This is a genomic window from Streptomyces olivaceus (assembly GCF_000721235.1).
GTDB classification, from domain to species: domain Bacteria; phylum Actinomycetota; class Actinomycetes; order Streptomycetales; family Streptomycetaceae; genus Streptomyces; species Streptomyces olivaceus.
Genome location: NZ_JOFH01000009.1, coordinates 111,770 through 168,698 on the forward strand (window position 1 = coordinate 111,770; position 56,929 = coordinate 168,698).

The window sequence follows — 56,929 nt, forward strand, 5'->3', positions numbered from 1 at the left end:
TCCGTTCGGGCTGAACTCCACGGACCACACGGCGCCGGTGTGCCCGGTCAGCGGTTCGCCCAGCGGACGCAGGCCGCCGCCGGAGGCGTCCGGGCCGGGCACCTTCCACAGGCGCACCGTGTCGTCGTAGCCGGCGCTGGCGAGGGTGTCGCCGTCCGGGGAGAACGCCACCGACCAGACCGCCTCGTCGTGGGCGTGCCGGGGCTCGCCGAGCGGGGTCGGTCCGTCGGCGCGGTCGGCCCGCCACAGCCGCACGGTGCCGGTGTGGCCGGCGGTGGCCAGGGTGCGGCCGTCCGGCGCGAAGGCGACGTCCCGCACGCTGCGCGCGTCGGCGCGGGCGGGCTTGCCGAGGGGCGCGGGCGCGGCCGGGTCGCCGAGGTCCCACAGGCGCAGGGTGCCGTCCTCCCCGGAGGTGGCGAGGGCGTGGCCGTCGGGGGCGAAGGCCACGGCGCTGCCGATGTCGGCGTGGCCGGGCAGCCGGGTGGACAGCACGCGGCCCGCGTCCGCGGTGAGCGCGGTGCTCAGTGCGGGCGTCTCTCGCATGCCGAACGCGGCGACGTCGAGGCGGGCGGAGAGGGCGGCGTTGGTGTCGCGCAGCCGGTCGGCCTCGGCGGTGATCCGGCCGAAGACGGCCTCGTCCCGTTCGGTCCGCGCGGTGTCGCGCAGGCGCAGGGCGACGACGGCGGTGGCCGAGGCGAGCAGCACCAGCAGGGCGAGGGTGGCCGACAGGGCGCGCCGCCGCCGCACCGCGCGCCTGCGCCGGCCGACAGAGGCGGCGAGGAACGCGCGTTCCGGCGGGGTGAGTTCGTCGTCGCGCCGGTCGGCCGGGAAGGCGTCGCGGGCGGCGGCCAGGCGGGAGCCCGCGTAGAGCGCGGCGTTCTCCCGGCCGAGGTCCAGCCAGGTGCGGGCGGCCCCGGAGAGCGCCCGGTGGACGCGGAGCCGGTCGCGTTCGGCGTCGATCCAGCCGCGCAGGCGCGGCCAGGCGGTGATGAGGGCCTCGTGGGCGAGTTCGACGGTGCCGTCGTCGAGGGTGAGCAGCCGGGCCCCGACCAGCCGGTCCAGGACGGCGCGGGTGCCGTCCGGGTCGCCGAGGTCGAGTTCCGCGTGTTCGGCGGGGCGCCGGGTGTCGGGGGTGCCGTCGCCGGGGGCGACCAGCCGCAGCAGGACGAGGCGGGCCAGTTCGGCCTGGGGCGCGGTGAGTTCGCCGTACACCTCCTCGGCGGTGCGGACGACGGCGCCGCGCAGTCCGCCGGCCGTCTCGTAGGCGGACTCGGTCAGGGAACGGCCGGTGCGGTGGCGCCAGGTCTCCAGGAGCGCGTGCGACATCAGCGGCAGTCCGCCGGGCGCGTCCTCGACCTCGTCGAGGAGCCGTGCGGTCAGGGCGCGTTCGACGACCAGCCCCTCGGCGGCGGCCGGCCGGACGACCGCCTGGCGCAGCTCCTCGCGGCTCATCGGGCCGGCGAGCAGCGTCGCGTCCTGCAACGCGGCGGTGAGCGCGGGGTGTTCGGCGCAGCGCCCGAGGAAGTCGGCGCGTACGGCGACGACGACGCGCAGGGCGCTGCCGGGTGCGGCGGCGGTCAGGAGCCGGTCGACGAAGGCGTCCCGCTCGGCCGGGTCCGTGCAGAGGGTGTACAGCTCCTCGAACTGGTCGACGATCAGCCAGGTGTCCGCGCCGGGCGCGGCGTCCGGTACGGGGTCCAACCGGCCGGCGTGGGTGCGCAGCGGGGTGGCGCCGGGGGTGAGGACGCGTACGGCCGCGGGGGCCGCGGGTGCGCCGGGGCCGGTGTCCGGGGTGCGCAGGCGCGGGATCAGACCGGCCCGCAGCAGGGAGGACTTGCCGCTGCCCGAGGGGCCGAAGACGGCGGTGAAGCGGTGTGCGCGGGTGAGTCCGGCCAGCCGGTCGACCAGGGCGTCGCGGCCGAAGAAGAGGGCGGCGTCGTCCGGTTCGTAGCGCGTCAGGCCCCGGTAGGGCGGCCGTCCCTCCTGGTCGGCGGTGGCGAGGGCGGCGGCCTCGGCGCTCGCCTCCCGCCAGCGTCGTTCCCACTCCTGCGGGTCGCCGCCGCAGACGCCGACGTAGGCGAGGGTCACCGCGAGGGTGGGCAGTTGCCGTCCGGCGGCCGCCTGCGACAGGGCGGTCACCGAGAAGGGGACCTTGTCCGCCATCGTCCGGTACGTCGGGCGTCCCACCGACTCGCGCAGGGTGCGGAGTTCGGCGGCGAACCGCTGCACCGGTCCGGCGGCGGGGTCGAGTCCCCGCTCCCGGCGTCCCACTCCGCCTGTGCCCACGCGCCCCCGCCCCCGCCGTCGCTCCCGGTCCCCGTCCGGGCGCCCACGGTAGGGAGGCGCGGGTGGGGGGCGGCAAGCGGAGGGCGGGCCGCCGCCGGGTGGCACACGCGGAGTTCACCCCTTCTTCACTCCGGTTCCGCAACGGGGCGGTCCGCACGGCGCCCGCCGCGGCGGCCGTCGGGAGGTGCCGGGCCGTTCCGCATTGTTCAGTGGCGGTCCCGGGCTGCTGAACAACGGTCCCGCGCGGTGCAATCGGTGCTCCGGGGGAGTGCGGGGCGGCGTGGTGCCGGGCCCGTTCCGGCGTCGCGCCTCCCCGCGCCCGTAAGTCACGAGGAAGCCCGCAGCGGGGCGAACGCCGGGAGGCGTAGGGATGACGCGGCCGCCGTACGAGCACGGGGAGCAAGACGGACACGGGGAACAAGAGGGACAGGGGAGGCATGAGGACGGGGGGCCGGAGGCTCCCGGAACCGGGCCTCCGGGACCCGACGGGTACGAGGAACCCGACGACCCCGGTGGGTGGAATCCCGGACCGGGGTACGGGCGGCCCGCGCCGCCGGAGCCGCGCGAGCCCGACCCGCTCGCCGTGGCCGTCGGCAACGCCTCGCTGCTCGGCATCGGCTACCTGATCCTCGGCCGTCGCCGGCTGTTCTGGTCCGCCGCGGCGGTCACCGCGGTCCTGCTGTGGCTGACGTACGGCACCGCCGCGACGTGGGCCGAACTGCTCCTGGTGCTGTGGTGGGCGGCGGTCGTCGCGCACGGCCTGCGGCTGGCGCGGCGGCACCCGGCGGCGGGCCCCCGCCGCGGGCAGCGGGTGCTGGCGCTCGCGCTGACCGTGCCGGTCCTGGCGGCCGCCGGGTGGGTGCGTTTCGACGCGTACGGCATCGAGGACGCCGTCGCCGGCGCCCGCGCGGACGGCGACTGCGGCGCCGCCGTGGACGCCCAGGACGGGGTGGAGTTCCGGCACCGGCTGCTCGCCGCGCCGGTGGCCGCCCGGGGCGACACGGTGGTCGGGGCGTGCGAGCGGCTGGACACGGCCGGGAGCTATCTCAGCAGCGGGCTGACCGGCGACCTGGACGCGCTGGAGACCGGCTTCGGACGGCTCGGCGCGGTTCTCGGCGAGCCCGGCAACGAGCGCACCGTCGAGGCCGTCCTGACGGACTTCCTCGGGCAGCTGCCCACCGAGGACGGCTGCCTGAGCGTCGGCATCGCGGACTGGCTGCGGGACCGCGAGGACGGGCCGAAGGCCCTGACCGGCCCCGCGGCGGCCACCGCGGCCCGGACGGCCCCGGGGGCGCTGGTGGAGTGCGGCGACTCGCTCATGGCGGACAGGCGGTGGGCGGACGCGCGCGCCCGCTACCAGCGGCTGCTCGACGACCACCCGGACGACCGCCGCGCGGACGACGCCCGCGAGGGCGTCCGGAAGGCGGGCCTCGCGATCGAACTGGACCGGGTCGAGGACCTGGTCAGGGCGGCGGACGGCATGGGCTCCGGATACTGCCGGAAACCGGCGAAGTACTCCGCGGCCCCGGCCTACCGCAAGGGCAGGAGCGGCGTGGTGTTCGCCGGTGACACCGAGTACACGGACAAGCTGCCCGGGGAGTGGCGGGCCGGCACATCCCGTGCCGCGCTGGTGGTGTGCGCGGACGAGGCGGGGGCGGGGGACGTCATCGAGACGTGCCAGTACCGGGACCACGACGGCCGGATCGGCAGTGTCCGGTTCAACAAGCTGTCGGTGCGGGTCAAGGCGTACGCGCTGCGGACCGGCAGGCTGATGACCGACCGCACGGTGCAGATGGGCGGCGAGAGCTGCCCCGGGATCCTGCGGTACTTCGGCGAGCTGCCGTCGCGGATGGCCGCCACGCCCTCGGACGGGGACGTGCGGGACGCCTTCGGACCGGTGATCGGACGCTGACCGCGCGGGTGCCGCGCCCGGGGCGGTTGCCGGGCCGCCGCCGGGGCACCCATGAGCATGGCCCACGGACGGGACAGGATCCTGGTCACCGGCTGGTTCAGCCTCCTGCACGGGGAGGCGACCGCCGGCGACGTGCTGGCACTGGCCCGGGTGGAAGAGGTGCTGCGGGGCGCGGGGCTCGCGTACGACGTCGTGTGGAGCCCCGGGTTCCGGGCGGACGGCACGCACTTCGCGGACGTGGACCCGGCGGCGTACTCCCGGCTGCTGTTCGTGTGCGGGCCGGTGCACGGGCCGCAGGTCGAGGAGTTGCACCGGCGGTTCGCGCACTGTGTGCGGATCGCCGTCGGCGTCTCGGTCGTCGACCCCGCCTCGCCGGCCGTCACCGGCTTCGACCGCGTACTCGCCCGCGACGGCGCCGGGGCCGGACCGGGCCTGGACCTGGCGGCGCGCGCGCCGCGGCTGCCGGGCGTACCCGTCGTCGGGGTGGTGCTCACCCACGGGCAGCACGAGTACGGGGGCAGGCGGCGGCACGCCGAGGTGGCCGCGGGACTGACCCGCTGGCTGGCCGGCAAGGACTGCGCCCGGCTGGAGCTGGAGACGCGGCTCGACGCCCGCGACTGGCGGCTGTGCGGCACCCCGGCCCAGCTGGAGTCGGTCCTGGGCCGCCTCGACCTGGTCGTCACCGACCGGCTGCACGGCCTGGTCCTCGCGCTGCGGTCCGGTACCCCGGCGCTGGTGGTGGACCCCGTCGCCGGCGGCGCGAAGGTGACGGCCCAGGCACGGGCCTGCGGCTGGCCGGCCCTGGTGGCGGCCGAGGCGGTGGCGCGGGACCCGGGCCCGGCGGGCGGGGAGCCCGGTGGCAGGGAGTCCGGGGGCAGGGAGTTCGGGGGCGGCGGGTCCGGGGGTGGGGAGTTGGAGCGCTGGTGGCGGTGGTGCCTGGGCGAGGGGCGGGACGCGGCGGCGCGGATCGGTGCCGGGTTCCGGGCGGCCGACGCGGTGGCGGACGCGGCGGACGGGCTCGTGGCGGCACTGGGGGCGGCGCGCGGGGCCGGTTGACGGACGGGAGCGGGAACGCGGGGGGCCCGGAAGCGACTCGCGGCCGGGCCGGTTGGGGTACGGGGCGGGCGGGCACTCGGGCTGCCGGTGGTTCGCTCCCGGGAGGAGACATCGTGTCCATCGGCCGGCTCCCCGATCACGAGCAACGCATACTCGACGAGGTCGAGCGCGCGCTGCGCCGCGACCGTCGGCTCGACCGGCGCCTGCGCACGCTGCGGCTCGCCCGCCGCCCCGATCTCACCCGCGTCGCGGCCTACCGCCCGCGCACCCCGACCGTGCTCCTGCTGCTCGCCCTCGCGGTGGCCCTGATGGTGGCCGGCATCGTCACGTCCGAGCCCGGCGTGCTCTGGTCCTTCGCCGCGGTGTGGCCCGTGACGCTGTTCGCGGTGTTCCGGCTGCTGTGCCGGTGGACGGAGGGGTAGGGCCCGCCCGACGGGCCCCAGCGGTCCGGGGGGGGGAGGCGGGGTCAGCCGGTGTAGCTGCGGGCCGTCGAGGCGCGCTGGGCGGGTTCCAGCGAGCGCAGCCGGGCCTCGACCTCCGGCGGCAGGACCCGGCGTTCCCGCAGCACCCACGGCAGGGCGGCCGTCGCCTGGGCGAAGGCGCGCAGGGACGCGGTGTCGCGGGGGACGGTACGGGCCAGGTGGAGGGTGCGGCGCAGGGCGGGACCGGCGGGCCGGCGCAGCCAGGTGAACCACAGGGTGTTGCGGATGCCCTGCGCCCGCCGCACCGTCGCGTCCCGCACCCGGGACGGCCGGTGATGGACGGTCAGATGGTCGGCGTACGTCAGCCACCAGCCGTTCGCCGCGAGGTCGGCGGCGAGCAGCTCCTCCTCCCCGCCCAGCCACAGCCGGGGGTGGAAGCCGCCCGCGGCCCGGAAGGCGTCGGTGCGCAGCACGGTCGCGGCGGCGAGGAAGGAACCGAGGGCCGGCCCAGGGAGCCAGTCGGGGCGGGGTACGGGCGAGTCGCGCAGTTCCCGGACGATCGGATCCTCGGTGCCGCCCGGCTCGACCAGGATGCGGGCGGTGACCGTGCCGACGGCCGGGTGGCGGTCGAGCAGGTCGGCGGCCGCGGCCAGGGAGCCCGGCGCCCACCAGGAGTCGTCGTCGCAGAAGGCGACGTAGGGCGTGCGGACGTGCCGGATCGCGAGGTTGCGGCCCACGGCGCCGAGGTTCCGGCCGGGGCGCAGGAGCCGTACGCGCGGGTGGCGGCGGGCGACGGCGTCGGCCGTGCCGTCGGTGGAGGCGTTGTCGGTGACGATCACCCGGGGCCGTTCGGGGAGTTCGGCCAGGCGGTCCAGGGTGTGCAGGAGTTCGGGGCACCGGTTGTGGGTGATGACGACGACGGTGGTCCGGGTGTCGGTCATGACGCGGCCCCGTCGGGAGCCGCCGCGGCCGGACCGGCTCCGGCGGCTCCCGCGGCTGGCGCGGCCTCGTCGAGGAGACGGGCGGCTCGTTCCACGTGCGGGGGCAGGGTCCTGCGGGCGCGCAGGGCGGCGGGCAGCCGGAGCAGTGTCTCGCGCAGGGCCTGCCGGGCGGACGGGGTGCGGCGCGCCTCGGCGGCGAGGGCGCGGGTACGGGAGAGCGCGTGCGGGAGGGGGCGGCGCAGCCAGGCGGTGAGGAGTTCGTTGCGGCGTACGACGGCGGACCGGCCGGTGCGGGGGGCCGGTGCGGGGTGGTGGTGGGCGGTCACGTCGGGGCAGTGCGCGACGCCCCAGCCGCGGGCGGCGAGGTCGTAGGCGAGCAGGGTCTCCTCTGCGCCGAAGAAGAGCAGCGGGTGGTAGCCCCCGGCGTCGAGGTAGGCCTCGCGGCGGGCGACGGCGGCGCAGCCGAGGAAGCCGAGCACCTGGGTGCCGGGGAGGTCGGTGGCCGTGCCGAGCGGGGAGCCGGCGAGCAGGTCGTTGAGGGGGTCCGCGGCGTCGCCGGGGCCGACGAGGGTGCGGGCGGCGAGCAGGCCGAGGCGGGGGTGCCGCTCGAAGTGCCGGGCGGCGGCGGACAGGGCGCCGGGCGCCCACCAGGAGTCGTCGTCGCTGAACGCCACGTACGGGGTGCGGAGCGCGCGGACGCCGTGGGTGCGGGCGAGGGCGCCCCGGTTGGCCGGCAGCGCGAGGACCCGGACCTGGGGGAAGTCGCGGGCCAGCATGGCGCGGGTGTCGTCGGTGGAGGCGTTGTCGACGACGAGGACCTCGGGCCGCTCGGGCAGGGCGAGCAGGTTCCGCACGGTCACGGCGAGGCTCGCGCAGCGGTCGCGGGTGGCGATGACGACGCCGACGGGGGCGGGTCCGACGGGCTCGGGGCGGGTTCGGTCTCGGAGGGTCGCCGTGCCGTGCACACCGTGGTTCATGGTGCCTCTTCCGGGGCGTCGGGCGGGTCGGGTGCGTCCAGTGCGTGGAGTGCGTCGAGGACCTCGTCGGCGGGGATCCGCAGCAGCGCGGGGTCGGTCTCGTGGCCGTGCGGGTCGCCGTCGGGGCCCGGGTGCCACAGGGCGCGGTGCCGGGTGCCGGGCGGCGGGCCCCAGCGGCTCGGCGGTACGGGGCCGAAGAGGGTGACGGAGGGGGTGCCGTGGGCGACGGCGAGGTGGGCGATGCCGGTGTCGCCGCTGACGACGGCGCGGGCGTCGGCGACCAGGGCGGAGAGCCGTTCGTAGGGCAGGCCGCCGCCGAAGACGTCCGTGTCGGGCAGGTGCGCGCGCTTGGCCAGCCGCGCCACCAGGTCCCCCTCGTCCGCTCCCCCGGTGACGACGACCCGGCGTCCGCGGGCGCGCAGCGCCTCGGCGACGGCCGCGTACCGGTCCACGGGCCAGCACCGGGAGGGGGCGCCGGCGCCGGGGTGCAGGACGACGGCGCCGGGGGCGGGCGACGGGCCGCCGGGGTGCGGCAGCCGCAGGTCGGCGGGGTCGGCCGCGATGCCGTACGCGCGCAGCAGCCGGCACCACCGGTCGCGCTCGTGCTCCTGCGGGTACCAGGGCGGCCCCTCGACCTCGGGCGTCCCGGGGTGCGCGAACGCCAGCAGCCTCCGCGGGCGCAGGCCGGCCAGGAGGCGGTGGCTGGGCGGGCCGTTGCCGTGCAGGTCGACGGCGACGTCCGGGGGCGGCCCGGTCCAGTCCAGGGTGCGCGGGACGGCACGGCCGGGCTCGGCGGCGGGCAGGACCCGGTCGACGGCGCCGGTCGCGGCGGCGACGGGGGCCAGCTCTGCGGGTCCGGCCAGCACCAGTTCGTACGCGGGGTAGGCCCGCCGCAGCGCCCGCAGGGCGGGCACCCCGGCCAGCAGGTCGCCGAGCCCGAGCGCCCGCAGCACGAGCACCCGGCCGGCTCCGCGGGCGCCGGTACCGCCCTTGCCGTCCGTGTCCCTCGCGTCCCTCGTGACCCTGGCGTCAACCGGGTCCCTCGCGTCGCCGCCCGCCGGGCGGTCCGGGTCCGCGGGCGCCGGCGGATGCACCGGGTCGCCCGTCGCCGGGCCGCCCGCGTACGGGGGCCGACCGGCCACCGTGCCCCGTCCGGCGCGCGGGTCGCCTCCGGTGCGCGGGCCCCCTCCGCCGTGCGAGTCACCTCCGCCGTGCGGGGCGCCGGCGCTCATCGCGCCCCCTCCGCGGCGCGGGCCAGCAGGGCCGTGGAGGAGTGGCCGTCGAGGTAGGGCAGGAGGACCGCCTGGCCGCCCCATTCCTGGAGGAGGACGGCCTCGGGCAGGTCGGCGCCCGCGTAGTCGCCGCCCTTGACCCAGACGTCGGGGCGCAGGTCGCCGAGGAGGCGTTCGGGGGTGTCCTCGTCGAAGACGGCGACCGCGTCGACGCAGGCGAGGGCGCGCAGCACGCGGACCCGGTCGGCCAGGGAGTTGACGGGGCGTCCGTCGCCCTTGCGGCGCCGGACGGAGGCGTCGGAGTTGACGCAGACGACCAGGCAGTCGCCGAGCCGCCGGGCGGCCTGAAGGAGGCCCACGTGCCCGGCGTGCAGCAGGTCGAAGCAGCCGCCCGCGGCGACCACGGTGCCGTGCTCGGCGCGGACCCGGGCGGTCAGGGCGCGCGGGTCGTCGGTGTCGGGCGGCGGCGCGGCCGACGGGCCGGACTCGGCGGGGGGCAGGGCGCCGGCACCGCCCGCGGCGACGAACGTGGTCGCGGCGCCCACCGCGCCCTCGACGGCCTCCCCCACCAGCGCCCCGTCGGCGAGCAGTCCGGCGGCGGTGGCGGCGAAGCGGTCCCCCGCGCCGCAGGAGTCGCCGTGGTGCGCGGCGGGCGCGGGGACGAGCAGCGGGTGCTCGCCGTAGGAGAGGAGGGCGCCGCGCGCACCGAGGGTCACGGCCACCGCGGCCGCCCGCCAGTCGCGGACCAGGGCGGCGGCGTCGAGCGCGGCGGCGCGCAGCCCTCCGGACGGCCGCCCGGCCTGCGCGGCGAAGGCGTGCGCCTCCTTCTCGGCGGGCGTCACCAGCCGGGTGCCGGGGACCGGCGGGCCCCCGCGCGGGTGCGGGTCCCAGACCAGCGGCGGGCGTTCGGCGAGCACGTCGCGCAGGGCGTCGGCCGCTCCCCGGCCGTAGTCGGAGACCAGGACGGCCCGCGCGGAGCGCAGCGCGGCGCGGGCCTCGTCGGTGGCGTCCGCGGCCCGGCCGACGCCCCGGTCCAGGCGGACGACGGGCCGGTCCCGGGCCAGGACGCGGGTCTTCTCGGGCAGTTCGCCGGTGAGCGGCAGCGCGATCAACCGCACCCACGGCGCGAGGAGTTCGCGCAGGGCGGCGCCGGCCGGGCCGTCGTCCACGCCGGTGATCAGCGTGACGTCGCGGCCGTCGCGGGCGGCGAGGTACGCGGTGAGGGCGGCGCCACCGGGTCGCAGGCGTTCCGCGCACTCGGAGACGACCGGGACCGGCGCGTCCGGCGCGAGCCGGTCGGCGGAGCCGGTGAGGTCGCGGTCGAGAAGCGCGTCGCCGACCACGACGAGCGGCGCCCGGCCTTCCGTCCGCCGCCGCCCGGTCATCGCCGCGTCCCCTTGCCTCGGGCACCGTCGCCTCGGGCGCCGTTGGCGGGAACGCCCTCGTCCCGTACGCCGTTCCCCCGGGCGCCGTCACCGGGTGCGCCCTTGCCTCGTACGCCGTCACGGGCGCCGTTGGCGGCCGCGCCGTCCCGCCGTACGCCGTTCTGGCGCGCACCGCCCGCTCGTGCGCCGTTCTGGCGGGCGCCGTTGCCTCGTGCCGCGCCCGTGCCCGCTGCCGCGCCCGCTTCTGTACCTGCACCTGGCGACCGGGCCAGGGCCGTGTCGAAGGCCGCGCAGATCATGTGGACGGCGACCAGGTGGATCTCCTGGACGGTGGCCGTCGAGGGGGCGTCCACGCACAGCGACTCGTCGCTGCCCGCCATGAGCGGGTTGGGTGCGCAGCCGGTGAGTGCCCAGACCCGGACCCCGGCGGCCCGTGCGGCGTCCGCGGCGGACAGCAGGTTGGCGCTGGCGCCGCTGGTGGACAGCAGCATCAGGACGTCGCCGGCGCGGCCGTGGGCGCGGACCTGGCGGGCGAACACCTCGTCGACGCCGTAGTCGTTGGCGATGGCGGTGGTGCTGGAGGTGTCGGCGTGCAGCGCGATCGCGGAGAAGGGCGGGCGGTCGTCGCGGTAGCGGCCGACGAGTTCGGCGGTCAGGTGCTGGGCCTGGGCGGCGCTGCCGCCGTTGCCCGCGGCGAGCAGCCGGCCGCCGCCGCCCAGCACGGCCGCGAGCCGCTCGCCCCAGCCCTCGGTGATGTGCGCGGAGGCGCGGAACGCCCCCAGCGCGTCCTGGAGTTCGTCGCAGTGCCCGACGGCGGGCGGGTGCACGGTCATGAGGCCACCTCCGTCGATACCCGGTGGTCGGCGAGGGTCAGGCGGTAGACCTGTTCGGCGCCGTCGGCGACCCGCGCCCAGGTGTAGTGCCGCAGGACGCGGGCGCGGCCGTTCCTGCCGTAGTGGCGGCGCAGCCGTTCGTCGGCGAGGAGTTCGCGGGCGGCGTCCGCGACGGCTCCGGGGTCCTGCGGGGTGACCAGGCGGCCGGTGTCGCCGTCGGCCACGGAGTCGCGGTGGCCGCCGACGTCGGTGGCGAGGACGGGGACGCCGCACGCCATCGCCTCCAGCGGCACGATGCCGAACGGCTCGTAGACCGGCGTGCACAGCACCAGGTCGGCGCTGCGCATCAGCGCGGGCATGTCGTCCGGGTGGACGGCGCCCAGGAGCCGGACCCGGTCGGCGACGCCGGTGCGGTGGGCGAGGGCGAGCAGGCGCCGGGCCTCGGGTTCGGCCTCCACGGCACCGGCGGGCGGACCGCCCGCGACCAGGAGTTCGGCGTCGGGGATGTGGGCGAGGGCGCGGATGGCCTGGTCGTAGCCCTTGCGGGGCACGAGCCGCCCGCAGGACAGCAGCCGGTACCGGTGGCGCCGTTCGGGGATGCGGCCGGTGTCGGCGGCGGGGTGGAAGTGCTCGGCGTCCACGCCGCAGGGCACGATGGAGACCTGGCGGGCGGGGACGCCCATGTCGCCGAGTTCCACGACCTCGTCGGTGCAGGTGGCCAGGACGCGTGCGCAGCCGCGGCCGAGCTGCCGTTCGATGCCGATGCGCTCGTACGGGCTGGTGTCCCGCATGCCCTGGTGGCGCCGCTTGACGGTGCCGAGGGCGTGGAAGGTCTGCACGAGGGGGATGCCGTGCGGGCGGACGCCGATCCGGGAGGCCATGCCGGACATCCAGAAGTGGGCGTGCACCACGTGGGGCTGCTCCCGGGCGAAGGCGCGGGCCAGGTGGGCGCCGAATGCGGGCATGTGCGGGAGGAGTTCGTCCTTGGGGACGGAGCGGGGCGGCCCGGCCGCGACGTGCTCGACGACCGCGCCGCCGGGCAGCGCCGCCCGGTCGGGCAGGTGGGCGGCGTCGCGGCGCGTGTAGACCGTGACATCGTGGCCGCGGTCTGCCAACTCCTCGGTGAGACGGGCCACGTAGACGTTCTGTCCGCCGGCATCGACGCCGCCGAGTGCGGCGAGGGGGCTGGCGTGCTCGGACACCATGGCGATCCTCATCGGGTCACCTCCTTGAGCAGCCGCTCCCAGTCGTCCAGGAAGCGGGGCAGCCCGTAGCGGGCCAGGGCCGCCGCGCGGGCTTCGTCGCCGACCGCCCGCGCGTGCGGCGGGTCGGCGAGGAAGTCGCGTACGGCGTCGGTCAGTACGTCGATGCGGTTGGAGACCACACCGGCGCCCGGGGGCACGGCCTCGGTCACCTCGGTGGTGGCGAGGGCGACCACGGGCATGCCCAGGTGCATGGCCTCCAGCAGGGACAGGCCGAGGGACGTCCAGCGGACGGGGTGGACGTAGACGCGGCGGCGGGCCAGTTCGGTGTGCAGGTCGCGCTGCGGGACGTCCCGCGTGCGGCAGCGGCCGGGGTCGACGCCGATGTGCTCGGCGAGTCCCTCGGTGCGCATGCCGAAGACGTCGAGCGGGGCGGCCCGCGCGAAGGCGGGGAGCAGGTCCGTGCCGGTCGTCCGGCCGCGCCTGACCGGTTCGTTGACGACGACGGCGGCGCGGTCCAGTTCGCCGCCGTAGCGGTGGCCGGGGTCGACGATGCCGTGTTCGACGACGGCGGTCGGGGCCGGACCGGCGTCCCACATCAGCCGGTTGAAGTGGGTGACGTGGACGAGCGTGACGCCGGGGAGGTCCGCGGCGGGGTGGCGGGTGCGGGGCACGTCGCCGTCGGGGGCGTTGTGCTCCAGGTACACCAGTGGGGGGCGGCGGCCCAGCCAGCGGTCCACGAGGCCGAGTTCGTGCGGGCGCTGGAGGATCACGAGGTCGATGTCCTCGTCCCGCAGCCGCTCGGGCGGTACTTCGACGACGGAGTCGGGCCAGTCCCAGGTGCGGGCGCGGCCGAGGCCGTCGGGCCCGCGGTCCGGGGTGACGGGCACGAGGTAGGTGTGCGGGCCCTGCACGAAGGCCGTGGTCCACGACCCGTGCACGTGCCAGATCAGGATCCTCATGTCTCCCCCATCGGCTTCTCGGCGGCCATCAGTTTCCCGACGGCGGCGGCCACGTCGGTGGCCGTGACGGTGTTGAGGCAGGGGTGCCCGGGGACGGGGCAGTCGCGGGCCCTGCTGCCGGCGCAGGGCGCGTCCTGGTCGCCCAGCAGGACGTAGGGGACGCCGTAGGGCCGCCAGCGCTCGGCGGGTACGACGGGGGCGAACAGGGAGACGACGGGGGTGCCGACGGCGGCGGCGAGGTGGGCGGGCGCGGTGTTGCCGGTGACGACGACGGCGGCGCCCGCGAGGACGCCGGCCAGTGCGGGGGCGTCGGTGCGGCCGCCGAGGTCGGTGCCGTGCGCGCCGGCGACCCGCGCGGTGAGGTCCCGCTCACCGGGACCGCCGGTGACCAGCACCCGGTGTCCGGCGGCGGCGAGTTCGCGCACGGCCTCGGCGGCGCGCCCGGGGCTCCAGGCGCGGGCGGGGACGCTGGCGCCGGGGTGGAGGACGACGTAGGGGCCGGGTCCGGTGAGCGCGTCGGCGGGCGGCGGCGGGTGCACGCGCAGCCGCCCGTCGTCGGCCGCGGGGAACCCGGCCGCCCCGGCGAGGTCGAGGGCGGCCTCGGCCTCGTGGGCGTGCGGGGCGCGCCGGTGGCGCAGGTCGAGGAGGGAGCCGGGGTAGTCCACGCTGTCCGCGGCGATGTACCGGACGCCGGCCAGGCGCAGGACCAGGGCGGTGGGCAGCGGGGACTGGTGGAAGGAGGTGAGGATCAGCGCCGTGTCGGCGTCGATGCGGCCGGCCAGGGCGTCGAGGTCCGCGCGGCTCACGTCGGGCGGGTCGAAGCCGCCCCACGGGGCGTCCCACACCAGGACCTCGTCGACGCCGGGCAGCAGCCGGGCGGCGGGGGCGCCGCGGCTGCCGCACAGGAGGGTGACGTGGTCGGCGCGGGCGGCGACGGCGCGCACGGCGGGCCCGGCGAGCAGGACGTCCCCGAAGCTGTCGAGCCGGGTGACGAGCGCCTTCATGACGGCCTCCGGCACGGGTCGGGGGCTCCACCGGACGGTGCGGGAGCCGTGGTCGCGGGCCGCTGACCGGAACAGGCACCACCGTCGTGCGGGGCGTCCGGCGCCGGGCCGTCGGGCGCCGGGCCGTCGGGCGCCGGGCCGTCGGGCGCCGGGCCGTCGGGCGCCGGGCCGTCGAGGGCCGGGCCGTCGGGGGCCGGGCCGTCCGGCGCCGGATCGTCGAGCAGCGACCGTACGGCGGTCAGGAGGTCCGGGGCGGTGTGGGCGGCGGCCTCGGTCTCCTCGGGGCGGGTGCGGGCGTTGGGGACGAGGATGCCGTGGGCGCCCGCACGGGCGGCGGCCTCCGTGTCGGCGCCGATGTCGCCGACGACCACGCAGTCGGCGGGGTCGGTGCAGACGCGGCCGGCGGCCCACAGGACCAGGCCGGGCTGCGGCTTGCGGCAGTGGCAGCCGTCGTCGGGGCCGTGCGGGCAGATCGCCCAGACGTCGAAGGGGCCGAGGAGGTCGTCGATGCGCCGGTTGACGCGCCGGACGTCGGTGCCGCTGATCAGACCGCGGGCGACGCCGGACTGGTTGGTGACGACGCCGACGCGGATGTCCCGGGCACGCAGCAGGGCCACCGCCTCGCGGGCGCCCTCGACGGGCCGGACCCGCTCGGGGTCGCCGTTGTAGGGGACGTCGTGGACGAGGGTGCCGTCGCGGTCGAAGAGGACGGCCTTGACGGGACCGACGGGCCTCACGGGACTGCCGGAGCTGAGGGGACTGCCAGGGCTGACGGGACCGACAGGACCGACGGGACCGACGGGCTTGGCGGGGCTCATGCGGTCACCTCCCCCCAGGCGCGGGCGCTCCGGTGGCGCCAGAGGCCGCTGACCCGGTGCCAGGTGGCAACCGGCGGGATGAGCGCGCTGGTGACCAGCATGGTCGTGACCTCGTGCCGGGTGCGCGGCCCGGGCGCGATGCGGGCCCAGGCGAATTCGGCGGTGCCCGCGGCCCAGCCGGCCCCGGCGAGGGCGGCGGCCCGGGGGCGTCCGGCGGCGGCGAGGACGAGGGCGGCGGCGCCGGCCGCGGTGATCGCCGCGTGGCGCCGGATACGGCCCCGGGGCGCGACCGCCTTGGCCCACCAGTCCGGTCCGTGGAGCCGCCGCATCAGGGCGTCGTCGGCGTTGCCGCGCTGCTGCCTCAGGGACACCCAGCGGGCGGCGGGGCGTACCGGATGGCGGGTGGTGCGGCGGCCCCGCCGGATGCGCCAGCCGGCGTCCAGGACGCGCAGCGCGAGGTCGGCGTCCTCGCGGAAGGCGCGGGTGAAGCGTTCGTCGAATCCGGCGACCCGTTTCAGCACGTCGGTGCGGTAGGCCATGTCGGCGGTGATCCACCGGGCCTGCGCGAGCCCCGCGGTGCCGCGCTCCCAGTCGGTGGGGCGGCGCTCCCCCGGCAGCGGAACGGCGATCACGCCCTGCACGGCCCCGGTGTCGGGGGCCGCCTCGGCGAGGTCCTGGATCAGCTGGTCGCACCAGTGCGGGCCGACCTGGACGTCGTCGTCGAGGAACGCGGTCCACGGCGAGGTGACCGCCCGGATGCCGGTGTTCCGGGCGGCGGCGGGGCCGCGTCCCCCGCTGCGCAGCACCACCGTGCGCTCGCGCAGGTCGCCGAGGACGGTCAGGGCGTGCTCCAGCGCACCGGAGCCGGCGTCGGGCCCGGGCCGGTCGTCGACGAGCACGATCTCGTCCGGGGCGGGGCCGGTCGCGGCGGCGAGCGCGGCCAGGCAGTCCGCCAGCGTGTCGCGTACGAGGGTGGGGACGACGACGGCGTAGCCGGTCCTGGTGCCGCCGGTCCCGGGGGTGGCGCTCACGCGAACATCCGTCCCCGGCGCACCGCGAAGGGGCCGATGGCCAGCAGGTCCACGGGGGCCGAGCCGAAGCACTCCAGGGCGTCGCGCGGGTCGTCGACCATGGGCCGGCCGGCGGTGTTGAGGCTGGTGTTGACGACGACGGGCAGCCCGGTACGGCGTTCGAAGGCGGCCAGCATCCGGGCGACGAGCGGCTCGCGGCGCTCCTCGACGGTCTGGATGCGGGCGGTGCCGTCGACGTGGACGACGGCCGGGATACGGTCGCGCCAGGCGGCGGCGACGTCGTGCACGAAGAGCATGTACGGGCTCGGGACGGGCCCGGTGAAGAGGTCGGGGGCGCGGTCGGCGAGCACCATGGGCGCGACGGGCCGGAACTCCTCGCGGCCCTTGACGTGGTTGAGGCGTTCGAGGTTCTCCGCGCGGCCGGGGTGGGCCATCAGGGAGCGGTGCCCGAGCGCGCGCGGCCCGAACTCGCTGCGGCCCTGGAACCAGGCCACGACGCCGTCCCGGGCGAGTTCCTCGGCGACGGTCTCGGCGATGTCGTCCGGTTCCTCGTAGGGGATCGCGGCCGTCTCCAGCCAGGCGCGGATCTCGTCGTCGCTCCAGCCGCGGCCGAGGTCGGCGCCGGACATCGGCTCGGGAGCGGCGCCCTCCTGCGCGGCGGCCACATGCAGGGCGCCGCCGAGGGCGGTGCCGGCGTCACCGGCGGCGGGCTGCACCCACACGTGCCGGTACGGGCCGCGCGCGGCGATCTTCGAGTTGGCGACGCAGTTGAGCGCGACACCGCCCGCCATGGTGAGGGCCTCTCCCCCGGCCTCGCCGTGCAGCCAGTGGACGAGTTCGAGGAGCAGCTCCTCCAGGACGGCCTGGGTGCTCGCGGCCAGGTCCGCGTGGTCCCGCGTCCAGTCCTCACCCTTGGCGCGGGGCGGCGCCAGGGCCGCCCAGTCGACGCCGTGGGCGCGGAAGCCGCCGTCGCCGGTGGCGTGGACGTACTCGCGCAGCCGGTCGAGGTGGCGGGGGGTGCCGTAGGAGGCGAGGGCCATCACCTTGTACTCGTCGCTGCTGCGCAGGAAACCGAGGTGCGCGGTCAGGTCCTCGTAGACGAGGCCGAGCGAGTGCGGCAGGGCCTGGGTGGCGAGGGTGTCCAGCTTGCCGTCGCGGTAGCGGCCGGCCAGGTGGGAGGCGGACTCGCCGCGTCCGTCGAGGACGAGGACGTCGTTGTCGGGGTGGGGCGAGGCCGGTCCGGCGGAGGCGGCGTGCGCGACGTGGTGCGGGACGAAGACGACCCGGTCGGGGTCGAGTCCGGGCAGCGCCTCGGCCAGGAACTCGGGGGCCCGGCGGGCGTACTCGAGGCGCAGCGGGTCCCAGGGGTCGTCGAGGCCCATGGCGCGGGCGGGCCGGGCGAGCTTGGGGTCGAAGGAGTAGGCGACGGCGTCCAGCTCCTCGGGCCGCACCCCGGCGTGCTCCAGGCACCAGCGTGCCGACAGCTCCGGCACCTCCCAGGCGGAGAAGGGCACCGGGCGCTTGCCGTGCTTGCGCCGGCTGAAGCGTTCCTCCTCTGCGGCCGCGACCGTCCGGCCGTCGACGACGAGGGCGGCGGCCGGGTCGTGGAACAGTGCGTTGATCCCAAGGATGCGCATGAGGTGGGCTCCTCTCTCGACGTCGCGGGTGCCGCGGCCCGGCTGCCTCAAACGCTTGAAGACTGCCTACTTCCCGACAAGGGGCCAATTGTCACTTCACATGACAACATCATCCGTTTTGTCGGCGGAGTCAGGCGGCGACGGCGTGCGCGAACCAGCCGATGGTCCGCTCCAGCCCCTCGTTCCAGCCCACCTCGGGCCGCCAGCCCAGCCGCTCCCGGGCCAGCGCGGTGTCGGGCCTGCGCCGGGCCGGGTCGTCGACGGGGCGTTCGACGAAGCGGATGCGGGAGCCGGAGCCGGTCAGCTCGACGATCCGGCGGGCCAGTTCCAGCATGGTGATCTCGTCGCCGCCGCCGATGTTCACGGGCCCGCTCTCGCCGGACGCGGCGAGCGCCAGGACGCCCCGCACGGTGTCGTCGACGTAGCACAGGGAGCGGGTCTGGCCGCCGTCCCCGGCGACGGTGAGCGGCATACCGTCCAGGGCCTGCGCGATGAAGGTGGGCACCGCGCGGCCGTCGCCGGTGCGCATGCGGGGGCCGTAGGTGTTGAAGATGCGGACGATGGCGGCGTCGGTTCCGTGCACCTGGCGGTCGGCGGTGACCAGGGCCTCGGCGAAGCGCTTGGACTCGTCGTACACGCTGCGCGGGCCGACCGGGTTGACGTTGCCCCAGTAGCTCTCGCGCTGCGGGTGCTCCAGCGGGTCGCCGTAGACCTCGGAGGTGGAGGCGAGCAGGAAGCGGGCGCCGTCGGCGTGCGCGCGCTCCAGGGCGTTGCGGGTGCCGGTGCTGCCCACGTCGAGGGTCTCCAGGGGCAGCCGGAGGTAGTCGACGGGTGAGGCGGGGCAGGCGAAGTGCAGGACGAGGTCGAACCGGCCGGGCAGGCCGCGCAGCGCCCGCGTGTCGGTGGCGTCGGCCCGGACGAACCGGAATCCGCGCCGCCGCTCCAGGTCGGCCACGTTGGCCCGGGAGCCGGTGGCCAGGTTGTCGAGGCAGACGACGTCGGTGCCGGCGTCGAGCAGACGGCCGCACAGGTGGGAACCCACGAATCCGGCTCCGCCGGTCACCAGGGCCCGGCGCCAGGCGCCTGCGGTCACGGGGCGCATGCCCTCGGGGCTCTCGTTCACGGGGCCCTCCTCACTCTCGCCGTCGGGTGCGTGTCGGCTGAGTAACCCGGCGAGCACCTCCCCTACCCCGAACACCCATTCGAGGCCGCGACCGGGCGGCCCCTGCCGGGCGGCCCCTGTCGGGCGGCCTCTGCCGGGCGGCCCCTGCCAAGCGACTCCTGCCGGCCGACCCCTGCCGGGCGACCCCCGCCGGCCGACTCCCGCCGGGCGGCCACGACCGGTCGCTGCCGCCGTACGGCCACGACCGGTCGCTGCCGCCGTACGGCGCTCAGCGCGTGGGCAGGTGCCGTCGGTACGAGCGCAGGACGAGCCAGCCGCAGGCCGCGGCCATGGCGGTGACCGCCACGAGGAGCAGGGGAACCGGCGGGCCGCCGTGACCGGCGAGCGCGGCGAGGACCGTCGGGAGCAGGAAGCCGCTGTAGGCGATCGCGTAGAACACTCCGGTGAGCCCCGCCAGGTCGGCCGGGCCGGCGATCCGCTGGACCTCCAGGACTCCGGACACCATGCCGACGCCCATGCCCGAGCCGGAGACAGCGGCGGCCAGGATGCCCAGGACCCAGGACTGCGTCTGGCCGGCCGCCGCCACCAGCGCGATCCCGGCCGTGATGACCGCGAGGCCGACCAGGAGGCCGCGGGCGCTGTCGCGCGAGTCGAGGCGCTTCGCCCAGGGCTGGACGAGCGCCGAGGCGCCGAGGGCCACGGCGGTGAGCAGCGTCGCGTAGGCGATGCCGAGCCCGGAGGTGGTGGGCGCCAGCAGGACCGGCAGATAGCCGTACCCGAGGGCGGCCGAGGCGAAGATCCAGGGCGCCACGACGACCACGACGCGGGTGAAGCGCCGGTGCCCGGCGGCCGGGACCCGCAGCTGGTTGACCAGCGGACCGGGCACTCCCCCGGTCAGGCCCGTCTCGGGTGCGCGCAGCACGAGCCACGCGAGCGGCAGCGTGAGGAGGATGTGGAGGGCGAACGGCAGCTGCTCGGGCCAGGGCCCCCACTGGGCTATCAGCCCGGCGACGACGGCTCCGGTGGCCGACCCCAGGGAGAAGGACAGGGCCGCGCGGCGCGCTCCCGCACCGGAGTCGGCGCGGAGGTCGTAGGGCGGCTGGGAGAGCTCCTTCAGCCAGCTGGTGCCGACGCAGGTGGCCGTCCCGACCGCGACGCCGGCCAGGAAGCGTCCCAGGCAGATCACCAGCGGTCCGGCCTCGCCGAAGGCCAGCGCCGCGCTGGTGGCGACGGCGGCGAGGACGCCGGCGAACATCAGCGGACGCCGGCCGTACCGGTCGCTCAGCGCGCCGCTGAGCAGGAACGCGGGCACGAGCCCGAGTACGTAGACGCCGAGGAAGCCGTTGACCGCGGTCGTGGAGTAGTGCTGCCGCTCTTGGTAGAGCAGCAGCAGCGGGCTGAACTGGTTGCCGGCCCAGGTGCTGAAGAACATGACGGCGAACACCGACGCCCAGGGCCGGGCCCGGGTGGGGGCCGGCGCCGGGGACGGCGCCACCGCCGCGGTCACAGCAGCCCCCGGTGGCGGGCGAGGTGGCGGTCCAGCACCGCGCCGTACCCGGCCGCGTCGTGCGCGCCCAGGCGGGCGGCCAGCTCGCGGTGGTCGCCGAGCGCCTCCGCCTGCGCGAGATCGGTACTGGTCAGCACCACGTGGGCGAGGCGGAGCTGCCGGTCGCGCAGCAGATCGAAGAAGTGCACGGCGATCGGGTTGCCGGCCAGGCCGATCACCGCGGCGTGGAAGTCCGCGTCCGCCTCGACGAAGGCCCCGACGTCTCCCACGGCCATGGCCGCTTCCTGGCGCCGCAGCGAACCGCTCAGGGCCGCCGCCACCTCGACCGGGTCAGGCCGGCGCGCGGCGACCCGCACGGCGGCGGTGCGCTCCAGGGCGTCGCGCATCTCCAGGACGTCGGCGGCCTCACTCGGCGGAATCGGGGACACGGTGGCGCCCTGCCGCGAGGAGAGCCTGATGAGCCGCTCGGCCTCCAACCGCAGGAAGGCCTCGTGCACGGGCGTCCGGCTCAGTTGCAGTTCGCCGCAGATCTGGCCTTCGCTGAGCCGGTCTCCTCCCGCGAGATCACCCCGGATGATCCGGTGTTTGGTGTGCGTGTAGGCGCGCTCCGCCGCGGTCTGGGTGGTCTTGAGTGGCATGTGCGGCAGCGTAGCGGATGCATGCATCGTTGCATGCATGAGGGATCCCCCTTCCGCCGCCCTGTCCGCTCGCCGACCGCCACCGGCCGTCCGCGGTCGGTCGCCCGCGGTCGGTCGTCCGCCGCCCGCCGTCGGCGACACGGGTCCGTGCCTGACCCCCCGGTCCGCCGTGGTGCCTACGATCGTCCGGTGGCCACCTTCTCGCTCGAACGCACCGCCCCGCTCCCCCTGGACGAGGCCTGGCGCCGCCTCACCCGCTGGGAGCGGCACGGCGACACCGTGCCGCTGACCCGGGTCTTCGCCGAGCCGCCGGGGCCGTCCGGTCCGGGCACGGTGGTCGTGGCCCGCACGGGCGCCGGTCCGCTCGCCTTCGACGACCGCATGGAGGTGACCGTCTGGCGGCCGCCGCTGGACGACGCCCCCGGTCTGTGCCGGCTGGAGAAGCGCGGCCGGGTCGTGCGCGGCTGGGCCGAGATCGAGGTGCGTCCCGGGCCCGGCGGCCGCGCGCGCGTCGAGTGGCGCGAGGAGCTGGACGTCCGGCTGCTGCCCGCCGCCTTCGACGGCGTCCTCGGGCGCTCGGGGCGGTACGTCTTCGGACGCACCGTCAACCACCTGCTCCGGCAGCCGTGAACGACGGGTTGCGGGCCGGGCAACCGTCGGGGACGGAGTCGCGCCGCACACCTGTGTGCGGCCGTTTTCCGCGTACCGTGCCGGCATGTCTGCCAGAGCGCGCGTCCTCGTGCAACTGTCCGTCGCCGTAGCCCTGTTGACCCTCGTCGCGGCGGCACCGCCCGCCTTCGCGGACCGGGGCTCCGCGGTTCCGCTCCGCATCGCCACGTACAACATCCACGCCGGTACCGGTGCGGACGGCGTCTTCGACCTCGACCGGCAGACCACCGCGCTGCGCGCCCTGGACGCCGACGTGATCGGCCTCCAGGAGGTCGACGTGCACTGGGGCGCGCGCAGCGGGGACCTGGACGTCGCCGGGGAGCTGGCGCGGCGGCTGGGCATGCGGGTGTCGTTCGCGCCGATCTACAGCCTCGACCCGGTGACGGCGCAGGGCCCGCGGCGCGAGTACGGCGTGGCGGTGCTGTCCCGCTTCCCCGTCCGCGCGGCGGCGAACCACGAGATCACGCGCCTGTCCACGCAGGACGAGGACCCGGTGCCGGCGCCGGCGCCCGGGTTCGGCGAGGTGACGCTCAAGGTGCGGGGCGTGCCGGTGCAGGTCTTCGTGACGCATCTCGACTACCGGGCGGACCCGGCGGTCCGGGTCGCGCAGGTCGCCGACACCCGCCGGATCATGGCGTGGGAGCGGGCGGCCCGGCCGGGGGCGCGCCAGGTCCTGCTGGGCGACTTCAACGCCGAGCCGTCGGCGCCGGAACTGGGACCGCTGTGGAGGGAACTGCGCGACGCCGCGGCGGGCGCCCCGGGCACCTATCCGGCCGCGGACCCCGTGAAGCGGATCGACTACGTCGCCGTGGGGCGGGGCGTGCGGGTGCGCGGCGTGTCGGTGCCCGAGGAGGCCGTCGCCTCGGACCACCGCCCGGTGGTCGCGGAGCTGGCCCTGGCGCGGGGTGCCGGTCGGCGGTAGCAGGCGCCGGCCCGGGGCACGTCCGGCACGTCCGGCTCCGCGGTGGCCAACGCCGGTCCATGGCGCCGGTCCACGGCCGGCCCACGCCCGCCCGGGGCACCGGTCCGCCGGGCCGGCGGCGTCCCGAGGCGCTCAGGCCACCGAGCCGAGCCGCCCGGCCGGTGTCGCCGGGCCGTCGTGGTGAATGGGGGTGTGGGCGCCGGTCAGGGAGGCGCCCGTGCCGCCGCGCCGGGCGGCGACGATCTCGGCGGCGATGGACAGCGCCGTCTCCTGGGGGGTGCGGGCGCCCAGGTCGAGGCCGATGGGCGACCTGAGGCGGGCCAGCTCGAGGTCGCTGACGCCGGCCTCGTGCAGGCGGGCGTTGCGGTCCAGGTGGGTGCGCCGGGAGCCCATCGCGCCGACGTACGCCACCGGCAGCCGCAGCGCCAGCTTCAGCAGCGGGATGTCGAACTTGGCGTCGTGGGTCAGGACGCACAGCACCGTGCGCGCGTCCACCTCGGTGCGGCGCAGGTACTCGTGGGGCCACTCGACGACGATCTCGTCCGCGTCCGGGAAGCGGGCCGGGGTCGCGAAGACGGGCCGGGCGTCGCACACCGTGACGTGGTACCCGAGGAACTTCCCGGCCCGCACCAGCGCCGCGGCGAAGTCGATCGCGCCGAAGACGATCATGCGGGGCGCCGGGACGGAGGACTCGACGAGCAGCGTGAGCGGTGCACCGCAGCGCGAGCCCCGTTCGCCGGTCTCCAGCGTGCCGGTGCGGCCGGCGTCCAGGAAGGCGCCCGCCTCGGCGGCCACCGTGCGGTCCAGCTCCGGATGTCCGCCGAGGCCGCCCTCGTGGCTGCCGTCCGGGTGGACGACGAGCGCACGGCCGGTCAGCTCGGCCGGACCGCGCACGATCCGGGCCACCGCGGCCGCCCGGCCGTGCGCGGCGGCGGTGAGCACGGCGGCCAGCGCCGGGCGGGCGGGATCGGCCGCCCGTACCGGCGTGACCAGGACCTCGATGACTCCGCCGCAGGTCAGGCCCACGGCGAAGGCGTCCTCGTCGCTGTAGCCGAAGCGTTCGAGAACGGTTCCGCCGTCCTCCAGCGCCTGCCGGCACAGCTCGTACACGGCTCCCTCCACGCAGCCGCCGGAGACCGAGCCGATCGCCGTGCCGTCGGCGTCCACCGCGAGGGCGGCGCCGGGCAGGCGGGGCGCGCTGCCGCTGACGGCCACCACGGTGGCCACGGCGAAATCGCGTCCCTGCTCGACCCACCGGTTGAGCTCTTCGGCGATGTCCAGCATCCGTCGGTCCTCCTGGGACAAGAGTGGTGTGTGAAGGGTTCCCGCCGTGGCGGCTAGTGCACGCCCAGCCAGCTCTCGATCGGGTTGAGCGCGAAGTAGACGACGAAGACCGCCGTCAGGGCCCACATGAACGCGCCGACCTCGCGGGGTTTGCCCTGGGCGGTCTTGATGGCGACGTAGGAGATGACTCCGGCGGCGACGCCCGCCGTGATGGAGTACGTGAACGGCATGAGGACGACGGTCAGGAAGACCGGGATCGCGGTGGCCCGGTCGGTCCAGTCCACGTGCCGGGCGTTGGTCATCATCATGGCGCCGATGACGACCAGCGCGGCGGAGGCCACCTCCTGCGGCACGATCGCGGTGATCGGCGTGAAGAAGAGACAGGCCGCGAAGAACGCGCCGGTGACGACCGAGGCGAGCCCGGTGCGGGCGCCCTCGCCGACGCCGGTCGCGGACTCGACGAACACGGTCTGCCCCGAGCCGCCCGCCACGCCGCCGATCGCGCCGCCGGCGCCGTCGATGAACAGGGCCTTCGACAGGCCCGGCATCCGGCCCTTGTCGTCGGCGAGCTTCGCCTCGGTGCCGACGCCGATGATGGTGGCCATGGCGTCGAAGAACCCGGCGAGGACGAGGGTGAAGACGATCATGCCGACCGTCATCGCGCCGACCTCGCCCCAGCCGCCGAACTCCAGGTCGCCGAAGAGCGAGAAGTCGGGCATGGAGACCGCGCTGCCGTGCAGCTCGGGGGCGCCGTTCGCCCACTGCTTCGGGTCGACGACCCCGGCGGCGTTCAGGACCGCCGCGACGACCGTGCCGGTGACGATGCCGATGAGGATCGCGCCGGGGGTGTTGCGGGCCTGCAGCATGAAGATCAGGAGCAGGGTGCCGGCGAAGAGCAGCACCGGCCAGCCGGCGAGTTCACCGGCGGGTCCGAGGGTGAGCGGGGTGGCCTCGCCCGGGTGGACGAAACCGCCCTTCACCAGGCCGATGATGGCGATGAACAGGCCGATGCCCATGGTGATGGCGTGTTTGAGCGCGAGCGGTATCGCGTTCATGATCATCTCGCGCAGTCCGGTGACCACGAGCAGCATGATCACCACGCCGTACATCACGCACATGCCCATGGCCTGCGGCCAGGTCAGCTGCGGGGCGACCTGTCCGGCGATCACTCCGGACACCGAGAGTCCGGCGGCCAGGGCCAGCGGCACCTTGCCGACGAAGCCCATCAGGAGCGTGGTGACCGCCGCGGCCAGTGCCGTCGCGGTGATCAGGGCCTTCTGGCCCAGGGTGTCCCCCGCGGCGTCCTTGCCGGACAGGATCACGGGGTTCAGGAGGACGATGTACGCCATCGCCATGAAGGTGGTGACACCGCCGCGCACCTCGCGCGCGACGGTGGATCCTCGGTGGGTGATGTGAAAGTACCGGTCGAGCCAGGACCGGCCGGCGGGGACGCGGGAGCCCGCGCCCGCGTCCTCGGCGGTGGTCCTGGGCTCCACTGACTGCTGGGTCATGGGCCGTCTCCCAAGGTTCATAGGGGCACCCGGGCGTGTGCCTTCGGCCTTCGGCGAAGGTGCCGGGATTTGGGAGGTGTCAGCTCGGGGGACGGCCCGGTACTGCACCTTGGGGTGGCCGGCGCCGGGGGTCGGTGCCGGGGTGTTCGATGCCGGGGTCTCCGGTACCGGGGTTTCGGAGGGTGCCCGGCGCCGGGGGTCGGTGGCCGTGGGGTGGGCCGTTGCCCGGCGTCGGGGTGCCGTTGCGCCCACCCGTGCCGCCCTGCGGCACGACTGCCCGCAACGGCGGCGCGTGGGACCGCAACGGCGGCACGCGAGGCCGCAACGGCGGCGGGTGTTACGCCGTGCCTGTGAGGTGTTCCGGGCGGACCGGGGTGCGGTCCAGGGTGAGGCCCGTCGCGTTGCGGATGGCCGCGAGGACCGCCGGGGTCGAGGACAGGGTGGGGGCCTCGCCGATGCCGCGCAGCCCGTACGGCGCGTGGTCGTCGGCGAGTTCGAGCACGTCGACCGGGATGGTCGGCGTGTCGAGGATGGTGGGGAGCAGGTAGTCCGTGAAGGAGGGGTTCCTGACCTTCGCGGTCTTCGGGTCGACGACGATCTCCTCCATGATCGCGATACCGAGGCCCTGCGTGGTGCCGCCCTGGATCTGGCCGACCACGGAGAGCGGGTTGAGCGCCTTGCCGACGTCCTGCGCGCAGGCCAGTTCGACGACCTTGACCAGGCCGAGTTCGGTGTCGACCTCGACGACGGCGCGGTGCGCGGCGAAGGAGTACTGGACGTGGCCGTTGCCCTGGCCGGTGCGCAGGTCGAAGGCCTCGGTCGGCCGGTGCCGCCACTCCTCCTCCACCTCGACGGCCTCGTCCTCCAGGACGTCCGCCAGGTCGGTCAGGACCTCGCCGCCGTCGGTGACGACCTTGCCTCCCTCCAGGAGGAGTTCGGCGGTGGCCCAGGCGGGGTGGTAGGAGCCGAACTTGCGGCGCCCGATCTCCAGGACCTTCTCGCGCACCAGCTCGCAGGCGTTCTTGACGGCGCCGCCGGTGACGTACGTCTGGCGGGAGGCCGAGGTGGAGCCGGCCGAACCGACCCGGGTGTCGGCGGGGTTGATGGTCACCTGCGTGACGCCCAGTTCGGTGCGGGCGATCTGCGCGTGGACGGTGACGCCGCCCTGGCCGACCTCCGCCATGGCGGTGTGCACGGTGGCCACCGGCACGCCGCCGACGACCTCCATGCGGACCTTGGCGGTGGAGTAGTCGTCGAAGCCCTCGGAGAAGCCGACGTTCTTGATGCCGACCGCGTAGCCGACCCCGCGGACGACTCCCTCGCCGTGCGTGGTGTTGGAGAGGCCGCCGGGCAGCTGCCGTACGTCGGCGCCCTCGCTGGACTCCCACTGGCGCTCGGGCGGCATCGGCATCGCCTTGACGCGGCGCAGGAGTTCGGCGACCGGCGCCGGGGAGTCGACGGGCTGGCCGGTGGGCATGAGGGTGCCCTGCTCCATGGCGTTGATCCGGCGGAACTCCACCGGGTCCATGCCGAGTTCCTTGGCCACCTTGTCCATCTGCGCCTCGTACGCGAAGCAGGCCTGGACCGCGCCGAAGCCGCGCATGGCGCCGCAGGGCGGGTTGTTGGAGTAGAGGGCGAGCGCCTCGATGTCCACGTCCTCGACGACGTACGGGCCGACCGCCAGCGAGGAGGCGTTGCCGACGACCGCCGGGGAGGCGGAGGCGTAGGCGCCGCCGTCGAGGACGATGCGGCACCTCAGGTGCGTCAACTTGCCGTCGCGGGTGGCGCCGTGCTCGTAGGAGAGGCGGGCCGGGTGGCGGTGGACGTGGCCGAAGAAGGACTCGAAGCGGTTGTAGACGATCTTGACGGGTTTGCCGGTGCGGATCGCCAGCAGGCAGGCGTGGATCTGCATCGACAGGTCCTCGCGCCCGCCGAAGGCCCCGCCGACGCCGGAGAGCGTCATGCGCACCTTGTCCTCGGGCAGCCCGAGCACCGGCGCGATCTGCCTCAGGTCGGAGTGCAGCCACTGGGTGGCGATGTAGAGGTCGACTCCGCCGTCCTCGGCGGGCACCGCGAGGCCGGACTCGGGGCCGAGGAAGGCCTGGTCCTGCATGCCGAAGTAGTACTCGCCCTTGACGATCACGTCGGCCCGCGCGGCGGCCGCGTCCGCGTCGCCGCGCAGGATGGGCTGGCGGTGCACGATGTTGGGGTGCGGGACGTGGCCGATGTGGTGGTCGTCGCGGTTCTCGTGGACGAGGACGGCGTCCGGTGCGGTCGCGGAGGCCTCGTCGGTGATGACGGGCAGCTCCCGGTACTCCACCTTGATCTTGGCGGCGGCGCGGCGCGCGGTCTCCGGGTGGTCGGCGGCGACGATGGCGACCGGCTCGCCGTGGTGGCGGACCCTGCCGTGGGCGAGGACCGGCGTGTCCTGGATCTCCAGGCCGTAGGTGCGTACGTCGGTGGGCAGGTCGTCGTACGTCATGACGGCGTACACGCCGGGTGTGGCGAGGGCCTCGCCCGTGTCGATGGAGACGATCTCGGCGTGCGCGACGGTGGAGCGCAGGATCTGGCCCCAGAGCATGTCCTCGTGCCACATGTCGGAGGAGTACGCGAACTCGCCGGTGACCTTGAGGGTGCCGTCCGGGCGGAGCGTGGACTCGCCGACGCCGCCCCTGGTCCGGGAGCCCTGGGTGATGGTGGTGGGTGCGCCGTTGGCAGCCATGCTCAGACCTCCTCGGACTGGCGGGCGGCCGCCAGGCGCACCGCGTCCATGATCTTCTCGTAGCCGGTGCAGCGGCACAGGTTGCCCGACAGCGCCTCGCGGATGTCCGCGTCGGTCGGGTTGGGAGTGCGCTCCAGCATCTCGTCGGCGGCGACGAGCAGGCCGGGCGTGCAGAAGCCGCACTGGACGGCGCCCGCGTCGATGAACGCCTGCTGGATGGGGGCCAGCTCGATGCCCTCGCCGGTCTGCGAGTCGGTGCCCTTGGCCTGTCGGCGCCGGGCCTCGTCGAGCGAGGCGCCCGCGCCGCTGCCGCCACTGCCGCGGCTGCCGCAGGCGCCGGTCGCGCAGCCCTCGGCACGGTCCTTGGCGCGGTCCTTGGCGCGGTCCTCGGCGAATTCGGCCAGGCCCTCGACGGTGACGACCTCGCGGCCCTCGGCCTGTCCGGCCGCGACCAGGCAGGAGCAGACCGGCACGCCGTCCAGGCGGACCGTGCAGGAGCCGCACTCGCCCTGCTCGCAGGCGTTCTTGGAGCCCGGCAGGCCCATCCGCTCGCGCAGCACGTACAGCAGGGACTCGCCCTCCCACACGTCGTCGGCCTCCTGCGGACGTCCGTTGACAGTGAAGTTGACGCGCATTACGCGGCTCCCTCCGTGGTGTGGCGGGCGCCGCGGTACGACTCCCAGGTCCAGGTGAGCGTCCGGCGGGCCATGACGCCGACCGCGTGGCGCCGGTAGTCCGCGGTGCCCCGGACGTCGTCGATCGGGTTGCAGGCGGCGGCGCACAGGTCGGCGAACTGCTTGGCGGCCGAGGGGGTGACGACCCTCCCGTTGTCCCAGAAGCCGCCTTCCTCGAGGGCCGCGTTCAGGAACTCCTCGGCGGCCGTCGCCCGGATCGGGGTGGGCGCGGCCGAGCCGATGCCGGTGCGGACCGTGCGGGTGCCGGGGTGCAGGGCGAGGCCGAAGGCGCACACGGCGATGACCATGGCGTTGCGGGTGCCGACCTTGGAGAACTGCTGCGGTCCCTCCGCCCTGCGGACGTGCACGGCGCGGATCAGCTCGTCGGGTTCCAGCGCGTTGCGCTTCACGCCCGTGTAGAACGCGTCGATCGGGATGCGGCGCGTGCCGCGCACCGACTCGGCCTCGACCTCGGCGCCGGCGGCGAGCAGCGCGGGGTGCGCGTCGCCGGCCGGGGAGGCGGTGCCGAGGTTGCCGCCGACGCCGCCGCGGTTGCGGATCTGCGGGGAGGCGACCGTGTGCGAGGCGAGGGCGAGCCCCGGCAGCTCGGCGCGCAGGTGCTCCATGATCCGGGAGTACGGCACGGAGGCGCCGAGCCGGACCGAGTCCGCGCCGACCTCCCACTCGGTGAGGTCGGCGATGCGGCCCAGGTCCATCAGGTACTCGGGCCGGCGGTGGTCGAAGTTGATCTCGACCATCACGTCGGTGCCGCCCGCGATCGGCACAGCGGTGGGGTGCTCGGCCTTGGCGGCGAGCGCCTCCTCCCAGCTGGCGGGGCGAAGGAAGTCCATGACCGGCTCTCTTCTTCGGCTACTTGGGGGCGTACAGATTGAGCCAATCCGTGTGCGGCGGGCCCGGCTCGTTCATGTGGTGTTCACGGGGAGTGGGCTCAGTACACCGTCCTGTGCTCCACCGGGGTCAGTCGCAGAAACCATGAAGGAGTTGGCTGGCCAGGGAGGTCATCTTGTAGATTCATATGAAAGGAGGTCCTCAGTAACCTCTTCGTTTTCCTCCGGAAACGCGCGCCACAGCCGCGTGACCTGGAACACTGCGAGACAGAGAACGGCGGCGACGAGAATGCGGCTGCGCGCACTGCTGGAAACCGATGCGCTGGGCCTTCAGCTGCTCGGCGGCGAGGACGAGCTGGACCGCACGGTCCGCGGCGTGATGACCACCGACCTGCGGGACCCCAGCCGCTACCTCTCGGGCGGCGAGCTGGTGCTGACGGGCCTGGCCTGGCGCCGGGACGCGGCGGACTCGGACCCTTTCGTGCGCCTCCTCGTGCAGGCCGGTGTGACGGCCCTGGCCGCCGGTGAGGCGGAGCTGGGGAGCGTGCCGGAGGACCTGGTGGTGGCGTGCCTGCGCCACCGGCTGCCGCTGTTCGCGGTGCACGAGTCGGTGGCCTTCGCGACCATCACGGAGCACGTCGTGCGCCAGGTGTCCGGCGAACGTGCCGGTGACCTCGCGGCCGTGGTGGACCGGCACCGCCGGATGATGACCTCGGGACCGGCGGGCGGCGGTCCCGACGTGGTCCTGGACCTGCTCGGTTCCGACCTGGACCTGCGGGCCTGGGTGCTCTCCCCGACCGGGCGGCCGGTGGCGGGGCCGAACGACGCGGGCCCCGCGCTCAGCGCCGAGGTGTGCGCCGAGCTGGCGGCCGAGCACCTCGCGGCGACCCGCGCGGGCCGGCGGGCCCCGCACCGGGTGACCGCGGGCCCGACGGCGTACAGCCTCTTCCCGGTCCGCGGCCGGGGGCTGCCCCCGGCGGTGGCCCCGGGGGCGCGTACCCCGCAGGGCACCGGTGGGGACGTGCGCGAGACGGTGCTGTCCGACTGGGTCCTCGTGGTGGAGGCCGACGCCGGGGACTGGGCCGAGGAGCGCCTCGACCTGCTGTACGGCGTCACGCAGCTGATCGCGGTCGAGCGCGACCGGCGGGACGCGGCGCGCTCGGTGCGGCGGCGGCTCGCGCAGGAGGTGCTGGAACTGGTGCAGACGGGCGCCGCGCCCGCCGAGATCGCGGCCCGGCTGCGGGTGGCGGCGCCGGTGCTGCTGCCGGGCCTCGGCGCGGCCCCGCACTGGCAGGTCGTGGTGGCCCGGGTCGAGTGGGCGGACGGCGGCGGGGAGACCGGCCGAGTCGCGCAGTCCCTGCTGGAGGAGATCCTCGTCGATCCGCGGGCCACGGGCCCCGAGCAGTCCGACCGCATCGCCGTCGCGCACACCGGCGACGAGGCGGTCGCCCTCGTACCGCTGCCCGCGGTCTCCAGCGAGCACGACGGCTCCGAGACCGGCGTCCTCGCGGAGGCGCTCCTGGAGTCCGTGCGCGAGCCGCTGTCGGCGGGGCTCGGCGACGGCGGGCGCGTCACCCTCGGCGTCAGCGCGGCCGTGCACTCGGCGGAGGGGCTGCGCGGGGCGCTGGAGGAGGCCCGGCACGCGCGCCGGGTCGCCGCGGCGCGCCCCGGCCGGGTCTGCGCGGCCGGCCACCAGGAGCTGGCCTCGCACGTGCTCCTGCTGCCCTTCGTCCCCGACGACGTCCGCCGCGCCTTCACCGCCCGGCTGCTCGACCCGCTGCGGGACTACGACCGGCGCCACCGGGCCGAGCTGGTCCCGACGCTGGAGGCGTTCCTCGCCAGCGACGGCTCCTGGACCCGGTGCGCGAACCGGCTGCACCTGCACGTCAACACGTTGCGCTACCGCGTCGGGCGGATCGAGCAGCTGACCGGGCGCGACCTGTCGCGGCTGGAGGACAAGCTCGACTTCTTCCTGGCACTGCGGATGAGCTGAGAGGCGAAACGGGCCGGAGTGATCCCAAACCTCGGCGGCCCGAAGTCCACGACTTTGTGAAAAGTTTCACCCATCCTCTTGGCCGGGCCGCCGGATCCGTGCTGAGATGCGGCCACCACTCAAGAGCTCAATGGTGTGCCAAGGGGAGGGTGACGTGGCGCATTCCGCCATGGCTGGTTCTGGTTGGGGGACGACCGAGGGTGACGATCCGCTCCAGACCGCGGTGTGGCGGCTGCGCTCGCGCGCCTGCTGGGCCGACGCGGCGGCGCTGCTGGAGCCGGTCACCGCGGACACCGCGTTGCAGCGGACGGCGCTGCTGGTGGAGCGGTGCCTCTACACCGAGCAGGGCTGGGCCGAGGCCGAGGACGCGCTGCGCACCTCCGAGGCGCTGGCCCACACCGACGAGGAGCGCGGGGCCGCCGCCTGTGAACGGGGGCAACTCGCGTACGCGGCCACGGTGCACGGGGTGCGCGACCGGTCCGACGAGGCGCGGTCCGCGCTGGGCCGGGCGGCGGCGCTGATCGCGCCGGGGGCGAAGGGGCGGGCGCTGCTGGACTTCCGGCGCGGGCTCCTCGCGGAGAACCTCACCGGGTCGCCGCAGGCCGCCCGGGCGGCGTACCGGCGCGCGCACGCCGGCGCGACGGCCCACGCCGAGCCGCTGCTGCTCTCCTTCACCTGGCGGCATCTTGCCGAACTGGCCCTGCGGGAGGGGGAGTTGCCCGAGGCCCGGCACGGCTTCGCCGAGTCGCTGCGGATCCGCGAGGAGCTGGGGTACCTCGTCGGCACGGCACCCGCGCTGGCCTCGCTGGCCGACGCGGAGAGCGAACCGGAGGCGTCCCGGCTGCGCGAGGAGGCGCGCCGGCTGTTCCGGCTGCTGGGCGGAGTACCGACGTGGCTGGCCCGGCAACTGGCCCCGCCCGCGCCGGGGGCGGCCACGGCGTGACGGGCCAGGGGTGTGAGCGGCCCCGCCGCCGCGGGGTGCGCTGCGGCCGTCACGGGGACCTGCTCCAGCGCGGGGCCGTCGCCGCCCAGGCCTCGTCCCACCCGGCGAGGTTGCGCCGGTGGAGCACCAGGCCGGTGGCGGCGTGGGCCGCGAGGCCCGCGAGGACGACGCCGAGAAAGGCGAGGACGGCCCAGCCCATCGTGCGGCTGCGGATCTCCTCCGCGGCCAGCGGCGGCCCGGTGACCGCACCGTCCGCGTCGACCCAGACCAGGACGGTGGTGTCCGCGGACAGCCCCGGCTCGACCTCGGTCTTCCCGGTCCGGGGCGTTCCGTCGGGGCCGGTGAAGCGGACCGTGACCGGGTAGCGGACCTTCTTCGACTCGTCGGACCCCGGCCCGGGATGGCGCGGGGCGTCGTGGACGAGAACGGCGGGACGCTGGTCGCGGGTCCGCCTCTCGTGCTCGGCGGTGTCGCGGTAGTGGCGGTAGGCGCCGTCGCCGACCGCGAACATCGCGACCGGGGCGGCCACCAGGACGGCGAGGACGAGGCCGAGCGCGATCCAGGCGCGCAACCGGTCGCTGCGCCGCCGCAGCGGGTTGCGCCGCCACCTCCAGAACGGGAGGTACGGGTCCCGCCCCGGGGTGGGTTCGGGGTCGGGCTCCGGTTCGGGTACGGCGGGCGGTGGCTGAGCCGGGGGAATCTCACCGGCCACGGTGCGCCTCCTCAGGGGGTCGGAACAGCCGTCGGCGCCCCTTCGACGGCGGGGCGGCGCGACGCGCGGGCGGGCGGGACGGCGCGGGCCGGGATGTCACGGGTACGGCCGGCGCCGGGGGCGGGGCGTCGCGGGTCGGGACGTCGGAACGTCCGGAAGTCGGGACGGCGGGACGGCGCGGGTACGGCCGGCGCCGGGGCGGGCGCCGGCCGTACGTGCGAGCCCCGGGCACCGGTCGGTGGCGGGGCCGGGGCCGGGCCGGGTCAGTGCGCGGTGTCGTCCGGCGGGTCCGTGCCCGTGGGGTGGGAGTGGACGCTCTCCAGGAGCTTGGCGGCACCGCGTACGGCGGCCGTGTGCGGGGCCGGCACGGCGCGTACCGGCGCGTGCAGCCGGTCGGCGAGGCGGCAGGTCAGCTCGGGACGCAGGGCGCCGCCGCCCGCGAGCAGCGGACCGCGGCCCAGCGCGTCGACCGCGAGGGACGTGCGGTCCTGCCGCAGCATCGAGGTCGTCATGTCGGCCAGCGCCTCGCCGATCCGCGCGGGCGGCGTCGCGGCATCGAGGTCGCCCGTGCCCAGCGCGGTGCGCCGGGCGTCGAAGACGGCGCCGTCCACCAGCAGCACCACCTCCGTGAGATGGGCGCCGATGTCCATCACGAGCAACGGCCGCGCCATGTCGGCGCCCGACCCGAGCGCCACGGCGCGGGCGCTCGGCACGGTCAGCACACTGCTGGGCCGCAGCACCTCCACCGCCGTGCGCGCCTCGTTGCGATAGGCGAACCCGTCCAGCACCGGCGCGGTCACCACGACCACCGGCCGGGCGAAGCGCGGGAGGCGGTGGCCGAGCAGCCGGTCGAGCATCCGCGCCGTGCCCTGGGTGTCGACGATGGAGCCGCGCTGGATGGGGTAGACGGCGCCCGCACCGGGGAACGTCACCGTCGGCACGTCGAGGATCATGCCCCGCCCGGCGACCCAGGCGCGGGTACGGGCGCTGCCCATGTCGAGGGCGACGCCGCCGTACCGCCGGTGCAGCGGCCAGGGCCGGCGTCCGGTGAGAGCGGCACGGGGCCGGCGGACCGCGGTCATCGTTCCGCCTCCTGTTCCCGCACCCGCACGTGCACCTGCTGGCACCGCGCGCAGTAGCGGGCCTGCGGCACGATCAGCAGGCGCTCGCGGCCGACGGGGCGCCGGCACAGGTGGCAACGGCCGTAGCGGCCCTCGGCCATGCGTCCCAGCGCCGCCTCCACGTCGGCGAGGACCATGCGCGCGGAGGCCGCGAGCCCGGCTCCCGCCTCGCTCCCGGCGTCGGTGCCGGGCGGGGGCACCGCGAGCCGCCGCAGTTGCTCCTCGCAGAACAGCCGCTGCTCCTGAAGGTTCTCCCGGAGGGCCACGAGGTCCTCGGGGGACAGAGGTGCCAGAGGTGCGAGGGGTGCCAGGGGGTGCGGAGAGGGCAGAGGCGGACGGGGCGACACGGGCGACGGGCCCGTGTCGTGGTCGGGAGCACGGTGGTGGGCGCGGTCGCCGATGGTCTGGTGGTTCACCACTTCACCCCTCGGGGCAGGGCGGGAGACGGAGACGGGACGGAGGATGCGAAGGGTCAGGTGGCGGCCCGGCGCTGGCAGGCGACGCAGTACCGCGTGTAGGGAAGGATCTCCAGGCGCTCCCCCGGCACGGGCTTGCCGCACCCCGTGCAGTTGCCGTAGGTGCCGGCGTCCACCCGGGCGAAGGCCTCGTCGATCTCCTTGAGCACCCGCGCGATGGCGGCCTGCTGAGCGGACATCAGCTGGTCGTCCACCTGGCCGCTCTCACCGAGGGCCTGGAGCTGGGTCATCCGGGTACTGCGGGCGTGTTCGAGGCGCTGACGCGCCTCGTGAGCGGTCAGCCGCTCCGGACGGGGTTCGGTACGGGAAGCGTCGAGCGACACGGTGAGTCCCTTTCTCGGCAGGGCCGTGGGTACGGCGGAGGCCGGGCCGAATCGGACCCGGTCGTCGTCAACCATGGACGGGCCGGAAGGGGAAACCCATCGGGCGCAGGACCCATTTGCCCGGGGACACGGGATCCACTCGGCGTCCCGCGGACGCGGCCATATGGGTGCCCCGTGACGGGGAAATGGGGGTCGGAACCCATCGACTCCGCGGGGTCGGGCGGGTCACGCTGGTCGCTTGCTCGGTCGCTACCTGGGCCGCAGCTCCCACCGAGGGTGCGCGATGACCGACAGTAGAGGCGTACCAGTCGACACGTCGCTGAAGGAGGCGTACCCCCGGTGTCCCTGTTCTGGCGGATCTTCGGGCTCAACGCGGTGGTGCTGGGCTTCGCCACGGCGCTGCTGCTGTGGGCCCCGGTGACCGTCTCCGTACCGATCCTGCTGACCGAGGCCGTCGTCCTGGTGGTCGGCATGAGCGTCATGCTGGTGGCCAACGGCGCGCTGCTGCGCTGGGGTCTGGCGCCGCTGGAGCGGCTCACCAGGGTGATGACCACGGTCGACCTGCTGCGCCCCGGCCAGCGGCTGCCGGTGGCCGGTTCCGGCGGCGGCGAGGTGCCCGAGCTGATCCGCACGTTCAACGCCATGCTGGAGCGCCTGGAGCACGAGCGGGCCACCAGCACCGCGCGGGTGCTGACCGCCCAGGAGGCGGAGCGGCGCCGTATCGCGCAGGAGCTGCACGACGAGGTCGGGCAGAGCATGACGGCGATCCTGCTGGTCCTGGGGCGGGCGGCGGACGACGCCGAGCAGCCGCTGCGCGACGAACTCCACCAGGCGCAGGAGATCACCCGGGAGAGCCTGGACGAGGTCCGCCGCCTGGTCCGCCGGCTGCGGCCCGGGGTGCTGGACGACCTCGGTCTGATCAGCGCGCTGTCCTCCCTCACCCACGACTTCGCCACCCACACGGGCCTGCGGGTGGTACGCCGTTTCGACCCCGACCTGCCCGCCCTGGACCCGGAGACCGAACTGGTCCTCTACCGGGTGGCGCAGGAGGGCCTGACCAACACCGCCCGCCACGCGGACGCCGCGCGGGTGGAGGTGAGCCTGGCCCCGGCGGGCGGAGCGGTGACCCTCACCATCGCCGACGACGGCCGCGGCATCGAGGCGGCCTGCGAGGGCGCCGGCATCCGCGGCATGCGGGAGCGCGTCCTGCTCATCGGCGCCGCCCTCGACATCACCTCGGCGCCCGGCGCCGGCACCCGCATCCGCCTCACCGCACCCGTCCCCAGGAAGCAGCACTGACCATGTCCGAGCCGACCTCGCCCGAACCCTCCGCCGCGTCCGACGCGTTCGCCTCCGCCGCGTCCGACGTGTCCGTCTCCGCCGCGCCCGGCCCGTCCGCCGCCGCGACCGCCCCGTCGAGGATCCGTATCCTGCTCGCCGACGACCACGCGCTGGTACGCCGCGGTGTGCGCCTCATCCTCGACCGGGAGCCGGACCTGGAGGTGGTCGCCGAGGCCGGGGACGGTGCGGAGGCCATCGACATGGCGCGGGCGCACGAGGCCGATCTCGCGGTCCTGGACATCGCGATGCCCCGGCTCACCGGCCTCCAGGCGGCCCGCGAGCTGGCCGCGCTGAAGCCGGGGCTGCGCATCCTGATGCTGACGATGCACGACAACGAGCAGTACCTCTTCCAGGCGCTGAAGTCGGGGGCCTGCGGATACGTGCTGAAGTCCGTCGCCGACCGCGACCTGGTCGCCGCCTGCCGGGCCGCGATGCGCGACGAGCCCTTCCTGTACCCGGGCGCGGTGACCGCGCTGATCCGCAACTACCTGGACCGGGTCCGGCACGGCGAGGAGAACGCCGACCACATCCTCACCCCGCGCGAGGAGGAGGTCCTCAAGCTCGTCGCCGAGGGGCACTCCTCGAAGGAGATCGCCGAGATCCTCTTCATCAGCATCAAGACCGTCCAGCGGCACCGGGCGAACCTCCTGCACAAGCTCGGCCTGCGCGACCGTCTGGACCTGACCCGGTACGCCATCCGCGCCGGGCTCATCGAACCCTGACGGTCCGCCCCACGAACCGCCCGGGGCTTCGGCCGCCCACTCCCCGGCCGGAGCCCCGGGCTCCGCCCCGCACCACCTCGCCAGGAAACTTAGAACCAAGAAGGGGGACGGTGCATGCGCCCCGAACACGACACCGCCCCCGCACACGACACCGCCCCCGCACACCGCGCCGCCCGCACGCACCGCGGCACTCCCCCGCGCCGTCCCGCGCCCCGCACCGCCCCGCACCGCACGGCCGCCACCGCGCTCGGCGTCCTGCTCGCCGTTCTGCTGGCCCTGGTGCCGGCCTGGCCGGCGGCCGGGGCACAGGCAGCACCGCAGGCCGGCGGAGCCGCACCCGTCGCCGCGGGGGCGGCCGTACCCCACCCCGACCTCGACCTCCACGCCGACGACGGCTGTACGCCCGTCTGCGCCTCACCGGTCAGGGCCCGCCACGACCACCTGGGCGAGCGCCCGACGGCGCCGGACCACCACGCGGCCGCCGCCGCGCGCGGTACGGGCACGGTCGCCCGCATCCTCACGCGCACCTCGGCGGCGCCCGGACCGGTGCTCGTCTCCCCCGGCCGCGCGAGCCACGACAGCGGGCGGGCGCCTCCGGGGCCCTCCGGCATCTGAGACACCCGAACCCTTTTCCCTTCCCCCGCCGCGGCCGCGCTCGGCCGCCGCCGCGGTGTGCCCGCCGGAGGCCCGCGTTGAACCGTTCACGCTCCCGTACCCGCACCCGTCCACGCATCCGTCCACGCACCCGGTCCCGGACCGGCGGCTCGCGCGTCCGCGCGCTGCTCGCCCTGGCCGTGCTGGCGGCGTCCGTGGCCATCGCCCTGACCATGCCGGTCCGCCTCGGACTCGACCTGCGCGGCGGCACCCAGATCGTGCTGGAGACCAAGTCCACCGCCACCACCGAGGCCGACCGCGAGGCCACCGACCGCACCGTGGAGGTGCTGCGCGGCCGCATCGACGCGCTCGGGGTCGCCGAGCCGACCATCGTCCGCTCCGGCGACAACCGCGTCGTCGTCGAACTGCCCGGCGTACAGGATCCGAAGCAGGCCGCCGACGTACTGGGCCGCACCGCGCAGCTCACCGTCCACCCGGTGCTCGGCCCGGCCGGGGAGACCGGTGACGCGGCCGGGGAGGCCGGAGACGGCGAGCGCGTGCTGCCGGACGAGTCGGGGCAGTCCCTGCGGCTCGCGGCGGCCGCCCTCACCGGGCAGGACGTCAAGGGCGCCGACGCCCTGTTCGACCAGCAGAACGGCGCCGGGTGGCACGTCACCGTCGACTTCAAGGACGCGGGCAGCGACCGCTGGGCCCGGGTGACCGGCGAGGCCGCCTGCCATCCGGCCGGTGATCCCCAGCGCCGGGTCGCCATCGTGCTCGACGAGAAGATCATCTCCTCGCCGCAGGTCGACCCCTCCGTGGCCTGCGGGGCGGGCATCTCCGGTGGCTCCACGCAGATCACCGGCTCCTTCGACGACGCCGAGGCCCGCGAACTGGCGCTGCTGATCAAGGGCGGCGCCCTGCCCGTACCGGTCGAGACCGTCGAGCAGCGCACCATCGGCGCCACGCTGGGCGACGAGGCGATCTCGGCCGGCGCCTGGGCCGCCGTCATCGGCACCGCGCTGACGGCGCTGTTCATCATCGTCGTCTACCGGCTGATGGGCGCCCTGGCGACCGTGGCGCTGCTCTGCTACGGCCTGATCTCCTACGCCGGCCTGGCCGCGCTCGGCGCGACCCTGACTCTGCCGGGCCTCGCGGGCTTCGTGCTGGCGATCGGCATGGCGGTGGACGCCAACGTCCTGGTGTTCGAACGGGCGCGTGAGGAGCAGGCCGCCCGCACCCGTCCCAGTACCCGCGCCGCGCTGACCGAGGGCTTCCGCAGCGCCTTCAGCGCGATCGCCGACTCGAACATCACCACGCTGATCGCCGCCGCCCTGCTGTTCTTCCTGGCCTCGGGGCCCGTGAAGGGCTTCGGCGTCACGCTCGGCATCGGTGTGCTGGCCTCGATGGTCAGCGCGCTGGTGATCACCCGGGTGCTCGCCGAGTTCGCCGCGAGCCGCCCGGCCGTCTACCGCCGCCCGCGGATCACCGGCATCGCGGGCACCGGCCCGGTCCGTGACGCCCTGCTGCGCCGCAACCCCTTCCTGATGCGCCGGCCGCGCCGCTGGCTGGCCGCCTCGCTGGTGGTCCTGGTGGCGGCGGGCTCCGGCGTCCTGGTCCGCGGGCTGAACTTCGGCATCGAGTTCACCGGCGGACGGCTCATCGAGTACTCCACCGCGACCCAGGTCGACCCCGACCGGGCCCGGGACGCCCTCGCCGACGCGGGCTTCCCGCGCGCCGTCGTCCAGTCCTCCGGCGACGGCGACCTCACCGTGCGCACCGAGGAGCTGACCGACGCGGAGGCGGCGACCGTCACCGAGACCGTCGCCGGGATGGGCGGCGACACGGAGAAGGTCCGCGACGAGCTGATCGGCCCGAGCCTCGGCGAGGAGCTGCGCCGGGACGCGCTGATCGCCCTGGGCCTGGCCCTGGGCGCCCAGCTGCTGTACCTCGCGGCCCGCTTCCGCCTGCTGTTCGGCACGGCGGCGGTCAGCGCGCTCGCCCACGACGTGATCATCCTGGTCGGCGTGTTCGCCTGGCTGGGCAAGCCGATCGACGGGGTCTTCCTGGCCGCGCTGCTGACGGTGATCGGCTACTCGGTCAACGACTCGGTGGTCCTCTTCGACCGCGTGCGCGAACTGCTCGGCCGGGAGCGGAAGACCCCGTTCGACAGGCTGACCAACGACGCGATCCTGCAGACCCTGCCCCGCACGGTCAACACGGGTATGGGCGCCGTCCTCATCCTCGCCTCGCTCGCCGTGCTCGCCGACGACTCGCTCACCGACTTCGCCCTCGCGCTGCTGATCGGCGTGGCCGTCGGGACGTACTCCTCGGTCTTCGCCGCCTCCCCGCTGGCCGTCGAACTGCACGGCCGCGGGAGCCGTCCCGGGCGCCGCGGCGGCCGGGGCGGCGGGAAGGGGGCGAAGAGCAGCCCGGACGGGAAGCGGATGCCGGAGAGCCGCACCGAACGGCCCGAGGCCGCACCGGCGAAGGGCTCCTGAGGCCGGACCGGTCCCGAACGGAGGCTCCTGCGGGCCACCGGACTCCTCAGCGGGCGCGGAAGTGCGCCCCCACGAGGGCCCGCACCCGTTCCTGGTCGCCGGCGATGAGCGCGTCCAGCAGGGCCGTGTGCTCGTGCGCGTCGGCGACCAGGTCGGCCCGCCCCCGTACCGAGGGGGCGGCGGCCGGCGGCCGCTGGGCGCGGCGGTGCAGGTCCCCGGCGATGCGGACGAGCTGGTCGTTGCCGGCCAGGGCGAGCACCGCGCGGTGGAAGGCGCGGTCGGCCTCGGCGTACGTGGCGGGGCAGCCCGAGGAGGCGGCCCGGACGGCGGCCTCGGCCAGGGGGCGCAGCTCGGCCCAGCGCTCGGCGGGCACGGTGCGGGCCAGCCGGAGCCACACCGGGACCTCGATCAGTTCGCGGACCTCGGCCAGCTCGGCCAGCTCGCCCTCGCCGCGCTCGACCACGCGGAAGCCGCGGTTGGGAACGACCTCGACGGCGCCCTCCAGGGCCAGCTGCTGCATGGCCTCGCGCACGGGCGTGGCGGAGACACCGAACCGTTCGCCGAGGACGGGGGCGGAGTAGACCCCGCCGGGCCGCAGCTCGCCGGTGACCAGCGCGTTGCGCAGGGCGTCGAGGATCTGACCGCGCACGGAGGAGCGCTGGACGAGCGGGCGCGGGTGGGGCGGCGGCGGTTCACTGTGCGTGTGCTCGCCGCGCGCGGCGCCGTCCACCGGGCCGTCGTCCCCGGCCCGGCCCCGGCCCCGTTCGCGGCCCGGGGCACCGGTCCGGTCCACGTCCGCGGCCCCGGGCTGCACCGGCACCCGCACCGCCTCGGCGGCACCCTGCGCACTGGGCTTCACGGGGTCCTCCTGCGGGACGTGTCGGTACTTGGGGTCATTGCGGCGGGTTGGCACCTGTCCGTCAAGCACCCTAAGGGCACGGGCCGTCAGTTCAAATCCGAAGGATCTTGGGTAAGGTAAGGCTTACCTCTAACAGCCGGTGCTGCCCGAGGTCCGTTCGCCCGTGTTCCGATGTGGATCGGTGGTCCCTCATGCCTGTCGCCCGCTCGGCCCTCACGGACGCCTATGCGCGCCTGTCCGAGGTCCTTCCCGGGCTGGGCGTCACCGAGCAGGCGCCCTCGGAACGGGCCCCGCACGGCGGCGGCTGGGTCACGGCGGACGCGCTGGCCGCGGGCGGGGCGGAGCTGGCGGCCTTCCTCGCGTGGGACGAGGCCCAGGTGCTGCGGGACTACGGGCAGCGGGCCCGGCCGGACGTGATCGCGAGTTTCGGACTGCACCGGTACGCGTGGCCGGCCTGCCTGCTGATCACCGTGCCGTGGTTCCTGCACCGCCGGGTGCCCCGGCTGCCCGCCGCGCGGGTCGCCTACGACCGCACCGCCGCCGGTCTCCCCCTCGGCCGCATGGCCCTGCGCCCCGCCGGCTTCGCCTGCCTGCCCGGCGACCCGGCCGCCGCGCTGCCCGGCGCCCGGGTGGTCGCCGGCGAGGAGGAGCTGCGGGCGGAGGTGCGGGCCTCGGTCGCCGAGCACCTGGAACCCGTACTGGCCGGATTCGGCCCCCGTATGCGGCGCCGCGGACGGGCCCTGTGGGGCATGGCGACGGACGAGATCGTCGAGGGCCTGTGGTACGTCGCCCACCTGCTCGGCGAGCAGGAGCGGGCCCGCCGTGAACTGGAGCTGCTGCTGCCGGGGGCGACCAGGCCGTACGTCGGCAACGCGGCCTTCCGCGAGCTGAAGGGGCCGGACGGGCAGCCGCTGCACACCCGGGACCGGGCGAGCTGCTGCATGTTCTACACCCTGCGCCCCGAGGACACGTGCGCCACCTGCCCGCGCACCTGCGACGCGGACCGCGTCAACAAGCTGCTGGCCACCGCCGGTTGAGCACCGCGTACGCACCGAGTCCGCACCGCAGCCGCACTGCGCCCGCACCGAGTCCGCCCCGTCCCCGCGTCGTGCCCGGGAGCCGTCGGCGTCGCCGACCAAGATCGTCGACTAGGATCACCGACTGAGGCGACCGGGACGACCGAAGCCGTTTCGCGACTACCCCTTCACAACTCCCCCACGCGTTGCGGTAACTTTCCGTGGAACCACTCGTACGGGTAGTCTTATTCGAACTCAACTCCCGCTCCTCACGCGGCAGTTCGAGCAGAAAGCCGCCCTGGGCACCCTCCTCGCACCTCGTTGGCGGCCTCTTGCCCCGAAACCCCCTGAGGACCGCTGGGTTTGGGCCACCATGGCGGGCGTTACGCCCTATCCCACTGCAAGGGACCCCTGATGAGATTGACCGACATATCGCTGAACTGGCTGCTTCCGGGCGCCGTGCTGCTCCTGGGCATGCTGGCGGCGGTGGCGGTGCTCGCGCGCGGCAAGCGCGCCCCGGGGAAGGACGCGGGCGCGGACGACTCGTGGGAGCGGATGGAGGAGCGCCGCCGGCGCAAGGAGGCCCTGTACGGCACCGTCTCCTACGTCCTGCTCTTCTGCTGTGCCGCGGTCGCCGCGGCGCTCTCCTTCCACGGCCTGGTCGGCTTCGGCGAGCAGAACCTCGGGCTGAGCGGCGGCTGGCAGTACCTCGTCCCGTTCGGGCTCGACGGAGCGGCGATGTTCTGCTCCGTCCTCGCGGTGCGCGAGGCCAGCCACGGTGACGCGGCGCTCGGCTCGCGGATACTCGTGTGGACCTTCGCGTTCGCCGCGGCCTGGTTCAACTGGGTGCACGCGCCCCGCGGCCTGGGTCACGCGGGGGCCCCGCACTTCTTCGCGGGCATGTCCCTGTCGGCAGCGGTGCTGTTCGACCGGGCCCTGAAGCAGACCCGGCGGGCCGCCCTGCGCGAACAGGGCCTGGTGCCGCGTCCGCTGCCGCAGATCCGCATGGTCCGCTGGCTGCGGGCTCCCCGGGAGACGTACCGCGCCTGGTCGCTGATGCTCCTGGAGGGCGTGCGCAGCCTGGACGAGGCGGTCGAGGAGGTGCGCGACGACCGGCGCCAGAAGGAGGAGAAGAAGCTGCGCCGGCGCGAGCAGGAGCGCCTGGAGCGGGCGCAGCTCAAGGCGATCAGCCGCGGGCACGGCCACCGGGGTTTCCCCGGACGCGGCGGCCGCCAGGTCGAGGTCGAGGTGCAGCAGATGGAGCGGGGCACGGAACGCGCCACCGCGGAGCCTGCCATATCGGCTCCCGAGCAGCTGCCCGTACGCCAGCTTCCCTCCCTGCAGCCCGTTCGCAGCGGCTCTGACCAGGTGACGGTCGACCTCACCGCGGAGGACGACACCCAGGCCCTGCCGCGGCTGGACTCCCTGGAGCGCAAGCTCAAGGACCTGGAGCAGCAGTTCGGCTAGCGAACCGGGTGACCGGGCCGGGAAGTCGGCCGTCGACACGCGCGAGGCGTCCGAGGCGTCCGAGGCGTCCGAGGCGTCCGAGACGCAACCGCGAACGCGGTCGTCCCGGGCGCCTCTTCGCTTGTTCCGGTGGTGGCGGTCGCCTCAAGCGGCTCAGGCGGCCTCGGCTCCGAGTTCGAACCAGACCGACTTGCCCACCGTGCAGGGCCGCACGCCCCAGTCGTCGGCGAGCGACTCCACCAGGACCAGCCCTCTCCCGTTGGTCCCCTCCTCCGGCTGCGGGCCGCGCGGCCGGGGCGGCCGGCCGACGAAGTCCCGCACTTCCACCCGCAGCGCCCGTGGCCCGACCGTCGCGGTGAGCACGGCCCCGTCCTCGGTGTGGACGAGCGCGTTGGTGACCAGTTCGCTGGTGAGCAGCTCCGCGACCTCCGACTGTCCTGGTTCGCCCCAGTGCCGCAGCAGTTTCCGCAGGGCCCGCCGGGCCTCGGGCACCGCCCGCAGGTCCGCCCGGCCGAGCCGCTGCCTGAGCTGCGGCGCCGCCTGCTCCTTCATGTCCCCCGTCGGCGTGCTGATGTCGTCTCCTCCGTCCGTCCTGCTAGTCCCCCGCCGTTCGAACACCTTCACGGGGAAAGCCTTGCCCGTTCGGACCCGGGCCACGCATGCCGATCCGCATCGGCTGCCCGTTTCGGGCAGTTCGGGCAGGAGGAGGGCGTCAGCCCGGAACCTCGCGCAGGTACTGGGTGAGGCTTCGGCCGGGGATCGACCCCGAGGGAACGGTGCCGACCGGGACGCCTCCCATGGCCGCGTAGAAGGGCTCGGCGTTCGGGTCGGCGTCGATGGTGAACCGGGTGAACCCCAGGGTCCCGGCCGCCTCGACGACATGGGCGAACAACAGGCGCCCGACGCCCTCCCCGATGGCGTCCGGATCGACGAACATCATGCCCAGCACGCCCTGCGGCGGCTCACCCTCCAGGGTCGTGAAGCCCACGACGCCGCCGTCCCGCTCCGCCACCGTGGTCCGACGCCCGGCGAGTTCCGCGTCGTCGAGCGTGAGTTCCTCGCGGCAGGACGCCAGGAACGCCGCGTCGTATCCCCAGTGGGCCTTGGAACGCAGCGCCAGCTCGGTCAGGAGCCTCGCTTCCCCGAACCGCGCGGGCCGGACCGACACGGACACTGGCACCTCCACCAACCGTTCGCCGCACCGGACGCGACCGACCGCGGGCGGCACAACCGGGCGCACGGAACGGCCCGGACGAAGCACACTACCGGGGTCCGGCCGCGCCCCGGGAGGTCTCGGGGCGCGGCCGGTCCCGGAGTGCTGTGTGCACCCCCGCGACGGCCCTGCGCCCGGTCACGGCCGGGGCACGTTGCGCAGGTTCGAGCGGGCCATCTGGACCATGCGGCCCACCCCGCCGTCCAGCACGATCTTCGAGGCGGACAGGGCGAAGCCGGTGACCATGTCTGCGCTGATCTTCGGCGGGATGGACAGCGCGTTGGGGTCGGTGACGACGTCGACGAGGGCCGGCCCCTTGTGCTTGAAGGCCGCCTTCAGCGCGCCCGCCAGGTCCTTGGGCTTCTCCACCCGCACCCCGAAGGCGCCGCAGGCCTCGGCGACGGCGGCGAAGTCGGGGTTCCTGTTGGCCACGCCGTGCGAGGGCAGGCCCGCGACCAGCATCTCCAACTCGACCATGCCGAGCGAGGAGTTGTTGAAGAGCACGACCTTCACCGGCAGGTCGTGCTGGACCAGGGTGAGGAAGTCGCCCATCAGCATGGTGAAGCCGCCGTCGCCGGACATCGAGACGACCTGCCGGCGCCGGTCGGTGAACTGGGCGCCGATCGCCATCGGCAGCGCGTTCGCCATGGAGCCGTGGGAGAAGGAACCGATGATGCGGCGGCGCCCGTTGGGGGTGATGTAGCGGGCGGCCCAGACGTTGCACATCCCGGTGTCCACGGTGAAGACCGCGTCGTCGTCCGCCAGGTCGTCCAGCACGGCGGCCACGTACTCGGGGTGGATCGGGACGTGCTTGTCGACCTTGCGGGTGTAGGCCTTGACCACACCCTCCAGCGCGTCCGCGTGCTTCTTGAGCATCCGGTCCAGGAAGCGCCGGCTCTTCTTCTCCTTCACCCGCGGGATCAGGCAGCGCAGGGTCTCCCGCGCGTCGCCCCACACCGCCAGGTCCAGTTTGGAGCGCCGGCCCAGGTGCTCCGGGCGGACGTCGATCTGGGCGATCTTCACGTCGTTCGGCAGGAAGGCGTTGTACGGGAAGTCCGTGCCGATCAGGAGCAGCAGGTCGCACTCGTGGGTGGCCTCGTAGGCGGCGCCGTAGCCGAGCAGGCCGCTCATGCCGACGTCGTAGGGGTTGTCGTACTGGATGAACTCCTTGCCCCGCAGCGCGTGTCCCACCGGCGCCTTCAGCTTCCCGGCGAACTCCATGACCTCGGCGTGCGCGCCCGCGGTGCCGCTGCCGCAGAACAGGGTGACCCGGTCGGCGTCGTCGATCATGCGCACCAGCCGGTCGATCTCCTCGTCGCCGGGCCGGACGGTCGGCCGGGAGGTGACGAGTGCCGTCTCGGCGGCGCGCTCCGGGGCGGGGTCGTCCGCGACGTCGCCGGGGAGCGAGACCACGCTGACGCCGCCCTGGCCGACGGCGTGCTGGATGGCGGTCTGGAGCAGCCTCGGCATCTGCTTCGGACTGGAGATCAGCTCGCTGTAGTGGCTGCACTCGCCGAACAGCCGGTCGGGGTGGGTCTCCTGGAAGAACCCGAGGCCGATCTCGCTGGACGGGATCTGGGAGGCCAGGGCGAGGACCGGGGCCATCGAGCGGTGGGCGTCGTAGAGACCGTTGATGAGGTGGAGGTTGCCGGGTCCGCAGGAGCCGGCGCAGGCGGCCAGCTTCCCCGTGATCTGCGCCTCGGCCCCGGCGGCGAAGGCGGCGGTCTCCTCGTGCCGTACGTGCACCCATTCGATGCCGGAGTGGCGGCGCACGGCGTCCACGACCGGGTTGAGGCTGTCGCCGACGACGCCGTAGAGGCGCTCGACGCCGGCACGGGTGAGGATGTCGACGAACTGTTCCGCGACGTTCTGTTTGGCCATGGCTCCAGCTATGCCACAGCGGGCGGGCTCACGCCTCCCAAACGGCGGCCGCCGTACGGTCGTCCGCGTAGCCCTTGACCCGTACGCCGCTGTCGGCGAGGAACTCCGCGAGTCCGGGCGGGGTACGGCCCGCCCATCGCCGCGCGAGGAGTTCACCCAGCCCGGGCTCGCTCAGCAGCGGCTCGGCCAGGCCCGCGGTGCACATCAGGAGCACATCACCCGGGCGGGCTACCGAGGCCCGGAAGCGGAAGGGTTCGCGGGGCCGCTCGGCGGGCGGTCCGTCGTACGGGCCCGGGGCCGCGGTGACGCCGAGGTCCATGGTGAGCCGGTCGTCCTCGGGCGGTCCGTCCGCAGCGTGGCCGGAGCCGGCCCAGGGGGTGCCGGCCGGCAGTCCGCCGTAGCCGAGGACAGGCCCGCCGGTGAGGTCGCCGGCGCTCGGTTCCATGTCCTGCCAGGCGCCGTCCCGCAGCCGGAGCAGTCCGCCGGGGCCGACCCCGAAGAAGACCCGTGTCCGGCACTCGGGGTCGGCGGGCAGCAGCAGGCAGCGCAGCGTCGCCGCGTACTCGTCGGGGGCCAGGCCCTGTTCGGCGGCGCCGGCCCGGAGCCGGCCGAGGCTGCGGTCGGTGAGCCGGTGCAGGCCGGACTTCAGGTCGCCGCGCCGGGCCGCCCGCAGGTCCTCGGCGAGCCGGGCGTGACTGCGGCCCACGGCCCGGCCGATCCACCGGCACACCTCTGCCGCGGCCCGGTGCGCGCCGGGGGTGGCCCGGGCGCCGGTCGCCATCGCCACCAGGACCAGCGCCTGCTCGCCGGCGCCGAACCGGGCGACGAGCAGCGCGTCGCGCCGCGGTTCGCCCCGGTACCGCGCGGAGTCGCCGCGCACGGAGACCGCCCGCAGCGTGCAGGTCCCGTACCGGGAACCGTCCAGCACGGTGTCCGGGACCAGCCCGTCCAGTCCGTCGGGGTCGGCGGGCGGCAGCGCGGTGGGCTCGGCGTCGTAGGTGGGCGGACCGGAGCCGACGTAGCCCGCCGGGGTCCCCTGCCCGCCGGGCCGGTCCACCTGCTCCGGCGGCCGCGAGGGGAGGAACGGGGGCGGAGGCGGGGGGAGATCGGACACGGCCCGGGGCGGGGGCGGTGGCGGGGGTCCCGGGGCGGACGGGTCGGGCGGCTCGGTGAGATCGGCGGCGCCGGTACCGGAGGCGGTACGCCCGCGTGGGGGGTGCGGCGGCTGCGGCTGCGGCTGCGGCTGCGCGGACCACAGCGGGCGCGGGGTGTTCGGGGCGTCCGGGGTCTCCGGGGCGTTCCGGGTGTCCGGGGCGTTCCGGGTGTCCGGGGCGTTCCGAGGCGGCGGTCCCGCGGGCGGAGAGGCCGACGGCTCGGCCGGGTGCGCCGGGTGCGCCGGGCGCGGTACCCACGGGACCCCCGGTGCGGCCGAGCCCGGACGGCGGGACGCGGGCGGCGGGGGCTCCCCCGTCCGGGGCCCGGGAACGACGGGCGAACCCGCACCCGGCGGACCCGCGTCCGACGGACCGGGAACAGCAGGCGGCGGGCCCACGCGGGGCCCGGGAACAGCGGGCGGCGGACCCACGCGGGGCCCCGGGACAGTGGGCGGCGGGCCCGCGTCCGGTGGGCCCGTCACCGTGTCCGCGGCCGAGGCGAAACGGTCGTCCAGGGAATCCGGTGCCGCCGTGGGGCCGGTGTCGTCGGTGGAGTCGTCGTACAGCTGCCCCCACCAGTCGTCCTCAGGACCGACGGGACCGGTGGGCCTTCCCCCCTGCTGACTCATGCTGTTGATTGTCCACCGCCGGAGCCGGATGAAAACGGGGCATCGGTAAATTCCGGCGGACCGCCGCGCGCCGGGCGGCGTTTCGGGGGACGCGTCGAACGGTTCTGCGAGGCGGGGTGACCGAGCGGTCCCATCCCCCACGGGAGGACCGCCCGGCGCCACCACCTTGGCGGAGTGACCGGCGGCACGGCGATGATGTCCCGGGGCGGGTTCGCGCCGTGGCCGTTCTCCGCCACGGAGTCCGCCCGGCTGGCGGCGGTCGGGGTGGTGGCCGGAGTTCACGGGGAGGGCGGCGTCGGATGGCGGGAACGCTGGGAGTGCTGGGAGCGCTGGGTCTGGAGGACACGCACGAGGCGGCGTACCGCGCCCTGGTGTCCGTGGGCGCGGCCGACGTGCCCGATCTGGCCCGGCGGCTGGCGCGCGGTGAGCGGGACACCGAGGGTGCGCTGCGCCGGCTGGAGCAGCACGGGCTCGCCGCTCGGTCCTCGGCCCGGCCGGGCCGCTGGGTCGCCGCCCCGCCGGGCGTCGCGCTGGGCGCCCTGCTCACCCGGCAGCGGCACGAGCTGGAGAAGGCGGAGCTGGCGGCGGCGCTGCTGGCGGAGGAGTACCGGGCAGCGGCGGCCAAGCCCGCGGTGCACGACCTGGTGGAGGTGGTGACCGGCGGCGCGGCGGTCGCCCAGCGCTTCCTCCAGCTCCGGCTGGGCGCGCGCGACGAGGTGTGCGCGCTGGTCACCGGTGCCCCGGTCGTCGTGACCGGCGTGGGGAACGACGCCGAGGAGCAGGCCGCCGACCGCTCCGTCCGCTACCGGGTGGTCGTCGAGCGGTCCGTCCTCGACCAGCCGTCCGGCATCACCGAGCTGACCGCCGCACTGGGCCGGGACGAGCAGGTCCGGGTGGTGGACCGGGTGCCGGCCAAGCTGGTCGTCGCCGACCGGTCGCTCGCCCTGGTGCCGCTGGCCTCGCACTCCTCGGAGCCGGCCGCGCTGGTGGTGCACGCCGGCGGCCTGCTGGAGCTGCTGTCCGGGCTGTTCGAGTCGGTGTGGCGGGACGCCCTCCCGCTGCGGCTCGGCACGTCCGGCGTGACCGAGCACGGTCCGCGGGAGCCGGACGGCACGGATCTGGAGATCCTCTCCCTGCTGCTGGCCGGGCTGACGGACGCGAGCGTCGCCAAGCAGCTCGACCTGGGCCTGCGGACCGTGCAGCGGCGGGTGAAGCACCTGATGGAGCTGGCCGGGGTCACCACCAGGCTCCAGCTGGGCTGGCACGCCTACGAACGCGACTGGGTGGCCAGAAAACCCTGACCGCCGGCCGGGGCGGGCGCCGCCCGGCCTCCGCCATTGCACGGACCGCGCCCGGCACCCCCTCCTCGCGGACCGCGCCCGGGTGCCCCGCCTCGCGGACCGCGCCCGGCGTCCCCGTTTCGCGGACCGCGCCGGGCTCCGGCACCCTGGACGGATGGGAGCGTGGGACCTCCTGCTGGCCGGCCTGGTGATCCTGCTCGGGCTGTGCGGCATCCTGCTCCCCGGCATGCCCGGGTCGTGGCTGGTGTGGGCCGGGGTCCTGTGGTGGGCCCTGAAGGATCCGCGGCCGCTCGCGTGGGCGGTGTTCGTCGGCGCCACCGCCGTACTGCTGCTGTCCCGGGCGGTGCGCTGGGCGCTGCCGAGCCGCAGGAGACGCCGCGACGAGGCCATGCGCCGGCTCACGGCGTACGGGGGTGCGGGCGCCGTCCTCGGCTTCGTCCTGCTCCCGGTGCTCGGCGCGGTCCCGGGCTTCCTGGGCGGCATCTACCTCGCCGAGCGGCTGCGTCTTGGCCGGCACGGCGAGGCGATGGCGTCGTTGCGTACGGCGCTGCGCACGGGCGGCGCCGACGTGCTGGTGGAACTGTTCGCCTGCCTGCTGATCACCGGAGCGTGGCTGGGCGCGGTCCTTGCGGGGTGAGCGGGGCGCCCTCCAGCGACAGCAGCCGGGTCTTGCGCTCCAGGCCGCCCGCGTACCCGGTCAGGGAGCCGTCGGCGCCGATCACGCGGTGGCAGGGGCGCAGGATGAGGAGCGGATTGGCGCCGATCGCACCGCCCACGGCGCGTACGGCGGGCCGGGAGGCGCCGATGCGGGCGGCGATCTCGCCGTATGTCGTGGTCGCCCCGTAGGGGATGTCGTCCAGGGCGGCCCACACGCGTTCCCGGAAGGCGGTGCCCTCGGCGCGCAGCGGCAGGCGGAAGGCGGTCAGCTCCCCGGCGAAGTAGGCGGCGAGCTGCTCCCCGGCCGCCCGGAAGGGCCCGGCGTCGTGCCGCCGGCCGTCCTGGACGCTGCGGCCGCCCTTCTGGCCGGGCACGGACAGCGAGGTGAGTGCGCCGTCCGGTCCGGCGGTCAGCAGCAGCCGCCCGACGGGACTGTCGATCTCGTGCCAGTAGTGCCGGTGGGTGGGGGTGGTCATCGGTCCTTCTCCCGCTCTCCTGCTGCCCGCAGGTGCCTCAGGGCGTACGTCGTCCAGTCTCCGCCAGACCGGGGGGCCGGGCTGGCGGAAATCGGACATCGCGTTGCGGCGGGGGTGACCGGACTACCGCATGCCGCCGCCCCGCTTGGCCTCCATGGCCGCCTTGCCGAGGGCGCCCCGGCGCTTCCACTCCTTGCGCAGTTCGGCCCGGACCCGGGCGTCGGTCTTGGCGACGATGCGCTGGTTCTCGCGCATGAGCTTGCGGTAGCTGTCCAGCCGCCGCTCGGGCAGTTCGCCGTCGTCGATGGCGGCGAGGACCGCGCAGCCGGGCTCGGTCCCGTGGGCGCAGTCGTGGAACCGGCAGCGCTCGGCCAGTTCCGCGATCTCGGCGAACACCTGCTCCACCCCGGTGTTCGCGTCCCACAGCCCGACGCCCCGCAGCCCCGGGGTGTCGATCAGCACTCCCCCGCCCGGCAGGACGAGGAGGTTGCGGGTGGTGGTGGTGTGCCGCCCCTTGCCGTCGACGTCGCGGATCGCCCGCACGTCCATGACGTCCGCGCCGAGCAGCGCGTTGGCGAGGGTGGACTTGCCGGCGCCGGACTGCCCTAGGAGCACCGCCGTGCCGCCGGCGACGGTGGCGGCGAGGACGTCGAGCCCCTCCCCCTGCTCGGCGCTGACGGACAGCACCTGCACGCCGGGCGCGGCGCTCTCCACGTCCTGGACGAGGTGGGACAGGGTCACCGGGTCGGGGACGAGGTCGGCCTTGGTGAGGACGACCAGGGGCTGCGCCCCCGATTCCCAGGCGAGGGCGAGGAACCGTTCGATCCGGGCGAGGTCCGGGTCGGCCGCGAGCGACACGGCGACGATCGCGTGGTCGACGTTGGCGGCGAGGATCTGCCCCTCGGACCGCTTGGAGGAGGTGGAGCGCACGAACGCGGTACGGCGTGGCAGACACGTCCGGACGTGGCGCGGGTCGCCGTCCGGTTCGACGGCGACCCAGTCACCGGTGCAGACGACCCGCAGGGGGTCGTTGGGGGTGACGAACGCGGTGTCGGCCCGCAGCACGCCGTCGGCGGTGGCGACGTCGCACTGCCCGCGGTCGACGCGGACGACCCTGCCGGGCAGGCAGCCCTGCTCGGCGTACGGGGCGAACTCGGCCTCCCGGTCCGCGTCCCAGCCGTAGGGGGCGAGCGGATGCGAGGGGGACGGACTCGGAAGAGAAGACGAAGACAAGGGGTGACCCTTCACAAGGGTGGCACCGGCACCGCGCGCACGGGCGCGGGAGGATGAATGGTGAGGTCAGCCGGTGGCCACAGAGGTGGACTTGACGAACTTCCGGACGTGGGCAGCGCCCACCGCGATGACAGTCATCAGTCACACCCCCGCTCTGCTCGGACGGCCGCAGCCGTCGGTCTTCGGCCGTCCTCCGGCCAGTCCCGCATCCTAGGAGTGGCGGGCCCGCGGACGCCAGGCAATAAAAACCGCCCTCCGCCGCCGGGGAACCGCGCCGGGGCGGGCTACCCGCAGTCCCGGCCGTTCAGGGTGAAGTCGTGCGGCGGGGTGTTCCCGTCGTGCCAGGTGGCGAGGAAGCCGAAGGTGAGGGTGGAGCCCGCGGGGACGGACCGGTTGTAGTCGGCGGCGGTGGCGGTGACGCGGGAGCCGTCCTGGGTGTGGCTCGCGTCCCACATCCGGTCGACGCGCTGGCCGTCGGGGAAGGTCCAGGCGACCTGCCAGGAGTCGAGGGCGTCGGCGGTGGTGACGCTGACGGCGGCCTGGAAACCGTCGGGCCACTGGCCCGCGAGGTCGTAGCGGACCGTGCACCCGGCGACGGGGGCCGCCGCCGGCGGGGCCCCGGCGGGCGCGGTGGGGGTGGCGGTGCCCTGGGGCTCCGGGTCGGGGCCCGGGTCCGCGGACCGCGCGGAGGCCCCGGACCGCGCGGAGGCCGCGGACGTCGCGGGCGTCGCGCCGGTGCTCGTGGGGGCGGCCGGAAGCGTCTCCGGCGGCGTTTCGGGGCCCGCCGGGGACGGCGGGGGCGTGGACGGGGGCGAGGGGACGGTGGCCGCGCGGCCGTCCACGGTGTCGGCGGGCGCGGCGGCGTCCTCGGCGGTGGCGCCGAAGGGCATCAGGGAGACGGTGAGGGCCAGCAGGGACACCAGGACGGCCGTGGCGAGCAGGCTCGCGCGCACGAGGCGGGCACGGCGGGTGCCGTCGGGCGCGGCGTCGGCGGGGCCGTCGTCGGCGGGTCCGGGGCGTCCGGCGGCGAGCCGCGCCTCGGCCGCGCGGCGGCGGCGTTCGAGGTAGGCGTGCCCGCCCCAGCCGAGCACGCCGGAGGCGAGGGCCGCGGGCAGGCCGGTGCCGTGCGGGCGCAGGCAGGCCGCGGCCTCGGCGCAGTCCGGGCAGGTCGTCAGGTGGTCGGAGAGGTCGTCGGGGATGTCGGCTCCGGGCGACCTGGTGACCGCGTCGAGGAGGCGGGCGTAGGCGCGGCACCCGGCGGACGGCGGTGCGTCGACGTGGCCGCGGCGGCAGCGGTCCCGGAACACCTCGCGCACCTGGGCGAGTTCGTCGGACACGGTGGCCGGGTCGAGGCCGAGCCGGCGGGCCACCACGGCCGTCGGCAGGGCCTCCACGTCGGCCAGCCACAGCAGTTCGGCGTCCGCGGCCTGCATGTCCCGCAGGCCGCGCAGGGCGAGCGGGCGGCCGGGCGGGGGCCCGGCGTACCGGGCGGCCCGGTCGGAGTGCAGCCAGCGCCGCAGGTCGCCGTCGAGTTCGTGGCCGCGCCCGGCCTCCTCCCAGGCCGCCGCGGTGGTACGGACGGCGGTCAGCAGCAGCGGGACGCGCGGCAGCCGCGAGGGGTGCCGGGCGGACCCGCGGGCGGCGGCGGTCGCCTCGGCGGCGCGGACCTCGCGCAGGCCGTGGTCGAGGGCCTCGGCGGCCAGCCGGGCGGCCGCCTCGGAGCCCGCCGTGCACAGGTCGGCGTAGGAGAGCACCGTGTCCCGGCTCTCGGCGAGCAGCGCCGCCTCTGCGGCGTCCTTGGGGCTCGGCGCGTCGGGCATCGGACTCCTGCATCCACTGCGTCCACGGGCGAGGCCAACTCACCACAGGGATCGACGGAGTTGGGCAGGGCCGGCCTCACGGCAAGCGCGTAGCCTGTCATGTCTCCGGCCCGGCTGACAAGCGTCGTGCGCCGGTTGTCCGCCGCCCTCGCGCGGGCGTGCGCCCGCCGCCCTCCGGGTCTCTCAGACCTCCACCGGCGCGTCCGCCGGCAGGCTGTCCATGAAGGAGCTGACCGAGAAGACCGCGTTGCCGGCGCCGGGCGGGCCGTAGCCGGGGGGCGAGGAGAGGCCGAAGTCCTCCATGGTCTGGCGGTATGCCTGGAGCAGGCGGATGTGGTACTCCAGCGGCGCCCCGTCGGGGTTGGTCTTGCCGAGCGGCGTGGTCGGCTCCGGGCACCAGGTGGTGAAGCGGGGCGTGATGCCGTGCGACATGAAGAAGCGCAGGCCCTCGGTGGTGGAGGCGATGGCCTCGTCGACGGTCTTGAAGCCGAAGGGCTCGGCCATCTCCACGCCGGCGACGAAGTTGGGAATGACGTTGCGCGCGCCGAAGACCTCGGTGGAGTCCAGGATGCGCCGGTGCCACTCGTCGCGGCCGACGTAGCGCTCCTTGCCGGGGCAGTACATCTTGAACAGGTACTCGTCCCACACCTCGAAGTTGGGGTGGTAGATCTGCACGCCGTAGTCCTTGAACCGCTGGACGTCGGGCTTCGGCAGCGCCTGGGCGACGACCTTGCCGATCCAGCGGCCCGGGAAGTACTCCTCGATGGCCTTGGCGTACCGCCCGTAGAAGTCGGCCTCGTCCAGGCCCTGGACCTTCGACGTGATCGCGCCGCCGGTGAGCGTGTACGCGGTGGAGATCTTGGCGGTGTCGTACTTGTCGATGATCTCCAGCGCCTCGAGGACCTCGTCGACGTCCTTCACGCCCGTGTACGGCCGCCCCGCCGCCTTGTGCTGGCGCCAGTTGTGGTTGATGTCGCAGTACTGGCACTCCTCCTTGGCGCCGAAGTACTGGCAGACGCGGAACGCGGTCAGGTAGATCAGGTAGCCCCACTGGATGGTCGGGGCCACCTCCATGACCGACTTCCCGTTGGAGAGCTTGTGCCGGTAGTACTCCGGCATGGGCGGTACGCCGACGTCGGCGATCCGCTTGCCGTCCAGGTACAGCCCGAGGACGCCGTCCTCGTTCGCGGCGACCCGGTACGGCGAGGACGGGTTCACGCGGACCGAGACGACGGTGCGGCGCAGGTCGTAGGGGCCGCCGGTGAGGATGATCTCCTCGGGCGGGCGGCGCAGCGCGGCCTCGCCCAGTTCGGGCAGGGTGCCATGGTCGAAGGAGAAGATGAAGTACGACTTCGGCTTGACCTCGCCGCTCTCGTTGTCACTGAGCGCGGACGGGTCGAAGGCGACGCCGCCGCGCAGGAGGTCCTCCTTGAAGACGGCCTCGCGCGGCACGTGCGGGAACCGCTCCATCAGATCCTCGACCAGCGCGGTACGGCTGTCCATCCCGTGTCTCCTCCCAGCTCCGGCGTTCGACTTCTCACGGTATGCCCCCGCGGAAGCGGTTCACCGCGCGGGGCCCCTCCAGACGCGCCGGGTAGGTTTCCGCGGTATGAGCGACATCACGGTGACCAACTGGGCCGGCAACATCACGTACACGGCCAAGGAGCTGTTCCGGCCGCGCTCCCCGGAGACCCTGCGGGACCTGGTCGCGGGCAGCGACCGGGTGCGGGTGCTGGGCAGCGGGCACTCCTTCAACGAGATCGCCGAGCCGGGCGCCGGGGGCGTCCTGCTGTCACTGGCGGACCTGCCGTCCGAGGTGGACGTCGACACCGCGGCCCGTACGGTGCGGGTCGGCGGCGGGGTCCGGTACGCGGAGCTGGCCCGGGTCGTGCACGCGCGGGGCCTCGCGCTGCCGAACATGGCGTCGCTGCCGCACATCTCCGTCGCCGGCTCGGTGGCGACCGGCACACACGGCTCGGGCGTCGGCAACGGGTCGCTGGCGTCGGTGGTGCGCGAGGTGGAGCTGGTCACGGCGGACGGCTCGGCGGTGGTGATCGCCCGCGGCGACGAGCGGTTCGGCGGTGCGGTGACCTCGCTCGGCGCGCTGGGCGTGGTGACCTCGCTCACACTCGACCTGGAGCCGGCCTACGAGGTCGAGCAGCACGTCTTCACCGGGCTGCCGCTGGCCGGTCTCGACACGGCGGCGTTCGAGACCGTGATGGCGGCGGCGTACAGCGTGAGCCTGTTCACCGACTGGCGGGCGCCCGGCTTCCGGCAGGTGTGGCTCAAGCGGCGCACCGACCAGCCCCTGCCCGACTTCCCCCACGCGACGCCGGCCACCGAGAAGCACCACCCGGTGCCGGGGATGAACGCGGTCAACTGCACGGAGCAGTTCGGGGCGCCGGGGCCCTGGCACGAGCGGCTGCCGCACTTCCGCGCCGACTTCGTGCCCAGCAGCGGTGCCGAACTGCAGTCCGAGTACCTCATGCCGCGGGAGCACGCGCCGGACGCCCTGCACGCGATGGACGCGATACGTGACGTCCTCGCGCCGGTGCTCCAGACCTGCGAGATCCGTACGGTCGCCGCCGACGCGCAGTGGCTGAGCCCCGCCTACGGCCGGGACACCGTGGCGGCGCACTTCACCTGGGTCGAGGACACGGCGGCGGTCGTGCCGGTGGTGCGGCGGCTTGAGGAGGCGCTCGCCCCGTTCGCGGCCCGACCGCACTGGGGGAAGGTGTTCACCACCCCGGCGGACGAGTTGCGCGCGCTCTATCCCCGCCTGGCCGACTTCCGGGCGCTGGCCGCGGCACTGGACCCGGCGGGCAAGTTCACCAACGCGTTCGTGCGCGGGGTGCTGGCCGGCTGACGCCGGGTGCCCGGACCGGTCCGCCGAGCGCCGCG

General features: G+C 75.5%; 49 protein-coding genes and 1 pseudogene (2 of these 50 cut by a window edge). 16 read left to right on the top strand and 34 right to left on the bottom strand.

The genetic code is table 11. The annotated features are described in order from the left end of the window. On the bottom strand, positions 1-2,286 hold the 5' portion of the coding sequence (locus IG94_RS0112365; protein WP_107060522.1) for a WD40 repeat domain-containing protein. 1,242 nt of this gene lie to the left of the window's left edge; only the first 2,286 of its 3,528 coding nucleotides appear in the window; its start codon is at positions 2,284-2,286; the stop codon falls past the left edge of the window. Positions 2,287-2,869: 583 nt separating this feature from the next. Between IG94_RS0112365 and IG94_RS0112370 the strand changes: the two genes are divergently transcribed. The 3 genes from IG94_RS0112370 (at position 2,870) to IG94_RS0112380 (ending at position 5,676) form a co-directional block, all read left to right on the top strand. Further along, positions 2,870-4,198, top strand: coding sequence for a hypothetical protein (locus IG94_RS0112370; protein ID WP_052410653.1), 1,329 nt, complete (start codon positions 2,870-2,872; stop codon positions 4,196-4,198). A gap of 51 nt (positions 4,199-4,249) precedes the next feature. Beyond that, positions 4,250-5,254 (top strand): polysaccharide pyruvyl transferase family protein, encoded by a 1,005-nt coding sequence (locus IG94_RS0112375; protein ID WP_031034619.1) that lies wholly within the window; start codon positions 4,250-4,252, stop codon positions 5,252-5,254. 113 nt (positions 5,255-5,367) lie between these two features. After that, positions 5,368-5,676, top strand: coding sequence for a DUF3040 domain-containing protein (locus tag IG94_RS0112380; RefSeq protein WP_031034621.1), 309 nt, complete (start codon positions 5,368-5,370; stop codon positions 5,674-5,676). Between the two features lie 44 nt (positions 5,677-5,720). Here IG94_RS0112380 and IG94_RS0112385 read toward each other — a convergent pair whose 3' ends face one another. The 14 genes and pseudogenes from IG94_RS0112385 to IG94_RS0112450 form a co-directional block, all read right to left on the bottom strand. After that, complete coding sequence (locus IG94_RS0112385) at positions 5,721-6,617, bottom strand: glycosyltransferase family 2 protein (RefSeq protein ID WP_031034624.1); 897 nt, start codon at positions 6,615-6,617, stop codon at positions 5,721-5,723. Beyond that, entirely contained in the window at positions 6,614-7,594 is a 981-nt protein-coding gene (locus IG94_RS0112390; protein ID WP_078892276.1) for a glycosyltransferase family 2 protein, read from the bottom strand. Before IG94_RS0112390 ends, IG94_RS0112385 begins: the two co-directional genes overlap by 4 nt. Further along, the gene (locus IG94_RS0112395; RefSeq protein WP_372459438.1) at positions 7,591-8,826 is read right to left on the bottom strand and encodes a glycosyltransferase family 9 protein; all 1,236 of its coding nucleotides are present in this window, start codon (positions 8,824-8,826) and stop codon (positions 7,591-7,593) included. The genes IG94_RS0112390 and IG94_RS0112395 overlap by 4 nt, the downstream gene beginning before the upstream one ends. After that, positions 8,823-10,211 (bottom strand): D-glycero-beta-D-manno-heptose 1-phosphate adenylyltransferase, encoded by a 1,389-nt coding sequence (gene rfaE2, locus IG94_RS0112400; protein ID WP_031034629.1) that lies wholly within the window; start codon positions 10,209-10,211, stop codon positions 8,823-8,825. Before rfaE2 ends, IG94_RS0112395 begins: the two co-directional genes overlap by 4 nt. A gap of 170 nt (positions 10,212-10,381) precedes the next feature. Then, a pseudogene (locus IG94_RS0112405) lies at positions 10,382-11,044 on the bottom strand (D-sedoheptulose-7-phosphate isomerase); the annotation flags it as partial. Beyond that, positions 11,041-12,261 carry a glycosyltransferase gene (locus tag IG94_RS0112410; protein ID WP_031034633.1) on the bottom strand — a complete coding sequence of 407 codons (1,221 nt, stop codon included), beginning with the start codon at positions 12,259-12,261 and terminating at the stop codon, positions 11,041-11,043. The pseudogene IG94_RS0112405 and the gene IG94_RS0112410, both read right to left, overlap by 4 nt. Next, a complete protein-coding gene (locus IG94_RS0112415; RefSeq protein ID WP_031034635.1) occupies positions 12,258-13,208 on the bottom strand; it encodes a glycosyltransferase in 951 nt (316 codons plus the stop codon). The genes IG94_RS0112410 and IG94_RS0112415 overlap by 4 nt, the downstream gene beginning before the upstream one ends. Next, a complete protein-coding gene (locus IG94_RS0112420) occupies positions 13,205-14,212 on the bottom strand; it encodes a glycosyltransferase family 9 protein (protein ID WP_031034639.1) in 1,008 nt (335 codons plus the stop codon). Before IG94_RS0112420 ends, IG94_RS0112415 begins: the two co-directional genes overlap by 4 nt. Then, positions 14,209-14,949 (bottom strand): D-glycero-alpha-D-manno-heptose-1,7-bisphosphate 7-phosphatase, encoded by a 741-nt coding sequence (locus tag IG94_RS0112425; RefSeq protein WP_224326094.1) that lies wholly within the window; start codon positions 14,947-14,949, stop codon positions 14,209-14,211. The genes IG94_RS0112420 and IG94_RS0112425 overlap by 4 nt, the downstream gene beginning before the upstream one ends. A 77-nt stretch (positions 14,950-15,026) precedes the next feature. Beyond that, complete coding sequence (locus IG94_RS0112430) at positions 15,027-16,061, bottom strand: glycosyltransferase (RefSeq protein ID WP_031034643.1); 1,035 nt, start codon at positions 16,059-16,061, stop codon at positions 15,027-15,029. Continuing rightward, on the bottom strand, positions 16,058-17,698 hold the full coding sequence (locus tag IG94_RS0112435; protein WP_031034646.1) for a carbamoyltransferase family protein: 1,641 nt from the start codon (positions 17,696-17,698) through the stop codon (positions 16,058-16,060). Before IG94_RS0112435 ends, IG94_RS0112430 begins: the two co-directional genes overlap by 4 nt. Positions 17,699-17,828: 130 nt before the next feature. Then, positions 17,829-18,821 carry an NAD-dependent epimerase/dehydratase family protein gene (locus IG94_RS0112440; protein WP_037762681.1) on the bottom strand — a complete coding sequence of 331 codons (993 nt, stop codon included), beginning with the start codon at positions 18,819-18,821 and terminating at the stop codon, positions 17,829-17,831. Between the two features lie 268 nt (positions 18,822-19,089). After that, positions 19,090-20,328, bottom strand: coding sequence for an MFS transporter (locus IG94_RS0112445; RefSeq protein ID WP_031034651.1), 1,239 nt, complete (start codon positions 20,326-20,328; stop codon positions 19,090-19,092). After that, positions 20,325-20,966, bottom strand: a complete 642-nt coding sequence (locus tag IG94_RS0112450; RefSeq protein ID WP_031034654.1) for a GntR family transcriptional regulator — start codon at positions 20,964-20,966, stop codon at positions 20,325-20,327. Before IG94_RS0112450 ends, IG94_RS0112445 begins: the two co-directional genes overlap by 4 nt. Before the next feature lie 189 nt (positions 20,967-21,155). Between IG94_RS0112450 and IG94_RS0112455 the strand changes: the two genes are divergently transcribed. Together IG94_RS0112455 and IG94_RS0112460 are read left to right on the top strand one after the other, a co-directional pair. Beyond that, complete coding sequence (locus IG94_RS0112455; RefSeq protein ID WP_031034656.1) at positions 21,156-21,596, top strand: SRPBCC family protein; 441 nt, start codon at positions 21,156-21,158, stop codon at positions 21,594-21,596. 85 nt (positions 21,597-21,681) lie between these two features. Next, complete coding sequence (locus IG94_RS0112460; RefSeq protein WP_031034658.1) at positions 21,682-22,557, top strand: endonuclease/exonuclease/phosphatase family protein; 876 nt, start codon at positions 21,682-21,684, stop codon at positions 22,555-22,557. A gap of 132 nt (positions 22,558-22,689) precedes the next feature. Here the strand turns inward: IG94_RS0112460 and IG94_RS0112465 are convergent, their stop codons facing one another. The 5 genes from IG94_RS0112465 to IG94_RS0112485 form a co-directional block, all read right to left on the bottom strand. Further along, positions 22,690-23,841, bottom strand: a complete 1,152-nt coding sequence (locus IG94_RS0112465; RefSeq protein WP_031034660.1) for an XdhC family protein — start codon at positions 23,839-23,841, stop codon at positions 22,690-22,692. A 53-nt stretch (positions 23,842-23,894) separates the two neighbouring features. Then, on the bottom strand, positions 23,895-25,352 hold the full coding sequence (locus IG94_RS0112470) for an NCS2 family permease (RefSeq protein ID WP_031034663.1): 1,458 nt from the start codon (positions 25,350-25,352) through the stop codon (positions 23,895-23,897). A 337-nt stretch (positions 25,353-25,689) separates the two neighbouring features. Further along, on the bottom strand, positions 25,690-28,074 hold the full coding sequence (locus IG94_RS0112475; protein ID WP_031034664.1) for a xanthine dehydrogenase family protein molybdopterin-binding subunit: 2,385 nt from the start codon (positions 28,072-28,074) through the stop codon (positions 25,690-25,692). 2 nt (positions 28,075-28,076) lie between these two features. Next, the gene (locus IG94_RS0112480; RefSeq protein WP_031034668.1) at positions 28,077-28,709 is read right to left on the bottom strand and encodes a (2Fe-2S)-binding protein; all 633 of its coding nucleotides are present in this window, start codon (positions 28,707-28,709) and stop codon (positions 28,077-28,079) included. Beyond that, positions 28,709-29,599 (bottom strand): FAD binding domain-containing protein, encoded by an 891-nt coding sequence (locus tag IG94_RS0112485; protein WP_031034671.1) that lies wholly within the window; start codon positions 29,597-29,599, stop codon positions 28,709-28,711. Before IG94_RS0112485 ends, IG94_RS0112480 begins: the two co-directional genes overlap by 1 nt. A gap of 286 nt (positions 29,600-29,885) precedes the next feature. Between IG94_RS0112485 and IG94_RS0112490 the strand changes: the two genes are divergently transcribed. Both IG94_RS0112490 and IG94_RS0112495 read left to right on the top strand, forming a co-directional pair. Further along, complete coding sequence (locus IG94_RS0112490; protein WP_031034674.1) at positions 29,886-31,589, top strand: PucR family transcriptional regulator; 1,704 nt, start codon at positions 29,886-29,888, stop codon at positions 31,587-31,589. Between the two features lie 154 nt (positions 31,590-31,743). Continuing rightward, a complete protein-coding gene (locus tag IG94_RS0112495; protein WP_031034676.1) occupies positions 31,744-32,532 on the top strand; it encodes a hypothetical protein in 789 nt (262 codons plus the stop codon). 49 nt (positions 32,533-32,581) lie between these two features. Here IG94_RS0112495 and IG94_RS0112500 read toward each other — a convergent pair whose 3' ends face one another. The 4 genes from IG94_RS0112500 to IG94_RS0112515 form a co-directional block, all read right to left on the bottom strand. Then, positions 32,582-33,244, bottom strand: a complete 663-nt coding sequence (locus IG94_RS0112500) for an Rv1733c family protein (RefSeq protein WP_031034678.1) — start codon at positions 33,242-33,244, stop codon at positions 32,582-32,584. Between the two features lie 263 nt (positions 33,245-33,507). Beyond that, positions 33,508-34,326, bottom strand: a complete 819-nt coding sequence (locus tag IG94_RS0112505) for a rod shape-determining protein (protein WP_031034680.1) — start codon at positions 34,324-34,326, stop codon at positions 33,508-33,510. Beyond that, complete coding sequence (locus tag IG94_RS0112510) at positions 34,323-34,784, bottom strand: TraR/DksA family transcriptional regulator (RefSeq protein WP_372459437.1); 462 nt, start codon at positions 34,782-34,784, stop codon at positions 34,323-34,325. Before IG94_RS0112510 ends, IG94_RS0112505 begins: the two co-directional genes overlap by 4 nt. A gap of 53 nt (positions 34,785-34,837) precedes the next feature. Further along, on the bottom strand, positions 34,838-35,164 hold the full coding sequence (locus tag IG94_RS0112515) for a TraR/DksA family transcriptional regulator (RefSeq protein WP_031034685.1): 327 nt from the start codon (positions 35,162-35,164) through the stop codon (positions 34,838-34,840). Positions 35,165-35,503: 339 nt separating this feature from the next. Here IG94_RS0112515 and IG94_RS0112520 point away from each other — a divergent pair, with 339 nt between their 5' ends. From IG94_RS0112520 to secD, 4 genes are all read left to right on the top strand, one after another. Continuing rightward, complete coding sequence (locus IG94_RS0112520) at positions 35,504-36,463, top strand: HAMP domain-containing sensor histidine kinase (RefSeq protein ID WP_031034688.1); 960 nt, start codon at positions 35,504-35,506, stop codon at positions 36,461-36,463. A 2-nt stretch (positions 36,464-36,465) separates the two neighbouring features. Then, positions 36,466-37,227 (top strand): response regulator, encoded by a 762-nt coding sequence (locus IG94_RS0112525; protein WP_031034692.1) that lies wholly within the window; start codon positions 36,466-36,468, stop codon positions 37,225-37,227. Between the two features lie 114 nt (positions 37,228-37,341). Then, positions 37,342-37,842, top strand: a complete 501-nt coding sequence (locus IG94_RS0112530) for a hypothetical protein (RefSeq protein ID WP_031034694.1) — start codon at positions 37,342-37,344, stop codon at positions 37,840-37,842. A 116-nt stretch (positions 37,843-37,958) separates the two neighbouring features. Beyond that, positions 37,959-40,322 carry a protein translocase subunit SecD gene (gene secD, locus IG94_RS0112535; protein WP_031034696.1) on the top strand — a complete coding sequence of 788 codons (2,364 nt, stop codon included), beginning with the start codon at positions 37,959-37,961 and terminating at the stop codon, positions 40,320-40,322. Between the two features lie 46 nt (positions 40,323-40,368). On the opposite strand, the gene IG94_RS0112540 is transcribed toward secD, so the two are convergent. Further along, positions 40,369-41,181 (bottom strand): GntR family transcriptional regulator, encoded by an 813-nt coding sequence (locus IG94_RS0112540; protein WP_031034698.1) that lies wholly within the window; start codon positions 41,179-41,181, stop codon positions 40,369-40,371. A 191-nt stretch (positions 41,182-41,372) separates the two neighbouring features. Here IG94_RS0112540 and IG94_RS0112545 point away from each other — a divergent pair, with 191 nt between their 5' ends. Together IG94_RS0112545 and IG94_RS0112550 are read left to right on the top strand one after the other, a co-directional pair. After that, positions 41,373-42,218, top strand: coding sequence for a (2Fe-2S)-binding protein (locus tag IG94_RS0112545; protein ID WP_031034699.1), 846 nt, complete (start codon positions 41,373-41,375; stop codon positions 42,216-42,218). A 393-nt stretch (positions 42,219-42,611) separates the two neighbouring features. Then, entirely contained in the window at positions 42,612-43,664 is a 1,053-nt protein-coding gene (locus tag IG94_RS0112550) for a DUF2637 domain-containing protein (RefSeq protein WP_031034700.1), read from the top strand. A 153-nt stretch (positions 43,665-43,817) separates the two neighbouring features. Here IG94_RS0112550 and IG94_RS0112555 read toward each other — a convergent pair whose 3' ends face one another. The 4 genes from IG94_RS0112555 to IG94_RS39945 form a co-directional block, all read right to left on the bottom strand. Beyond that, positions 43,818-44,216: an ATP-binding protein gene (locus tag IG94_RS0112555; protein WP_031034703.1), complete on the bottom strand. Its 399-nt coding sequence runs from the start codon at positions 44,214-44,216 to the stop codon at positions 43,818-43,820. Between the two features lie 160 nt (positions 44,217-44,376). Next, the gene (locus IG94_RS0112560) at positions 44,377-44,838 is read right to left on the bottom strand and encodes a GNAT family N-acetyltransferase (protein ID WP_031034706.1); all 462 of its coding nucleotides are present in this window, start codon (positions 44,836-44,838) and stop codon (positions 44,377-44,379) included. Between the two features lie 177 nt (positions 44,839-45,015). Continuing rightward, positions 45,016-46,758 (bottom strand): pyruvate dehydrogenase, encoded by a 1,743-nt coding sequence (locus IG94_RS0112565; protein ID WP_031034708.1) that lies wholly within the window; start codon positions 46,756-46,758, stop codon positions 45,016-45,018. 28 nt (positions 46,759-46,786) lie between these two features. Next, entirely contained in the window at positions 46,787-48,541 is a 1,755-nt protein-coding gene (locus tag IG94_RS39945; RefSeq protein WP_031034711.1) for a protein phosphatase 2C domain-containing protein, read from the bottom strand. A 317-nt stretch (positions 48,542-48,858) separates the two neighbouring features. On the opposite strand from IG94_RS39945, the gene IG94_RS0112575 reads away from it, so the two are divergent. Both IG94_RS0112575 and IG94_RS0112580 read left to right on the top strand, forming a co-directional pair. Further along, the gene (locus IG94_RS0112575; RefSeq protein WP_031034712.1) at positions 48,859-49,842 is read left to right on the top strand and encodes a helix-turn-helix transcriptional regulator; all 984 of its coding nucleotides are present in this window, start codon (positions 48,859-48,861) and stop codon (positions 49,840-49,842) included. A 154-nt stretch (positions 49,843-49,996) separates the two neighbouring features. Further along, complete coding sequence (locus IG94_RS0112580; RefSeq protein ID WP_031034714.1) at positions 49,997-50,479, top strand: DUF456 domain-containing protein; 483 nt, start codon at positions 49,997-49,999, stop codon at positions 50,477-50,479. On the opposite strand, the gene IG94_RS0112585 is transcribed toward IG94_RS0112580, so the two are convergent. The 4 genes from IG94_RS0112585 to IG94_RS0112600 form a co-directional block, all read right to left on the bottom strand. Continuing rightward, a complete protein-coding gene (locus IG94_RS0112585; RefSeq protein WP_031034715.1) occupies positions 50,442-50,975 on the bottom strand; it encodes a methylated-DNA--[protein]-cysteine S-methyltransferase in 534 nt (177 codons plus the stop codon). The two genes, IG94_RS0112580 and IG94_RS0112585, sit on opposite strands and share 38 nt — an antisense overlap. A 123-nt stretch (positions 50,976-51,098) precedes the next feature. Beyond that, positions 51,099-52,208: a ribosome small subunit-dependent GTPase A gene (rsgA, locus tag IG94_RS0112590; protein WP_031034716.1), complete on the bottom strand. Its 1,110-nt coding sequence runs from the start codon at positions 52,206-52,208 to the stop codon at positions 51,099-51,101. A 284-nt stretch (positions 52,209-52,492) separates the two neighbouring features. Beyond that, a complete protein-coding gene (locus tag IG94_RS0112595) occupies positions 52,493-54,028 on the bottom strand; it encodes a cellulose-binding domain-containing protein (protein WP_031034717.1) in 1,536 nt (511 codons plus the stop codon). A gap of 183 nt (positions 54,029-54,211) precedes the next feature. After that, the gene (locus IG94_RS0112600) at positions 54,212-55,531 is read right to left on the bottom strand and encodes a radical SAM protein (protein WP_031034718.1); all 1,320 of its coding nucleotides are present in this window, start codon (positions 55,529-55,531) and stop codon (positions 54,212-54,214) included. Positions 55,532-55,637: 106 nt separating this feature from the next. Here IG94_RS0112600 and IG94_RS0112605 point away from each other — a divergent pair, with 106 nt between their 5' ends. Further along, positions 55,638-56,894, top strand: a complete 1,257-nt coding sequence (locus tag IG94_RS0112605; RefSeq protein ID WP_031034719.1) for an FAD-binding protein — start codon at positions 55,638-55,640, stop codon at positions 56,892-56,894. On the opposite strand, the gene IG94_RS0112610 is transcribed toward IG94_RS0112605, so the two are convergent. Continuing rightward, a protein-coding gene (locus tag IG94_RS0112610; RefSeq protein WP_031034721.1) for an isocitrate lyase/PEP mutase family protein crosses the window boundary here: on the bottom strand, positions 56,857-56,929 show its 3' portion. Its footprint extends 734 nt past the window's final position; only the last 73 of its 807 coding nucleotides appear in the window; its start codon lies beyond the right edge, outside the window; its stop codon occupies positions 56,857-56,859. The two genes, IG94_RS0112605 and IG94_RS0112610, sit on opposite strands and share 38 nt — an antisense overlap.

Coding starts and splice junctions, on each gene's coding strand:
- IG94_RS0112375 (WP_031034619.1), top strand. CDS start 4,250: ATGAGCATGGCCCACGGACGGGACAGGATCCTGGTCACCGGCTGGTTC.
- IG94_RS0112385 (WP_031034624.1), bottom strand. CDS start 6,617: ATGACCGACACCCGGACCACCGTCGTCGTCATCACCCACAACCGGTGC.
- IG94_RS0112390 (WP_078892276.1), bottom strand. CDS start 7,594: ATGAACCACGGTGTGCACGGCACGGCGACCCTCCGAGACCGAACCCGC.
- IG94_RS0112395 (WP_372459438.1), bottom strand. CDS start 8,826: ATGAGCGCCGGCGCCCCGCACGGCGGAGGTGACTCGCACGGCGGAGGG.
- rfaE2 (WP_031034629.1), bottom strand. CDS start 10,211: ATGACCGGGCGGCGGCGGACGGAAGGCCGGGCGCCGCTCGTCGTGGTC.
- IG94_RS0112410 (WP_031034633.1), bottom strand. CDS start 12,261: ATGAGGATCGCCATGGTGTCCGAGCACGCCAGCCCCCTCGCCGCACTC.
- IG94_RS0112415 (WP_031034635.1), bottom strand. CDS start 13,208: ATGAGGATCCTGATCTGGCACGTGCACGGGTCGTGGACCACGGCCTTC.
- IG94_RS0112420 (WP_031034639.1), bottom strand. CDS start 14,212: ATGAAGGCGCTCGTCACCCGGCTCGACAGCTTCGGGGACGTCCTGCTC.
- IG94_RS0112435 (WP_031034646.1), bottom strand. CDS start 17,698: ATGCGCATCCTTGGGATCAACGCACTGTTCCACGACCCGGCCGCCGCC.
- IG94_RS0112450 (WP_031034654.1), bottom strand. CDS start 20,966: ATGCCACTCAAGACCACCCAGACCGCGGCGGAGCGCGCCTACACGCAC.
- IG94_RS0112460 (WP_031034658.1), top strand. CDS start 21,682: ATGTCTGCCAGAGCGCGCGTCCTCGTGCAACTGTCCGTCGCCGTAGCC.
- IG94_RS0112465 (WP_031034660.1), bottom strand. CDS start 23,841: ATGCTGGACATCGCCGAAGAGCTCAACCGGTGGGTCGAGCAGGGACGC.
- IG94_RS0112470 (WP_031034663.1), bottom strand. CDS start 25,352: ATGACCCAGCAGTCAGTGGAGCCCAGGACCACCGCCGAGGACGCGGGC.
- IG94_RS0112475 (WP_031034664.1), bottom strand. CDS start 28,074: ATGGCTGCCAACGGCGCACCCACCACCATCACCCAGGGCTCCCGGACC.
- IG94_RS0112480 (WP_031034668.1), bottom strand. CDS start 28,709: ATGCGCGTCAACTTCACTGTCAACGGACGTCCGCAGGAGGCCGACGAC.
- IG94_RS0112485 (WP_031034671.1), bottom strand. CDS start 29,599: ATGGACTTCCTTCGCCCCGCCAGCTGGGAGGAGGCGCTCGCCGCCAAG.
- IG94_RS0112490 (WP_031034674.1), top strand. CDS start 29,886: ATGCGGCTGCGCGCACTGCTGGAAACCGATGCGCTGGGCCTTCAGCTG.
- IG94_RS0112505 (WP_031034680.1), bottom strand. CDS start 34,326: ATGACCGCGGTCCGCCGGCCCCGTGCCGCTCTCACCGGACGCCGGCCC.
- IG94_RS0112525 (WP_031034692.1), top strand. CDS start 36,466: ATGTCCGAGCCGACCTCGCCCGAACCCTCCGCCGCGTCCGACGCGTTC.
- IG94_RS0112530 (WP_031034694.1), top strand. CDS start 37,342: ATGCGCCCCGAACACGACACCGCCCCCGCACACGACACCGCCCCCGCA.
- IG94_RS0112545 (WP_031034699.1), top strand. CDS start 41,373: ATGCCTGTCGCCCGCTCGGCCCTCACGGACGCCTATGCGCGCCTGTCC.
- IG94_RS0112550 (WP_031034700.1), top strand. CDS start 42,612: ATGAGATTGACCGACATATCGCTGAACTGGCTGCTTCCGGGCGCCGTG.
- IG94_RS0112555 (WP_031034703.1), bottom strand. CDS start 44,216: ATGAAGGAGCAGGCGGCGCCGCAGCTCAGGCAGCGGCTCGGCCGGGCG.
- IG94_RS0112565 (WP_031034708.1), bottom strand. CDS start 46,758: ATGGCCAAACAGAACGTCGCGGAACAGTTCGTCGACATCCTCACCCGT.
- IG94_RS39945 (WP_031034711.1), bottom strand. CDS start 48,541: ATGAGTCAGCAGGGGGGAAGGCCCACCGGTCCCGTCGGTCCTGAGGAC.
- IG94_RS0112580 (WP_031034714.1), top strand. CDS start 49,997: ATGGGAGCGTGGGACCTCCTGCTGGCCGGCCTGGTGATCCTGCTCGGG.
- IG94_RS0112585 (WP_031034715.1), bottom strand. CDS start 50,975: ATGACCACCCCCACCCACCGGCACTACTGGCACGAGATCGACAGTCCC.
- IG94_RS0112595 (WP_031034717.1), bottom strand. CDS start 54,028: ATGCCCGACGCGCCGAGCCCCAAGGACGCCGCAGAGGCGGCGCTGCTC.
- IG94_RS0112600 (WP_031034718.1), bottom strand. CDS start 55,531: ATGGACAGCCGTACCGCGCTGGTCGAGGATCTGATGGAGCGGTTCCCG.
- IG94_RS0112605 (WP_031034719.1), top strand. CDS start 55,638: ATGAGCGACATCACGGTGACCAACTGGGCCGGCAACATCACGTACACG.